The sequence below is a fragment of the Legionella birminghamensis genome, from assembly GCF_900452515.1.
Lineage (GTDB): Bacteria > Pseudomonadota > Gammaproteobacteria > Legionellales > Legionellaceae > Legionella_C > Legionella_C birminghamensis.
This window is the reverse complement of the sequence record NZ_UGNW01000001.1, coordinates 115,343-173,013: the sequence shown is the minus strand read 5'-3', so window position 1 is coordinate 173,013 and position 57,671 is coordinate 115,343. Positions and strand designations below refer to the sequence as shown.

The window sequence follows — 57,671 nt, the reverse complement described above, 5'->3', positions numbered from 1 at the left end:
CAATTTGTGCCAAATTAATAATTCCTTAATATTGAGAAACTAAAATTAAGGGATATCTCAGTGTTAAAGAGCCTCCTATTATGCCGACTACAGCTATTCTAACTTCTTTTATGCACCAGCGCGGTGGTGATTTAGTCGCTGCCACGAGTTTCATGAAAGCCCTTTTGGCTCAGTCACCTGATATGAAATTCGAATGGATTGTCAAGCGGGATATCAGCAGCTATCAAAAAGATTTACAGGAATTTCTGGAAAAGGAATTAGGAACACAAAGTCATTTAGTGAGTTTAACCGTCATTGATAGCGCGGATTATGATCGTGTAAGCATCACATCAAACGGTATTATTGATAATAAAAGCGGACAAGTCATTTCTAGTCAACAATTGACAGAACTATCCGATAAAAACTGGGGGACAGTCCAGACAGGCTGGCATGGCTGGAAAGATATTCATCGACAAATTAGGACTGGTCCAATCGCCTCCAAACTCGCTTCGGTGGATGTCATCGCAGTGATTGGTAATCCACATCGATTGGTTAGGGAAGATCACGATGAACTCCATCGTTTTGGCAAAAAAATTATTACAGTTGCAGAATACGGTTTAAGCCATGTTAATAACAGAGTGTATTATCCCAGTGACGTGGTAATGCGTACTGGATTTGGATCTGGGGAAAAGGGTGTCTATATTGATAGCACTGTCACCTCTAACGATGGATTCGAAACCATTGATCCACTGGATAAAAGTTTTTTAACTCATTTGATTAATAACTCTGATGTGAGTCAAAAAGCCCTTTATCATGAAAACACCCAGCTTTTTTACGGATATTTTTTTGATAATGATCGTTTAACGGCAGCAAGATTTAACGTCAAAGCTGAATCATATATTCAGAATGCTATTAAATTGGCGATAGATCGCGGCGAAAAATTAAATATCGACATTGTAATCCCGGGCTTCATAAATCCTGATGATCTACAAAAAATCTATGAAAATGCTTTAAATACGCTTGCGCCTGAATATCGCAGTAAAATAGCAAAAGCCCGTTATGATCTTAAGGGATCTTCGGATGAATTCACTTCAAAATCGCTTATTAATACAGGCCAAACAGATGGATTTAACATACGGCTTATCAATCCCAAACGTTTACAGCGGTCGACTGTTCAGGCTGTGTTGAATGAATCCGATCCCTTTGTCGGATTAACCGGGGATGCCTCATGGATAGAAGGATTGATGAAAGGGAAAATTACCTGCTATCAAACCATGCAATGGAAGCAAGGGCTTTATGCAGGTTTTATACAATATTTAGAAAGCAAACCTTTTCTGAAAAACAGTCCCCTGTTGCACTTTTATAAACTTCAGGCCCCAAACTCACGTTCCCCCGCTGATTGCTGGCAAGAAATGTGTAAATTGTATCGTAATCATAAAGAGCAGATGCTCGCTGACGCCAGCGCTTTAGCAGCCGAAATAAGCGCTGAAAAAGATATAAATAAAAATCTTATTCCTGAATTTATAAAGATTGCCTTACAAGAGGCAAGTCGGCGTGCCCCCCGTGCAGAGGCCCCTAAAGTACAAGTGAAGACAGCAATTCCTGCAGAAGCCCCTAAAGTACATGTGAAGGCAGCAATTCCTCCAGAGCCTCCTAAAGTACACGTGAAGGCAGCAATTCCTGCAGAGCCTCCTAAAGTACACGTGCAGACAGCAATTCCTGCAGAGCCTCCTAAAGTACACGTGCAGACAGCAATTCCTGCAGAGCCTCCTAAAGTACAAGTGCAGACAGCAATCCCCGCAGAGCCAATGGCGACAGCTCCCGCGCGGGAGAACGTTAATGCAGAGCAGATCAGGAAATTAAAAAAACTTGTAAAGTTGTGTGAGAATTATAAAAACCACTTGCAGCGGTCGACAACGAAGGATCCTTCAAATTTAGCCAATCAGAAATATGATATTGTCAGCAAAATGCTTAACTCACTTTCAGATCCCGCTGTTCCCGATCCACAGGCCAAAATCAGTAATATGGAAGCTCATCTTACCGAACAGAACAAAGGCATACTGCAGACTCGAAGAAACTCCTCAATAGATCAAATTTTTCTGGAGGGTCTTTTTAATGTTCTAACCCTTGGGATTTATTCCAAAATCAGCAAAGGAACGTTTGCCTTTTGGAAGACTCATGGAGAAGTGGTTGTTGAGGATATTGACGAAATTAAAAATCAACCTAAAAATTGAGTTGTTTAATAATCTAACCCAGGCTGGATAAAGGTTTTCCTGAGCGGCTAGTGCGGCGCCTTAGATAATCCTCTGACTGCATTTCCTCCAGCCGGCTTAGGGTGCGTTTAAATGGATGCGACATTTCCCCTGCGCGATAGAGTTCCGCTAAAGGCACCTCGGCGGACAGGATTAAACGGATACCGCGATCATACATGACATCAATGAAATGGATAAACAGGATAGCAAAAATCGTATCTTTTTCATTGAATTGAGGAATAGAGCTTACAAAAATTGTGTCAAACTGCTCAGCTATTTCCAGATAGTCCAGCTGGCTGCGCGGTAAGTTACAGATAACCCTGAACTCAAACCAGATCAAGCCATCCGCTTTCATCACGAAGGGGATATCCCGATTTTGTATTGGCAAGGCACCCGCGTCGTGATAATTGCCAGCCAGCTCAATAAATTGATTTTCCAGAGTTGCTTTTGTGACTGGCGTTAAAGGATATAAATAAGTCTCCAGATGCTTCTGGCGTCCCAGACGATAGTCGCGTCGCTCTCCAAGCGCTATAACCTGGCAATGGGCCTTAATCGCCTCAATTGCCGGCAAAAAGCGCGGTCTTTGTACCCCATTCCAGTAAAGTTTATCCGGGCAGCAATTGGAAGTGGCTACCAGGACAATTCCCTGTTCAAACAAGGCCTGCATTAATTCACCGAGAATCATCGCATAGGCCACATCATCAACCATAAACTCATCAAAACAAAGGACGCGGGTCGTGCGGGCAATATCGCTGGCAATGCGCTGCAAAGGATTTTTAACGCCCTGCAGAGCACGCAGGCGCTTATCGACCTGCTGCATAAAATGATGAAAATGAAAGCGGAGTTTTTCTTTAATGGTTAAATTTTCGAAAAACATATCCATCAGAAAGGTTTTTCCTACTCCGACTGAGCCATACATATACAAGCCGCTAAGCGGCGCTTTCCTGCGGGAAAACGAGAAAAATTTTTTAGGGGCGCTTAATTTAACGCTCAATTGCTCAAGGACTAGCAATACTTTCCGCTGCAGGGGATCGTCTTCTATATCGCCGGTCTGAATCGCCAGATCATATCGTTCAAGCAGATTCATAACCAATTTCTCGTGAAATCAGAAGATGAGCCAGAGCAGCCTTCAACTCGAGCAATTTTCCATGGAAGAAATGCCCGGTATCGGCAAAACGTATTAGCTCAATACCAGGATGCTCTGCCGCAAATTCAACTACCAGCGCCAGGGGCACCACATCATCTTCATCCCCCTGAAAAATAGTCCAGTCAGAGGGGGTAAACAGCGAATAATCATAATGGTGAACCGGCGGCGCCACACTAATGAGCAGACGGTGCGGACAATGTGCAGCCGTACGGTAAGCGACAAAAGAACCAAAGGAAAAACCAGCCAGGATAATTTCAGCCTCAGGTTTTACCTCGTGCCAGAGTCGGGCAAGCTTTAGCATATCCTCGCTTTCGCCAATCCCAGCATCATAAGTCCCCATGGATTGCCCAACCCCGCGGAAATTAAAGCGAATACTGGGAATTCCCCTCTCTTTAAAGGCACGCGCGATGGTGGTGACTACTTTATTATTCATAGTACCCCCTTGCAGCGAATGGGGGTGGCCGAGCAAGGCGATGTAATGCGTCTTGCATTCAGCCGGTACCGTAAGCACAGCCTCCAGGCTGCCAGCTTCTCCCTCAAAGAAAAAGGGGTGTTCTCCGGCTGTAGTTAATTTGTCGACAGGTATCATCAAAACGTCCGCCAGCTATTTAAATTTAATGGTAAATTATAACCCATCTTGCAATTTGATGCGCGTGCTTTATGATCTAAATAAGGAGAACATTCTCCCGAGCACTGACCCTAGGGCAGTGACTTTTTACAATACACATTAATATGGAGGACTTGATCCATGAGACAGGTACCTGAAGTTTCCCCTGCTAACACCCAGACAGGGAGAATCACATGAAAATTACTGATTTTAAGCGAAAAAAATCACTGGGTGAAAAGATATCCTTTCTAACCTGCTATGATTACCCCTCTGCCTGCATCCTTGCCGAGACCGAGCTGGATTGCGTACTGGTTGGCGACTCTGTCGCAATGGCAGTCCACGGCCATGAAACAACCGTAATGGCGACCATTGAAATGATGGAACTCCACACGGCTGCAGTGGCCCGCGGATTAAAAAAGCAATTTCTGGTAACTGACTTGCCTTTCCTGGCTCATAAGGGATCGCAACAGGAAACCATTGCCAATGTGAGGCGTTTACTTCAAGCCGGGGCACAGGCGGTAAAGATTGAAGGAGGTGATCTGGACACTTGTAAAACCATAGCGCATCTGGTTGCCGCCGGCGTTCCGGTCATCGGTCATATTGGCCTTACTCCCCAATCAGTCCACCAGCTTGGCGGATATAAAGTGCAGGGCAAAACCAAAGAGCAGGCTGACAAGCTGTTACATCAAGCCAAGGATTTGGAATCAGCCGGCTGCTGCGCGCTAGTTCTTGAATGTGTGCCGCAAACGGTAGCAGAACAAATCACCCAGAGCTTGTCTATACCGACTATTGGCATAGGTGCTGGTGTTGGAACCGACGGCCAGGTATTGGTCTGGCATGATATGCTGGGCTTGAATGATTTCAAACCTCATTTTCTGAAGCAGTATTGCGAAGGAAAGGCCTATTTTCGTCAGGCCATTAATAATTATATTCATGAGGTCAAACATTCGCAATTTCCTGCCGAGGAACATGCTTTTTAGACACTATCATTATCTGTCTTTGCGGGCCGAAGGCGAAGCGATTCAGTCATAACCTTTTCTGGCTTTGGGCTGAATTGCTTCACGGCGTTCGCAAGGACGCAAATAAAGAATACAGATTATGCAAATTTTTGAACAGCTTGAAGACTGGATTAAATTCCGTCAATCCTTACCGGACAAAGCAGACATCGGCTTTGCGCCGACCATGGGCAATCTGCACATTGGTCATTTGTCGCTTTTTCAAAAAAGCAAACAGGAAAACCAATTTACGGCAACCAGCCTGTTCGTCAACCCGACCCAATTCAACCGACCGGATGATTTCACCCACTACCCGCGCAGCCTCGAAGCGGATTTGGAATTAATGGAAAAAGCCGGCGTTGATTTTTGTCTGCTTCCGCAGAAAGACGCCATCTATCATGACGGCTACACCTATCAGGTGCAGGAAAACGAACTATGTAAATTGATGGAAGGACAATATCGCCCCGGCCATTTCAATGGCGTACTGACGATTGTAATGAAGCTGTTTAACCTGATTAAACCGGCAAGAGCTTATTTTGGTGAGAAAGACTATCAGCAATATCAGTTAATTAAAGGAATGGCGTCTGCATTCTTTATGGACATCCAGGTCATCGGCTGCCCGACAATCAGGGAAGAAAGCGGTCTTGCCTGCAGTTCCCGAAATACCCGCCTCACCCCTGAGCAGCGGCTATTAGCAGATGAGTTTGCCCAGATTTTCCATCAGAAGAAAACTTGCGCGCAAATTATTGCTGAGCTGGAAGCAAAAGGAATTCAGGTGGAATATATGCTGGATTACGAGAATCGCCGATATGCCGCTGTTTTTATAGGGGATATACGGCTAATTGATAATTTTGCCAGAGATATAACCCTTTAATAGACGAAGGCAGCTCAACGGACTTTTTAATAGCTATAGTTGATTGCTGACAATATCTATGTCAACCTATCAGGACATAACCGGTTACTCACACTCAATGCAATTGAGATAAGCTGATGAAATACTATTTAGAATGGATAATTATTATTTTATTCAGCTGGTCTGCTATTAGCGCTTCCGCTGCATCAACCCCAGCTCCTCCCTCAAAAAGCGAAAGCCCGGCAGAGGCTAATATTCTGAAAACCATCCAGGAATTACGTCAGCAAGGAAAACTGGACGAAGCCAAACAGGCAGGTGAGCTTTATCTGCGTAAATATCCAAAGGATGGCGATGTACAACTGCTGCTTGGACTGATTCATATGCAGCAAAATAATCTCTCTGCTGCGGAGTTTTATTTTCAGCAGGTATTATCCAATACCCCTGCTTATACCGATGCCCGGGCAGCCTTAATCCGGCTAAAAATGCGCCAGGGCCTTTTCAACCAAGCCAATACCCTGCTCACCCAGGGCCTCAAGCTGCAGCCCGCCCAACCTGAATTACTGCAATTGCAGAATCAACTGGTGCAACTGGAAACATCTGTCCCGCCGCTGAATAAAGTCGCGACTTTACCTGTCCCTTCCTCGGCCTCTCAGATAGCTGTGAGCAAAGCGATACCGGCTGCAGTTAAACCGGTCTCCAAAAATTTGCTGGCAGAATTACAGCGCCTTCGACAGGAAGGTAAGCTCGAGCTTGCCAAAGCAAAAGCGATAAGCTATTTAAGCAAACAGCCTGATGACAGCGATATCATTCTAATGTTGGGTCTAATTTATTACCAACAGCAGCAATTTGCCAAGGCCAGCGAATATTTTAATACTGTACTGAAAAAGACCCCCGCCTATGTCGATGCGCGGGCCGCGCTTATCCGCATTCAGTTGAGTGAAAAAAAATATGAAAATGCCAGGAACTTGTTAGAAGCCGGCTTAAAACTGACTCCAGGGAATAAAAGTCTTGAGGAGCTCGCCAGGAATCTGGCTTATTTAACGGCTAATCAGAATAAAACCCAAGCAAAGCCCGCGAAAACAAAGCTGCCAAGCATCCAATCCCTTGATCCAGAACTGGTTAAAGCCAATCAGCTGATTAGCCAGAAGAAATATGAAAAGGCAATCAATTATCTATCCCAGCTCCTGGAAATTCATCCCGAAAATGTTAAATACCGCATTGCCCTGGCTAATCTTTATCTGCAACGCAATAATGATATACAGGCCTTGCTGCTCATCAACAGCGGCCTGCGCACGCAGCCGGAAAATATCGACTTGTTGCTGAAGAAGGGCGAAATCAACATTATTTTGCGGGAATACGCGGTAGCGGCACGCGCTTACCAAGCAGTGCTAAAGCTTTCACCCGACAATCGCAATGCCCAGGGAATGCTCAGGGAAATTGAAAGCATTAGCCCAAGGTATGCTTATGGCGTCAATGAAATCGGTTTAGCATCTGACAATGCTTATGTGGATGATTTGCACTCCATCTGGGACTGGTCGACTCTTTACTATAGCCGTGACACCGACTGGGGACGTATCGGCGGAAGAATTAATTATGCATCACGGCAGCATTTAAATGCCAATCAATATGAAATTGACATTTCACCCCGTTTTAATCGCAATATGTATGCCGATTTGACAGCGGCCTGGTCCGATCAACCCGCCCTGTTTCCTGATTTTATCGGGTCGGCAGAAGGATACATGAATATACCCAAATTCTTTGAATTATCCGCTGGCGCTAAATACGCTCAAATAGCCAACACCTATCTTAGCACATACACTGGCTCTTTTAATTTGTACCCAGGCAGTTTGTGGCTTAGTTTTCGCCCCTATTATTTTGTCCCCCGGGATTCATCCAGTAAATCTTATTTATACACTGGGCGGGCCAGAAAGTATTTCTCAACTGATGACCATTACATTAGCGTGGGTGCAGGTACTGGCAACAGCCCTGACCTTGCCGATTTACTGACCGTAAACTTTCTGGTGATAAAGAACACCTTCGTCAATGTTGGCTACACTTTTCCTATTCTGGATCACCACCTTGTTGTTGATTTAAATGCAGGCTATCAACGTTGGCAATATCCCTCAGACTTGGTCCGCCGCTTGTATGACGGAAGTCTGGGTCTAAGATATCGTTTTTAAGAGTATATCTTCATGGAACGATTTTTATGGATCATCAAATTGCTGGCCTATCTCCAGTTTTTGACAATCTTCCTTTTTGTTCTGGCTATGTATGCCGCCCGCGGCTATTTCCACCACCGCGCCCGCAAAAAAAAATTAATCACTGACGACATTGCCCTAAGCTTCAAATCCTGTCTTGACAAAAAGCAGCAATTACCAGAGAAAAAAATACAACAATATAAAAGTTCAAAATCAATCGATGCGGTACTATTAGTGCTTAGGACCATGGAAAATCATCATCGACATCAATTAACTTTCCAACATTTTATAGAGTACCTCTCAGATAAATTATTAAAACCTGCTGCCAGAGGATTGTACAAATCACGCAACTGGCTTAACCGCTATTACGCCGCGCTTTGCTACAGTTACGGTTTTGAAACGCTAGATGAGCAGCCGCTCTGCCGCCTGGTTCGCGATGACACTTTGCTGGTGTCAATTAATGCGGCAAGCACCGGGATTAAATATCAGAATTCAGCCGTTATTAATCAGACCATTTCCCATTTTGCAAAAGGGCGCCATCTTCAGCAATCCTTTTTTGCCCAAATTTCCGATGTATCCCATCATGATGTGGCAGACATAATCATCACACGACTCGAAAATGAGCAGGATCTCTATACCAAGGTTTTCTGCTACCGCCTCCTAAAAGAAATTCCTTATACCCAATTTTTAGATTGCGTCGAAGCGGATTTATTATTTGATTCTGTCGATTTGAGTATTAGCATTATTGAATATCTTTCTGAAGTGCAAGATGAGCGGAAAACCCAAATACTGTATGATTTAGCCTTTGCCGAGGATTGGGAAATACGGGCAGCTGTTGCAAAATCCCTTGGCAGGGTTCACACTGCCAGGAGCCTGGAAATTCTGACTATCTTGCTTACCGATCCGCAATGGTGGGTACGGGTTAATTCTGGAACTTCTTTATATTCTCAGGGAGAAAGCGGCATCGACATATTAAAAGCACAGTCGCCGTTAAAAGACAAATTTGCTTATGAGACCGCTCAGCGAATACTGCTTTCGGGAAACAGGAAATGACGGGCGTTTTATTTTTCATATCCGTTTGCATTCTGGTTTATTTCACCGCTCTTGGCATTTGGTATTCCTTGCTCTTAGTCCTGTCTTTCCCTGAGGTCATCAAGAAATTTCGTGAAGTGACTCTCGGCGACATTAGTCTCTTCATTGATCAGCTGACCCATATTCCGATAACCATAGTCACTCCGGCTTTCAATGAACAAAACCGCATTCTCTCCATGCTTTACAGCGGTTTAAACAGTAATTATAAAAATGTGCGTTTTATTGTTGTCAATGATGGCTCGACCGATAAAACCATGGAAGTCTTAATCAATGAATTCCAGCTTTATGAAATTCCCAGCGTCATCAAACAGACAATCCCCACTTGCAAGGTTAAACACTGCTTTCAATCGGCCCGTTTCCCGAACTTAATGGTAATCGATAAGGAACACTCGCCATATCACTGCGCTGCCGACTCAGTGAATGTCGGCTTAAATGCCTGCCAAACGCCGATTATGTTAACAGTCGATGCGGATACCATTCTTGAGCCAGAAGCATTGACCCGCATGATGTTCAGTTTCCTGTCAAAGGGGCATTGTATTGTGGTAAGCGGCTCTGTTTATGTACTTAATGAAAATAAAGTACAGGACGGGCGGCTTATGACTACCGATCTGCCTAAGCATTTCGTGCCGGCGGTACAAGGGCTCGAGTACCTCAGATCTTTTCTATACGGACGGGCGGGGCAGAACGTACTGGGGGGTGCAATGTGCTATCCCGGCGCATTCACGCTGTTTGAAACGCAGAGTTTAAGAGAGGTAGGCGGTTATGATATCAAAAATTTTTCCTATGATGCGGAAATCACTCTAAAACTGCATCATTACATGATTAAAAACAGGTTTCCCCACTCCCTAAATCATTCTCCCAATGCGTTTTGCTGGACTGAGGTTCCCAGTACGGCCAAAAGCTTTTGGGGACAGCGTGACAAATGGCAGCGCGGCATGTGGCGCAGTGCATTAAAATTTGTCACCATGTTTGGCAATCCCAGATACGGCCTGGTCGGGCTAATCAGCTTTCCCGCCTTTGTGCTTTTTGAAATCTTAGGCCCGGTTATTGAATTCTGCTCCTATTGCACCTTTGTAATTGCTTTTTTCATCAATGAACTCGACTACCAGGTGTTGCTCTGGTTTTTGATTCTCGCCTGGGGATTCCTTGCCTATATTACGGTGGCGATGATTTTCCTTAATCTAATCACTTTCAATAAATATCACCGTATGAAAGATGTGTTTCGCAGCATTTGGCTCATTCTGGCCGAGATGTTATGGTTCCGGGAGTTTCGTGCAGCCTGCTGTGCAAGGGGAACGCTAAGATATTTCGTCAATCGCCTTCTTGGGAAGCCGCTTTAGCTAAAAACGAAAACGCTCTATCTCGCATGCTCGATCATTTCAATGATCGTTTTTTCCAGAGTCCAATGGTGTCGATAATTAATCAGAGAGCGTAATTTGCTTAATTCAGGTTTACGGTTCTGGATATTGATATACCCATCGCCATAAGTCTCCTCAAAACTCTGATAGTGAAGTTCAGAAGCAGACTCTGCCAATTGCCGGACCAACTCCGCGAGCTCAATAATACTGATGCTGTGATCACTGCCTACGTTTACAATTTCGCCAATTGCTTTCGGAGTGAGGCTGAGTTCGCGCATGATTTGACAGGTATCCCTGACATCGCAGAAAGAGCGGGTCTGACTTCCGTCTCCAAAAATAGTGATTGGTTCGCCATGGATAGCCTGTTTAATGAAACGGGGTAATACCATTCCATAGCGGGAGGATTGCCGCCGGCCTACCGTATTGAAAATCCGCATGACGATTACTGGCACCTGCATTTCATGATAATAAGCCATGCCTGCGACCTCATTGCATAACTTGGAAACAGGATAACTGGCATGTGCTTTGCCGCTGGCCTCAATATGGAGATGATTGGTCTCTTTCATGGCAGTATGTTTTGACCCATAGACTTCCGAGCTCGAGGCTACCAAAACGACAGGCTTCTGTTGCAGGCGTGAAACCGCCATTAATAATCGCTCGGTGGACTGCATATTGACTTCGAGTGTTGCGATTGGTTTTTGCAGGACATTAAACATACCGACAATGGCCGCCAGGTGAAAAATGATCTCGCATTTCTGCACGATGGGATCGAGGGGAATTTCCAGCAAATTTGACTGATAAAATTTGAAATTTTTATTGGCTAAAAAGGGCTCGATATTTCGCAATGTACCAGTACTCAGATCATCAATCACTATCACTTCCTGGTTTAAACCAAGCAGCAGTTCGACCAGATTTGAACCGATAAATCCGGCGCCTCCAGTTATTAAAATGGCCATAATTGCTTTTCATCCTCTTTGCAAAAATCCTATCGCGTTAATCCAGTGTAGCCTTGATAAGCGCAGCGCTTCAAGATTATTAAAGCCCCCAGTAAAACACAGCGGCTTCGTCAATCTTCTGTTCTGCAAACAAATTGGGAATATCCATAATCACTGCCGGTCGATTGCACTTCCCCACCAAAGCCTGCAATCCTTTTTCACGATAATAATCGTGGCCCACTACCACAATCGCGGCGGAGATGGTATTTATCTCTTCAAACGACATTAATTGAATATCGTATTTTTTCTGCACATACTCCCTATCTGCAAAGGGGTCATGCACCTGGCACTGAAAGCCGGCCAGTTTTAATTCTTTGATAAATTTTAAGGCCAGGCTGCTGCGGATATCCGCAGCATTTTCTTTGTAGGTAACACCAAATACACCCACGGGACAATGTTTCACCGGGATGTCATATTTAATCAGGGCCTGAACTAATTGACTGATAATAAAATACGGCATCCCGTCATTGACCTTTCTTGCAGCGAGGATTAAATCATGCGGCACACCTATCCGTTTGGCCTTAAACGCCAGGTACAGGGGGTCGACAGCAATACAGTGGCCACCGACAAATCCGGGCTTGAAGGGAACAAAACTCCACTTGGTTTTTGCGGCCTGCAAAATTTCATGCACGTTCAAATCCAGGGCATGCATAATCTGCGCGAATTCATTCATACAGGCGATATTAATATCCCGCTGGGTATTTTCAAGAATTTTTACTGCTTCAGCGGTTCGAATATTAGAAACAGGATAAAGCGTATCGCAGCAGTTTTTGTAGACGCTTTCTATTTCCTTTAAGGTTGCTTCATTTTGCGCAGAGATCACTTTGACAATATTTTTTAAATGATAATGAGGATCATGGGGACTAATACGCTCCGGCGAATATCCTAAATTAAAATCGACACCGCAGCGAAGGCCACTCATCTCTTCGAGCAGAGGCTGGCAAACTTCCTCTGTTGTGCCAGGATAAACCGTCGATTCATAAACAACAACATCGCCTTTTTTTAGAATGCCGCCCACGGCTTTTGTCGCATTGATTACCGGCTCCAGATTAGGAAGCTCATAGAAAAATGCAGGTGTTGGCACCGTCACGATAAAGAAAGTAGCCTTTTGGATTTCAAGCGTATTCTGAGTATAGAAAACGGGACTGTCCTGCAACTCTGAGCGGCTGACAAGATTATTTTTGTCAAAGTGTTCTTTTAATTCCCTAATCCGTCTTTCAGAAATATCATAACCATATACTTTGTAGGTTTTACTTAAAGCAGTGGCAAGACTTAAGCCAACGTATCCAAGGCCAATGATTGCAATTTCCTTATTCATTATTATTTTCCCTGATCAGCAATGCTAAAAGTATAGTCGAATTGTTAACTGCTAGTAAAACAAGCTGCTGTTTTTATTTCATTAATTCACTGTTTTTCTTGATGCTGTGGGTCCCGCGGTCGCAGCCGCGGGAATTCGGATACTTACACTGCGTAAGCCGAAGACCGTATCCCCGCGGCACCGACACCGTACCCCCGCGGCACCGACACCGTACCCCCGCGGCACCGACCGCGGGGCCCATCTATTTATTAACTTTGCTCCTGGCTCGCCAAAGCCAGAACAGCTGCAATAATGGCAGCTTTGTGTTGAGGAAGCGATTTATTCGAGTAACGCAGCCATTCCGGATGGTTCTCGATCAGGGTGGTGGTCATATGCCCTTGTTGAAATGCATCTGATTTTAACATTTCCAGATAATAGGGGATGGTTGTCTTCACTCCAAATAATCGCATTTCTTCCAAAGCACGATTAGCGCGTCGTAAGGCAGAAGACCAGTCCAGCGCCCATACGGTCAGTTTTGCACAGAGAGAATCATAATCGGGCGGGATTGTATAACCGGTGTAGATTGCGCTGTCCATTCTCACCCCAGGTCCGCCGGGTGCATAATAGCGGGTGATACGACCAAAACTGGGAAGAAAGTCATTTTGCGGATCCTCGGCATTTATACGAAACTCAATAGCGACACCGCGGCGCATTATACTATCCTGAGTGATTTTGAGTGACTGCCCCGCAGCGATTCGAATTTGTTCCTGTACCAGATCCACGCCAGTAATTTGCTCGGTGACCGGGTGTTCGACCTGCAATCGGGTATTCATTTCCATGAAGTAAGGATTGTTGTCCTGGTCAACGATAAATTCAACTGTACCTGCATTGGTATAGCCCACTTTGTTTGCAAGTTTGACGGCATATTCATAGAGACGATTGCGGAGTTCCTGATCCAGATGAACGGCCGGGGCAATCTCAACCAGTTTCTGATGACGGCGTTGTATGGAGCAATCGCGCTCGAAAAGATGTAAAACCCGCCCGAAATGATCAGCCAAAATCTGCACTTCAATATGGCGTGGATTTACAATCATTTTTTCCATAAATACATGGGCATCACCAAAGGCTTTTTCGGCTTCAGAACGGGCACGCTCATAATACTGAATGACTTGCTCTTCACTGTGGCAAACCCGAATACCTCGTCCGCCCCCTCCCATAGTCGCTTTGAGCATCACCGGATAACCGAGCCGGCTGGCACAAGCCAGCGCTTCTTCCACAGAATGCAGATTCCCATCACTTCCGGGAATAACCGGCAAACCGGCGGCTATTGCCGCATGCCGCGCTTCCACTTTAGAACCCATCATGCGGATTACTTTGGAAGAGGGTCCAATGAAGGTGATCCCGGCTGCCTCACAGGCAGCTGCAAATTCGGCATTTTCCGATAAAAAACCATAACCAGGGTGAATCGCTTCGCAGCCGGCACTCTTTGCACATTCAATAATTCGCTGGCCGTTAAGATAGGCATCCAGCGGCTTTTTGCTCAAGCAATGTGAATGAGAAGACCGTTTAACATGCAAGGCATAGCGATCTGCTTCACTGTAAATTGTCACTGCGGGGATACCCATTTCTTTACAGGCCCGCACAATTCGCAAAGCAATTTCGCCGCGGTTACTCACCAGGATTTTTTTAAACATTCATTTCTCATTTTTAAGCTGCTGGAAAAAGTAAATCACAGCCGCTTATTCAGGGCAAGAATTCTGAGTGCTAAAAAAGATGAAAACATTGATCTATGGCCGATTTCCCCCTAAATTTAATAAAAGAATGCTTAATATTTAACCTCGATTCCTAGCCATTGCACCGGTTTCTCTGAGAAGGATATGGACATGTTGAAACTTGATGGATTATTGATGATTCATTGCCGGCAGGCTCATCATTATCCTCTCGCTCAGGGAATTGACTTTCATGCTAAATGATCTATCTCCTCTCAAAGAGTTTAAAACAACAGATCAGGGGATCGCCCAATGTATGCTGAAAGACAAGATTGAACTGCTATATAAGCAGCTTCCAGTTGCACTTCTGGCAGAGGTTTTTGCTTTTGTAATTTTTGCCCTCGGCATCTCTTCCTATGGCAGCAACCTGTTCAATCTAAAAATCTGGCTAATCTACATGATTGTTCTGGCCTTGATATGGCCAGTCTCCTTAGTTGCTTTCCGGCTTAAACCGGCTCTGTTTTCTTACCCGGTATGGCTCTTACAATTCGCTCTGCTTACTTTCTTTTCCGGTATCGGCTGGGGTCTGGCCAGTGTGCTGCTCCTTCCTGCCGATAGTATTCTACATCAGTCATTTGCAATTATCCTGATTTTCGGGTTGGTTGCGGGCGCTGTCCCCTTTCTATCGCCGGTAATGGGTATTTATCTTTTATTTTTACTGCCAACCGCTATTCCTTTAATCCTGTGGCTATTTTTGCAAAGCGAAATTCATATTTTAATTGGCTATTGCGCCATCATTTATACCCTGACAGCATTGGCCAGCAGCATTTATGCCAACCAATATTTGAACAATGCACTTTCCTTGGGTTATAAAAATATCAATCTCGACAGCTTAAACCAGATACTTGAAAAAAAGGTAGCACTACGGACCCGTGAGCTGGAGCAAACACTGGCGCTTACCCGTTCCACACTCGAGTCAACAGCAGACGGTATTATTGTAGTGAATGCTTCCGGTAAACTGGATTACTATAATCAGAAATTTGTCGACTTATGGAAGATTGTATTCTCGACCAATCAAACTTTTAATTTTCAGGATTTTTTTCCACAACTATTACAGGAAATTCAAAATCCTGAAGACTTTCGTGAGATTTTAAGCAAACTGAGCACTGAACCGGAAAAAGAAGAGGCCAATGAACTCATTCTACGCAACGGTCATATTTTTGAATGGAATTCGAAACCGCATCGATTAGGCAATGCAATTGCTGGCCGCGTATGGAGTTTTCGCGATATCAGTCAGCGGAAGCAACTGGAATTAAAGCTCGCATTCCAGACTGATTATGATCAACTCACCGGCTTACCCAATCGCAAACTTCTTTATGACCGTATTATTCATGGAATCCGTTTTGCCAAACGGCATCATAGTAAACTGCTGCTTATCGTTCTCGATATCGATAACTTTAAGCTTATCAATGATAACCTTGGGCATGAGACAGGTGATCAATTGCTTCAGCAAATTACTCAGCGTCTCAAACTCGCCACCCGGGAAAGCGATACCTTGGCGCGTTTTGGCGGCGATGAATTTGTTATTTTATACACGATTAAAAGCTACAGCCATGTGGCCATGCTTTGCCATCGCATCTTGTCGGTAGTGACAAAGCCAATTTATATCCACCCCCATGAGATAGTGGTGACGGCAAGCCTCGGTGTTAGCCTTTATCCCAAAGATGCCAGCGAAGTAGTCAGCTTGCTGACTAATGCGGAAATGGCTATGTACCAGGCGAAAAATATGGGGCGAAATTACTATCAACTCTATGACGAGACCATTCGCAATCATGCAAGGCAAAACCTTCAATTACAAATGGAGTTACGCAACGCCCTTGCCAAAAAAGAATTTTTCCTGCTTTATCAACCAATTGTGCATTTGGACAGTGGCAGGATAGTGGGCGTCGAAGCATTATTACGCTGGCAGCATCCCAGCAGAGGCATTATCCTGCCCCAGGATTTTATTGCTATCGCCGAGGACTCCGGCATTATCATTCCATTAGGCGAATGGATATTTAAAAGGGCCTGTACACAAAACAAGGAATGGCAGGACAAGGGATTACCCCCTATCCGCATGGCTATCAATGTTTCAGGAGTTCAATTACTGCGCGATGATTTTATCGCCTGCATCGAACGCTGCCTTAAAGAAAGCGGGCTTCCTCCTGATTATATTGAGATAGAGCTGACTGAAAGCGTTATTATGGACAAAGAACAACAGCATATTAATTTGCTGAAATTGCTAAAAAGAAAAGGAATACAGCTTAGCATAGACGATTTTGGTACCGGCTATTCAAGCCTGAGCTACTTACGTGACTTCCCGGTTTCCAAAATTAAAATTGATCAATCGTTCATTGAGAAATGTCCATCCGATCCAAACAATAATTCTATTGTGGAAGCAATCATCGCAATGAGCCACGGATTAAAGATGCGCGTTCTTGCAGAAGGCATTGAGAGCCGGGAGCAGCTGCAATTCCTAAAAGATCTTGGTTGTGACGAAGGCCAGGGCTTCTATTTTAATCAGGCTTTAACCGGGGACGAAATCGCGCGCCTTCTTGGACTCAGAGAGGAGGGTTAGTCCGCTCCATTTCCTGGCAAATAACCATGATACAAATTTTTTACAAAATTATAGCAGTGCGCTAGAATGAGCCACTTTTGGACAGCCAGGGCAAATGATGTATCTCGCAAAAAGACTTTTCAAATGTTCTTTTTCAAACCCATTTGAAAGTATGCAGTCATTAAACCTGCATGCAATCCTATTATTACAAGGTGATCATCTTTCCGAACCAGCCGTTACTGCCTTATTCAGTCGTAACAGCAAAGCTTCCAGATACTACCAGGAAAAATTACTTTTCCACTGGATCCAAAATCCTTCTCACTTAAAAAGCATTAATTACAATAAATTATATTCAATTTTACACAATTCGCTTAGTTCTCCAAGCATAAGCCCTCGCTATAAGCTGCGTGCCGCATGGCTGATGGCAGTTTTAACCAATACACTTCCACGACACCTAAAAGACGCAGTGAGTTCTATTGATCAGGACACATTTATTCCTGGCTTTGCAGATTTTTACCCTAGCGCTGAAATAATCGACTTTTTAAAAGCAATGCGAGCAAAAGGAGGTAATCCATCCAGATTAATAACTAATTATTATGCAGCCTCAGCAGCTCATCTTGACGATGCAGCGATTGCCGACATTTTACCGACCTATTTGAAAGATTTTGGGCACTCCAGAGCCACACGGGACATTAACGATCAGCTGGTTCCTTTGTTAGCTTTTTTGGAAAGCATGAATGATCAACAATGCCTTGAGGTATTTAATACTATTGTCAGGACAGTCCAAATTGAACCGATGTCTTTTATACAGGAAACACTTCGCCGGTTTTTAAATACCGTCAGTGCAGAAATGAGTGCTGGGATAATGCAGCAAATAGATCAGGATTATGCGCTTAAATGGGAGCCTGAGCATGAGGATGCTATTATGAAAAAATATTATGGTATTCATGATCTGCATCGCTTCCTCCACAAAGAATATAAGGAAGAACCGATCAGTGTATCTATACCATTAGAAATAAACGCCTTGTATGATCTTATCGATCACTCATTTGCAAACCTGGAATCATATCCCAGTACACTGGGGGACTATGAAGGTTCTTTTAATACCTTAATCCATCTGGCATTTAACGATGACTCAGCCAGAGCAACTATAAAAGCCAGAATCGATGAGGATTATGCAGCCTGTAAGCACAGCTATTATAGCCGTTTCAAACAGCAATTAATGGCAGCTTGTGAATTACGCACCTGCCTGCCGAAAACGCTGCAAACTCAAAGGGGAGTCCTGGATACAGAATCTCTGCTCAGGGATGCGGTATTGTCGATGTGATTCCCTTATTGCGAGCCATAGGTATCTACACAAATTTTTTCCCCATCCGAATCCCCGCGGCACCAATACCGAATCCCCGCGGCACCGACACCGAATCCCCGCGGCACCGACCGCGGGGCCCATGCCTGTTGGAGTAGCATGATCCTCAAACAAGTTTCAATGCTGCCAAAAAATAAGATTTAACAGGTAGTCATAAACAAGTCTTCTTAACATTAAATTGGCTTCATGTGGGCCCCGCGGTCGCAGCCGGGGGGATTCGATAGCTTTTAATTCTCATGCACTGGTGTAGATAGGGATTAGCTCTAGCGTTCGATCGCCTTGGCATAAGCCTCTTTTGCCTCGGTAAGACGCTTTTCTGCCGCACCTAACTCGGCGAGAACTGCCAATTGCTGCTCCTTGGCGATTGTCGACAATCTGGCCGCAAGCGCATCGCGTTGTTCTGTAAATGATTGAATTTGTTCCTCAAGAGAAGCCAGCCATTGCTGGCGCGTACTCAAAGCCTGCAACATAAATGAGGCTGAATTATCTGCTTTTTGGACTGGCGGCTTACAGCGGCAGAGTCTGACCAGAATGTTGATTTTTTGCTGAATGCGCTGGGCGAGATAGCTGGCAGCCTGCGTATTGACCTGTTGTTCCAACCGCTCAATATCGCTCTTAATTTCAGCAATATAATCCGAAGCCTTCGGTTCAAACTGGTAGCGAAAAATACCGGGAGGCAAATTTTGCCAGGGAATCTGAGCACCCGGTTTATTCAGATTCCAGGCTAACTCAGGCAGCCTGGCCTTAAGGCTGAGCAGCATGGTTTCAATATTCTCTACCATGGATTCATACCAGAAAAAACGTCAGCCTCAATATCCTTATGTTCCTCTGCTTCATCAATATGCGCCTGTACAGGAACAGTTTCATGCGTCTTCAGCCGTGCCAATAAATAGCGGCAAAAATGTCTACCCGCTTTTTCTGAATTACTCTTAAGCACATCTTTGTAAATCTCTTCAATGCGCTCCATGTTTAGAAAATTCAACCAATGAGGATATTTTTTTAAAATAGTTAAAATGACCGCTTTGTCATTCCCTATCAGTGCATTAATTGCATTAGGGATCATTTGGGAACTGTAATCTTCATCTTTGTTATTAATTATAAATAACTGGACAGCTTTCAACAGATAATCCATCTGCCATGGTTTATTCAATTGAGTCAGCCACTCTGGATGGCGATTAAGCAAATCAACAGCAGCCATATCGCAATGGATAATCAGGCTAATGGCTTGCAAGGCAAACGCCGTGGAATCAGTTCCATACAACTCTGTCATCATGAGCCAAACATTTTCCTTGTTAGCCTTGTACCAGGCCGGACGTTCATAGTTGTCTTTCTTTAAGAAAGGGCTAAAAAACTGATATGCATTTAACATTATTTTTACCTTGCGAATAATTATCCGCAACCAAAAACCACCATAGCTCATTGTACGCGGTCTGGACAAGTTTATAAATAAGACAACTAAGGCTATATAGAAAGCGCTTGAATTTTTTATTTAAAAAGGTATCCTGTGTAATTGTGGGGCCGTTAGCTCAGCTGGTAGAGCAGGAGGCTCTTAACCTCTGTGTCATAGGTTCGATCCCTATACGGCCCACCATTTTAAAATTCATTAAAAACCCTAACTTCTTTAAGTTAATATTCTGATTTGGAAAATTCTTAATATTTAACTCATATCTTTGTATCTCATAACTTGCAATTTCTAAACTATTAAAGACTTATATTGTTTCTATGATAATATTCCTGCGCCTGAGTTCAGATTCATACGCAATATAATCAGTATAATTTGCTTTCGATATACAGAGACAAGGAGTTTAAGGATGAAGCAATATGTATTTGGAATGTTATTATTATCTGTCTTAGTGAGTGCCAGAGCCGGAGAGATGGGGCCACAACAAAGCAGTCCTTGCTGCCGATGGACCCTTGGCGGTGAGCTGTCTTATCTAAGACCCGATGGCGGGATGATTGACTATGCCACGGAAATGGTTTTTGTAACGCCAACCGTTGTTGCTGCGCATGGGAGTTACGTAGACCCCTCTTATGAACCTTCCTGGTCAGCATTTATCAGGTATGATTGGACACCTCAAGCTGATATTCAATTCAGGACAACTCATTTTGATCATGAGTTTGGTTCTTCGGTAAGGATTCCTGATTCATTATTGGTTGTCAATTCAACACTTGTTTCAGATTTTTTTGATGGGGCTGCAGGGAAAGTGCTCTTTGATCTGGACAATTATGAATTATCTATCGGGGCTAATATTAATGTCACTCAAACAGGTTGGCGATTAAGACCATATACCGGCCTTCATTATGTTGATGAAAATGATCGATTAATCCAGCGGTTTTATCGCAGCGACGCTGCTTTTGTTCATTATCTCACCAGTCGTTTCCGAGGCATAGGTCCCATAATAGGGCTTGAAAGCCATTTTCCACTATTCGATAGGTTGACACTAAAAAATGACTTCACCTTAGGCTTTCTCATTGGAGATGCCGATATGCGGACAGTGGGTGACATTAATGATGCCCCTATTCAGCCTATTGCGTATATTGACTTCAAAAACACCGATCGGCAAAGGCTGGTTCCATATGGCTTCCTCGACATTGGACTGCAGTACGACATGCCTTTCCGTGGCTATGAGGCGGGTATCAACGGTGGATTTAAAATCATTTATTACGATGATATCCACGGCAGGCGCGCCGGAACAGGCCCTAATGATCCCTTACGACTGAACTATGTCACCTATTATGGACCCTATATCGGTGTTCAAATTAAGGCTTAATGGACTAGTAATCATTAATAATTGCAGTTTCATTGTTAGGAACTGCAATCTCAATCAAACATCGCGAAGGGCTGATTGATTTAGACAAATCATGGATTAGCAGTTAATTTAAGGCTCGGCGCAAATCTTGTCATCAGGGAAATCATCCACATCATCGATTAATTTATCCAGGGTCACTATGGTGTCTTGTGCTTTTATTCCTGAGTCGGTATTAAAAAAGCTGTGAGTGACATTTTTATTTTTCTGGTATAGATAAACTGCAGGATAAAACACCACCAGGCTCGCAAAGATTGTTAACATGGTATCCAGAATTCCCATGCACCCCCGGTGGAGTTCAAGTGCAGGCTTTTCTCTTTCAATTAAAGCATTGCTCTTGATGGAAAACGTTTGTATAGCCTTTCTTGTCAAGGGTTTATCCGTCGAAAACCTTTCATCCATGACCTTAGTGATTTCAACCAATAATCTGTCTAGAGTTGCAAAAACCTGGGGATTTGTGTAACGAAATTTATTTCGTTTCTCATTCAAATCGTCCAGCAAGGCATATAATTCATAAAAAAGCGCACTGTGCTTACTGTTTCTGGTCTTCGCTAGCATGGCTCTTAGCGGCTGAGAATCGATGGATAAAGGTAAAGCCAATTGATCATGAGCAGCTTTTTCCAAATCGCTAAATAATACCACCTGAACGGGATTAAGCTGATGATGGCGCAGGTACTTCCTTACTTCCTCTCTGTGTTTTTTATCATCGGTCGCGATCATTCGAATATCATCACCCAGTTTTAGAGATCCTGTGCTACGGTATTCATTGACATGAGGCTTAATTAAATCAGATTCAGACACAAAAATAATTGGATACGTTGAATCCAATAAGATTCGCTGGTCAACAGTCAGCTCAAACTGTCCTTGGGGCGTATTCGCGAGCTTATTAAAAATGCGGATGCGATCTTCTAAAGCACTGACATATTTCTGGGCATCATTCGCCATATTGATAAAGAAATCAGAATTCAATTCCTGAGACAGAAAATTTTCTAATAAATTATTGATACTATCACCACTTTTATTCTGGGCAAGATGGACAAAATGACTCTTTTTATAAGATCGGCTTTTCTTTGATGTAGATGATTTTGTCAGGCTAAAAAACTGGGTGACAGGAAGCTCGATCTCCTTATTATCACCGCAGATTCCAGATTTAATGGTGAGTTTATCAGGCAGTTGGAGAAGTGCGAGTGCTTTCCCCAGATTTTCCTCGCTGGGGTTTAAGAGAATGCTTTTTACATCCAGTTGACTCTCTATAATTCTTTTGATTAAGTGCTCAAAATTTAAGAAACTATAGACAGCATCAGTTATATCCCTTTTCGTCAAGGAGGCAGGTGGGAGCAGGGCTTTTTTCATTGCCTCAAAATCAGGATAAATATAAGTTCCCAGCAATTGGACAAAATAATAGAATTGAGCAATTGCCTTTAACCGCTGAGTTAGGATATCCAGTTCGTTCTTAGTAATTATTTGATCAAGCGATTCATGCATCTGCCTTGCACGAGTAAAATAAACCAGGAGTAAATTAAGCTCGGCACCAACGATGGGTCGATTAAGTAAATGTCTGAAATGATTAAGGGCTGCAGTCTTGGTTGGGGGCACAAACTGAGTATAGCTCCCGGTTACCTCTTTTAAATTGTATTCACCTGTTTTCAAATTTCCAAAAGAGATGGCTCCAATTTTTTCTTTTTGTACTAATTCAAAACCAATAAATTCATAACCGCCTTTAAATAATTCGCCTCCCATTGGCGCCACCTGAAAATCATCAATCATCTTCAGAACCGGCATAAGCTGGAAATTTGTCTTTGACATCAGGGCTAGCGCTGCTGAGGTTGTGCCGTGAATAAAGGGGTCATACTCACTTTGCTGCACTTCATCACTTGGATTTGTCATAGTAGCAATAGAAACTCAAATACCGCATTGTATTATATTTTACCATTCAATTCAATTTTAATACGACCTTCCCTAAAGGGATGAGCAATAAACCAACCGTAATTACTCAAGTAAGTTTAGTTTCCTGGAAAGTTACGCGTATCGAACATATGCGTCAATTGTACTCATGGAATTAATGGAGTTCATTTAAGAAACGTTATGATCAATGCAAGAAAGGTGGATAATTCCAGACACCTAAGGCAAAAGATCAAGAAAAGTAAAAAGCCTGCATTCAAGGACTGTGCGCGCTAAAACATCCTGATGGATTTTAGTGCATCTGAATCGCAGGCCGAAGTAATCCGAATGGCCTCGGATATAAGTCATAAATCCTTGACTGAATTCATAACAGACAGCGCGTATCAAGCTGCTGAAAAAATTATTTTAGATCAGCGATTATTTATGGTTTCTAGCGATATATTGAATCACTTTTCTGAAATTCTAGACCGCCCAGAGCAAGATAATGAAGGGCTAAAGGATTTATTTTCTTCATCATCTCCATGGGATTCAAATGACGTTAAAAAAACCTGAGCCTTTAAATAAAGATCATAATTTAACTGGTTTTAATAGTCTTACAGTAGGACAGGTAGAAGCTGATGAGGCATCTGAACGCATAAAAAAGGGAATGGGTAAATTTCCAATACCAGTGGTCATATTAGCAAGATTAGCTGTTCTTCATACCTATCAAGGAAGAGGTATTGGCAAGGCAATGCTTAAAGATGCAATAACAAGAACCTTGCAAACTGCAGAGCAAATTGGCGTAAGCGCTTTATTAGTTCATGCAATAGACGAAAAAGCCATAACTTTTTATAAACGCTTTGGATTTGAACCTTCTCCAATTAGAGAGAATCAATTATTACTTCTTTTAAACGATGCTAAGAAAGTAATATCGGAACGGCAACGAGCGAATCCAGTTTAAGCCATTAGTGTAACTTCCAAAGTTTAACCTTCTATCCATGCATGATTATTGCATCAATAATCATAAGCAATCATTAACTGGATACTAAGGGGGCCTGATGGACATAGTGATTGTGGGAGGCGGCGCATCCAGTATTGCTGCTGCGTTTACTTTAGCGAACCAAAATTACAATGTGACCATTATCGAAGAGCTTGGGCATTTAGGCGGCCATTGTTTCGGAGTTAAAGTAGCGGACAGCCAGGGGCCATCCTGGATGCTGGATGCGGGTGTCACTGATTTTAATCAGGATCAGTTCCACTATTTCAAACAATTTATTGATTTCTTCAAGCTGCCCTATCATCCTATAAACCAAAGCCTGTCTATCATCGATGAGAAAAACAATCTGGTATTTGCAAATATCGATGGCCTTATTTCAATTCGGAAAGACTGCCCCATTGGCAAGGATTTGTATATAGAAGAGATCAATCGTTTTCGGGTCGAAAGCTGGGAATTTCTGAACAGTCATTCGAATTCGGAAATTACGCTGGGAAATTATTTAAAAAATAAGGCTTATAGTAAACCATTCATTGAAGAATACATTTATCCAAGAGCAACGGCCTGTTTTCAAGTTCCCAATACTTATCCAGAAAACTATCGCCTGATTCCATTGCTGCAATTCTGGCAAATTCACGGCATTATTGGCCCAATCGGCAGACGCATGGCTTTAGATGATGGCATGTTCAGCTACGTTGAGGTGTTCAGTAAATGGTTTATTGCTAAACATCGCAATAACCGTATCCTGCTCAATAAAAGGGTTCTTGGGATTGCCCGCCATGATAATAAAGTATTTATTCGGGCGAGCAGCCCATCCGGTGAAAACGTTTCCCTGACTTTCGATCATGTCATTATCAGCATTAACCCTTATCATGCAATCAGTCTTTTTGAAGATGCCAAAAAATATGAAAAGAATTTACTGGTTAATTTTCCCTGGCAACGCGCTACTTTTGCTATCCATAGCGATAGCGCAATTATGCCAAAGGACAGGGCTTATTGGGGCGGGTACAATTGCATTTACACGCCGGAGTCTTCTACCCTTTTAAGACCAACCATCACTTTTTACATCAATAAAATCAGGAACTTACCCGCAAATATTCCTGATGTGTTTCTAACGCTTAACCCTTTCAGGCAGATTGATCCCAAAAAGATTTTTGAGCAAAAATTCTATATTCACCCGTCCATGGCACATTCCAGCGACATCAGCAGGCAGTATCTGGAAGCCATTCAGGGCGAAAATAACACCTGGTATTGCGGCTCTTACCTCGTACCTCCTCATGTCCATGAATCCGCCTTTATTAGCGGTATTAAAGTTGCCGAAAAGATTAGCCGAAGTCTTCAAAAACCTGCCGGTAAAACCAAATACAATCCTTTATATTTTAGTGATTTCGTCGAAAAGATCCCTGTCTTCTCCGGCGTCGACCCCATCATTTTTCATGACATAGGGTTAATATCCACCGTTGAAACATTCAAGGCTAACAGCTGTATTTTCCAAGAGCAGACGCCTGCAAATGGCATGTACATCATTATTAAAGGAGAAATCTCTATCGTTGCCACTAAGTCCAGCATCAAAGAGGTCGCCACACTTGGGGCTGGGGAACTATTTGGTGAACTCGGCATTTTGGCGAACATCCCAAGGACTGCAAATGCAATTGCTAAAACCGATAGCGAGGTATTTTTTATACAGAAAAATACCCTGGATTCTATTTTTAATCACTCCAACTATTCTGCCTTTATATTTACTCAGCGAATCATTAATTATGTGGCGCAGCATATTGAACAAACCTGCCATAAACTCAGGTTTGCACCGATAGCTGAAAAAACTACTCTATGCGCGCCCTGGCAAGCATTTGAGCAATTAGGAAATGAGCAAAAACGCACAATCAAATCACTGGAACTATTCGCCTCTTTTTCAGACACACTTAAAAACGCTTATCTGAAAAAATTTCATTTCTTTAGCTTTGAAAAAAATGCCGAAATTCCGCTCTCAATCACCCATCAATTTTTATTGATCCTTGTGGAGGGAGAAGCCCGGTTATCGGTAAAATGGAAGAAACAAATCAGGTCAGTTTCCAAGATATCTGCTACAAAACTAATCAACCCCTGGGTTACTTCCCCCGTTCATTTAAGCTGTTTTAAAATAATAGCCACGGAAAAAACATTAATTATTGCACTGCCTCCCGAGCACATTAACTATCATCAATTACAGGAGCTTGTTATTCCTGTTTTTAAAAAAATTAAAACCCAACTCGCTGAGTTACAAAACGCAATCAATGAATTGTAGAGGTATTCCGGGATTAATCCTCACCTACCCGCTTATTATACCACCCTCATTTGATCACTAATTAAACAGCTGATACAATTCCAAATATTTACCAGAGAGATCGGCTCGTGTACAAAAAGATCGAATCCAACCTCAGCCAAATATTGTCGGAAAAACCTCAAAAAATTAACATCAGCAATAAATTGCCTAGCCAGCCCGGTTGTGAAATCAGACAAGTGGATAGTGATGTACTTGCTAAAGAAATCGGAATGAAAGCTTGGACAAACGGACTGGTTTTTACCAAACAGACCGAACTCCTAACCTATCCTGTCATCGAAAATGCCGTTCCGCACTATGATAACGCCGCAATGAGCACCTTGCTAAGCAAGATTGATTCAAATAGTAAAAAACTGTGCTTAAGCCCAATGGGAGCAAGCGGTCTTGGGGTATGTGCTCTCGAAGTCATAGAGCCAGGCGAGCCAGTTATCGTTTATGCGGGGAGTGTAAAGCCGGTAGTGCCAGGTAGTAAGATTCCTGCATCAAAATCTGAGTACGAATTGGATTTTGATAATCTTGATGGTGAAACCTATGCAATGATACAAGCCAAAAACTATGGTAATCTTGCGCGCTTTATGCAACATGCGCCTCGTACTACGACACCTCCCTATGCCGATCACGGAAGCATCAGCCTCGATGACTACCATTTCCTGGATATCGATCGAGACATAGTCGCCGTTGCTAATCTTCAGTTACAGATGCTTTATCATCGTGGACAACTTATATACTATTTCATTGCAAAAGAAAGAATTCTTCCAGGCCATATAGTGGTCTGGGATTATAATATCCATTATTGGCGAACCAAAGAAACACCCCCTGAATTATTTACAAAGTATGGCGAACTCATTGACAGAAAAACTTACAGGCCAAGATCTTTTAGTGTTCGTATCAATTTCGATAATGGCGATGTACCCATAGACTTATTTACAAAGGCGTCTTCAGTGTATTTTGATTTGGAAAATGTACAACCCTTACGTATTCAAACACCCTTTGGCCACCGGGGTTATATACCAGAAGCAGAAGTTCGGGCAAAATTTGATAATTCCCCTTTATTGTTTTTCTGGAGAGAAAGTTATAACTCATGGATAGAGGAATCGCGTCCATATACGAAGGATTTTTCTTTAATTGAACAAAACGCAACTCAGCAATTCTTTCAGCCCAGCCGATCTTCAAAAAAAGCGATCCTTGGGGCTCTGAAACAACTTGCTAAAGGGTATGGCATTCCTAAAACGGCTCAATATGATTTACGGCAAAATAATTCCGTTGCTATCATCATGATGGACAATGATAGCCACAAAGCGGAATTGACTGCCTTGAAATCTGCCTTGGCTGACGCGGGGATCAAGAAAATGCCAACAGGATTCGCCACATTTGGCAAAGAAAGAAAATATTGCTTATACATATATGAGCCACGCACAGCGCTGTTTGATGAATTGATCCATAAATTAAAAAATGAGCAGGCCAATACTCTTCAGCAAAAATTCCATGACCTTCGTTTGTGAGGCTGTCCCAGTTCGCTGCCCAACTCAATTCATTTTGTATAACTAATTGCCTACTTACTGCGGCTTGTCCGCAGTATCCAACTTAAAAAATAGGAGAAATATTCTCTGCTTAAAAGTTTCTAATCCCTCTTATAAAATCATTAATAGCCCTATTGGTTCTCAATAAATGCGGAATGATATGGCCGGTGCTTTCGCAATCCAGTTTTCTTTTAATATTTTCAAAATGCTTGTCCACAGTGCGTTTTGAAATATCCAGAATATCGGCAATCCGCTGGAAATTAAATCCAAAATAATAGAGATAAATCATTTCCCTTTCTTTCTGGGTCAAGTCCTTATTACTTATAAAATTAAACGGCAGCAAATTAAAATCAAAAGCCTCGTCGTTGACCATGCTTTGCAATCGTTTTGCCTGATTATTTCCTAAAACAACATCCTTCAAACAGGCCATTTTACTGTCTTTATGTAATGCGGAGAGTTCATTCATGCGGACAATGAAATCGGCAGGAAGTATCATGGTGTTTTCGCGGGTGAGCAGTTTGCGGCAGCGTTTTCCCAAATCCTCGCTAATCAGCTTTAGCATCTCCAGATTATTCAAAGTAAAATTACTGGCCTGGAGGGGGCTGCAGCGGGCAGCGAAGGTATATATTTCAGTGTAATCTGACTGATGGTTTGCGATATCAAAAAAATAGCCGTACTTATTATCCACCAGGGTTTCCTGAATGGGCCTGGGAAGGAGATTATCATGCAGTACATCACATGAATAATAATGCCCATAATCATGGGAAAGATTATCGACAATTTGTTCAGCATAGAATTCATTATCGAGAAAAACATCCATTAATCGACTATCCGAAATGATTTGTAGATAGCGTCCTTGCAGATCGAAATATAAATATCCCCAATCACTGATAACGGTTCTATCAAAAATGTGTTGATAACATCCTTTAAGATAAGAGGTATACATCTTCATGTGCTTATAGCAATTCATTTGAACTCTGGAGCATTCGCTTAAGTTTAGTATAGCCCTTTGCTTGCAAAAAATAATGAGGCCTTGATACGACTGCATATCAGGCCTCTGGAGGCAGGAATTATTTAACGACCATAATCCATTTTGAGGAGGGATCGATACGTTTATTATTGTTTGGATTTCCAGCGGTATAGTGCTTGCTCATCAATGTGCTGGTGCTGCTATCAAATTTATTATTATTGATATGTTTTTTCAGACACTCACTTACTGTTTCACCGCTGCTTTTTCCACAAAAAGCCTGGTTGAAATCATAATACGGCAGAAGCTGGCTGCTGCTGGCAGTCTTACCGATAAAATGATAAGTGACATAATCTTTCAAACGCCAGGGGCTGCTTGCGCTTTGCCTTGAAAAGCTCAGGGTCTTAAAGGAAGAGGCATTCCCATGATCCACTCCCAAACCTGCAGAATAAACGATGGGGATGACATAGGATTTATTGCCAATCGTCATTGCACGAATTTCATCGAAGTGACTATGGGCAGCCATCATGCCAATGACAACCTCAGGATAGGCCTTGATTATTTTTTTGAATGAATCCTGATATTCAGGCTCCCAGGATTGCGGCGGAACGTGCATAGCCAGGACTACACTATTATGCTTCGCGCGGCTGGATTTGAGTTGGCTTTCCAGCCACTTCATTTGTTCTTTGGCGCCATCGCGTGAAGGGGAGAAGCCAGGCCTTGAAACAAAGCTGACGCTGTTCAAAGAAACGAGTTTCAGGTGATCCCCTAAATAAGCGGAATAGAAGCCATATTTCGTATTTTCAATGCTAACGCAGGCCTCACCATTGTAAGGGCATTTACGGCCAGTGGAGAGAAATCCGCCGCCATTTCCGGTTACTGCCTGCATAAGCGTATACGCTGACTCATCACGATAACTGAAGGGGCCATAGTTTCTTTGCAATGAGTCATTATTGCCAAAAACATAGAATATAGACGCGGGATTTAAACGCTCATAAAGCGGCTCAAAAACAGCATTGATATCATCCCTTGAGGTTTTGCGGCTGTAACCATTATGCGCCGGCAAATCTCCCAGTATGACCACAGAGGGCTTGGCGGTTAGCCGTAAATCAACTTGCTCACCCATTTTACTAATCAATGTCTGATAACTGCGTTGATCCAGCTCGTTTCTGAGATCAGCGGGAGGGTTAATATTGGTGGTTTTGCGAAGGGTTACATCCAGATGGGGATCAGAAATTAAGAATAATTCAGCCTGGTTACTCGCCGCTGCAGCCGCTATGGCAGAAGGATTAACGGCATAAAGTAAGCTTGCGGCCATTACCATCATCAATTTTTTAGTGTTCATCATTACTCTCCTAAAATACCTGGAGTGGAAGCGGTTTCGCTTTCATCTGTTTACAATGATATCGAAATGGATTTAAGGCCTCGTTAATGCGTCTACGCAGTTTTTGCAAATTTGGGGAAAAACGGCTTAACTGCCGGGCAAGATAATTGGAACACAAAGACTTGTAGTCCTTAGCTTGTTTGCTATCAAGCTAAGGGCTTCAATTTTAGACTTTTTTCACAAACTCAGACTTTAACTTCATCGGGCCAATGCCTTCAATTTTGCAATCAATATCGTGATCGCCATCGACCAGGCGAATGTTTTTAACTTTTGTCCCTACCTTCACGACTAATGACGAACCCTTTACCTTCAGATCTTTTATCACTGTAACCGTATCCCCGTCCTGAAGCCTGTTCCCATTAGAGTCTTTAATAATACGTTCGCTATCCATTTCCTGTTTAACTTCTTTGTCCCACTCATGACTGCATTCGGGACAAATAAAAAGACTGCCGTCAGCATAGGTATATTCTGAATTACATTTTGGGCAATTGGGTAAATGACTCAAGGTTTAACTCCTGGTGGGAAAAAAAAGGAATTATACCAAACTTTGCAGTAAAAAAGCCTTGATTTGGCCGTAACCTAATCAAGGCCTTGCTTTAATCAATGTTCCATTAATTTATGCGGCAAGCTTTCCAGACGGCCTGCCTGGGTGACGACGACATAATCCAGTTTTCGTTGCAATTCGCTGATAGAGTCAGCACCGGCATAGGTTAAACCGGAGCGCAAACCGCCAATAATGTCGGCAATAGTTGCATCATGGGTGTCCCTGTATGGCACTTCGGCGGCAACCCCCTCGGCCGTTTTCCATTCATTCATTTGCCCGTGGAAATCTTCTTGCGCCTCCCGTGAAGCCATACCCCGGTATCGCTTGACCTTCCGGCCATCTTCCTTGGTAATAACCTCCCCTGGGGTAGGTTCGGTACCGGCAAGCATGCCGCCAATCATGACGAAGTCGGCGCCAAATGCCAGGGCTTTCACTATATCGCCAGACGTCCTGATACCGCCGTCTGCTACGATGGAGCGATCAGTGCGTGCACAATCCTGAATACAGGTTATCATTGGAATACCAAATCCGGTTTTGATGCGCGTGCTGCACACCGATCCGCCGCCAACGCCTGCTTTGATGATATCTGCACCACAGGAAGCCAGATAATCAGCACCGGCATAAGTCGCCACATTACCCGCCATAATACAACGGCTTCCCAGTATCTTTCGCAATTCTTTTAACATCTTGCCTACATATTTGGCATGCCCATGGGCCACGTCAACACAAAAATAATCAGCACCCGCATCACGTAAAGCCTCAGCCCTTTGCAGTTCGGCATCGGAACAGCCTACCGACACAAACACAGTGCCTGAACATTTTTTGAATTCCTCAATATTTTCTTCAATGCTGAGAAAGCGGTGCAGAGCCCCTATTCCGCCCTTGCTGGTCATAAAATTGGCCATTTTGCTTTCAGTGATGGTATCCATATTGGAGCTGATCACGGGCAGCTGCAGATGCAGTTTGCCCAGGCGATCTTTCATGCTGATATCGACGACACGGCGGGATTCATGGTGATTATAGGCAGGCACCAGTAGAACGTCGTCAAAAGTAATGGCTTGAGTATGCATTGTTTATCCTTTGTAAAACGCGTACTATAAATGGTCTGCCGCATAATGTGCAAGCCTTGATCGCTCACCACGCATTAAAGTCATATGCGCACTGTGCTGCCACTGCTTAAACCGGTCAACGGCAAAGGTTAGCCCAGAGGTCCGATCGGTTAGGTAAGGCGTATCAATTTGCTTGATATCACCTAGACAGATAATCTTGCTTCCGGGCCCTGCACGGGTAACCAGCGTTTTAATCTGTTTGGCGGTCAGGTTTTGCGCTTCGTCAATGATAATGTACCGGTTCAGGAAAGTACGGCCACGCATAAAATTCAATGAACGAATTTTAATTTTATTCTGTAACAAATCCTGGGTAGCGCCCCGCCCAAAACTGCCGCCTTCCTGCGAGCTATGGAGAACTTCCAGGTTATCCATTAAAGCCCCCATCCACGGTGTCATTTTCTCTTCCTCTGTGCCGGGAAGAAAACCAATATCCTCACCTACGGGGATGGTGATGCGGGTCATCAGAATTTCATTGTAACGATTGTGATCAAGAACCTGGGTTAAACCGGCAGCAATTGTCAGCAATGTTTTCCCTGTACCTGCCGAACCCTGCAGCGTCACAAAATCAATATCCGGATCAAGCAAAAGATTCAGAGCAAAATTCTGTTCACGGTTACGGGCATTGATTCCCCATACCCCATGCTTGGGCTGCGTATAATCTCTGGCAACCTGTACCACGGCATATTCAGGAGTCAATTGTTTGACAAGCCCCTGGAATTGATTGTCTTTGGTACTGATGCAATCATTATAATGCCATTTTTTAATCAAGGGACCGCTGATTTTATAAAAGGATCGTCCTCCTTCCTGCCAGGCATTCATATCCTTTCCATGCGCATCCCAGAAATCATTTTCCAGAATATGAAGACCGCTATGGAGGAGATTTACATCTTCCACAACCAGATCATTGTAATAATCTTCAGCCTGAATTCCCAGAATACCGGCTTTTATACGCAGGTTAATATCCTTGGAGATAATAATAACCTGACGCGGCGCAAATGCCTTTTGTAAACCTAAAGCGGTAGCGAGGATAGTGTTATCGGCCTTGTGCCCGGGAAGAGATATGGGCCTTATGCCTTCAAACTCATGGGTCTGGAAGAAAAGACGGCCGCTGTCTTTCTCCTCCTTATCATTAAGAACACCATTTAATGGTAAGCCAGCGACAACCTGTTCATGGCTTGCATTAGCCATTAATTCAACCAGCATACGGTTTACCTGGCGCACATTTCGCGCCACCTCGGATAAACCGGTTTTATGGCTGTCGAGCTCCTCCAGAACAACCATAGGCAAATAAATATCGTGTTCCTCAAAACGATAGATAGCAGAGGGATCATGCATCAGGATATTGGTGTCGAGTACAAACAACTTTTTATTATCCATAAGACCGCCTTATATAGTAGTCATTTTAAATGCCACAACACATTGCTAGCATGTATCATGCCTGAAATGCTTTAATTGCTTCTAAAATTTCTTTTACATGGTTATCCACGCTGACTTTACGCCATTCTTTCCGTAATACGCCCTCGGGATCAATGAGAAAAGTACTGCGTTCAATGCCCCTCACCTGTTTGCCATACATCATTTTCATTTTAATGACATCGAACTGATTACAAATGGCCTCGTTCTGATCACTGATTAATTCAAACGGCAATTCCTGTTTGCATTTGAATTTGTCATGGGAGCTTAAGCTGTCGCGTGAAATGCCGAGTATTTCGGTATTTAAGTGTTTAAATTTTGAATAATTGTCCCGGAAGTTCTGGCTTTCAAGGGTGCAGCCAGGAGTTGAATCCTTGGGATAAAAATAAAGCACAAGCCATTTGCCGCGATAATCACTGAGTTTCTGCGCGAGATCATTGGTGGCTACAAATTGAAAATCCTGGACCGTCTCTCCAATTTTCATAATAATTCCCTGATTTAAAAGTTCATATCCTAGACTAATTTTTAAGAAATAACCTCTCTTTTATCAATCAGCATACTATAAATGATTGACTCAGAGTATAATTCCATCATTTAGTAATTCGAAGAAACTATTATGTCAAACGACAACTCAAAAAATTCAACAATCGCGGTTAATAAAAAAGCGCGTTTTGATTATTTCATCGAAAATGAATATGAAGCCGGTCTCGTCCTTCAAGGCTGGGAAGTCAAAAGCCTACGCGCCGGTAAAATTAATTTATCGGATGCGCATGTTATTGTTAAATATGGAGAAGCCTTTTTACTGGGCGCACAGATCCAGCCCTTGCCCACTGCGTCTGCCCATTTAATGCCCGATGCCACCCGCACCCGCAAACTACTGCTCAATCGCCAGGAGCTGAACCAGCTAATAGGCAGCGTCGAACGCCAGGGATACACCTTAATCCCTTTATCACTGTACTGGCGCAAAAATCGCGTCAAAATGAAACTGGCGCTCGCAAAAGGCAAGAAGACCCATGACAAGCGCGACAGTATCAAAGAGCGTGACTGGCAGCGGGAAAAAGCGAGATTAATGAAGAAGCATTAAGGTGGAGGATACAGGCCACTGGATTGCAGTACTTTCAATCCCTGTTTTATTTGACAATAAATCAAGGACAGTTCTAATCTAAATGCATGAGGAGGACTGAAACCTCAAGCCATTTGTCTCGCCGGGCAAACTGCCAGTCCATAATATTCCCCGTTGCATCAACACGGAATACGGGTTTACATACTCTAAGGAGAGAGCTATGCAAAACTGCACCAGGATGTGCCGTTTTATGTTAATTATACTGCTGTGGCTGCCTTTCAGCCTTTCGGCTGCCCCTGCTGTCAAAGCGATAGTCATATTTGGCGACAGTTTATCTGATACCGGCAACACCACCCATTTGCTAAAAGCCCTGCGCAAAGATGAGCATCCCGCATTCCTCGTAAAACCGCTTAAAATCTTTGTTATCAATAAAATGACTGAATTTGCGAATGACTATTATGTCCCCCAGATGGTTCTGGATTCAGGGATAGAAATCGTTACCCATTTCTTTGATGAAGATTTGGCCCCGCTTCTGGCCAATCTGATTGGCCGGGTCAGGCAGGTTCCAGTCCTCCCCGGCGATCCTTACTGGCAAAACCATTTCTCGAATGGCCGTATCTGGAGTGAATACCTGGCACCCATGCTTGATGTGGATCGCGAAGATCTGCGCTCTTTCAATAACCAGGCCTTCGGCGGTAGCTGGGCAGTCACTTATGACTACCAACTAACCGTGTGGAATTTGATCCGCCATCCGATTAACACGCTAAAGACACTGGTTGTGGGTAAACTGATACCCCCAAGTCTTGGATTAACCATTCAGTCTTATCTGCTGATGCATGAACAACTTAACAGCCAGACGATCTATTTTGTGTTCAGCGGTGCGAATGACTATTTAAACGTCCTGAAATTCGAGGATAACTATAATCCCGCAGTGATGAACACTTATATTGATAACGTCCTCGATGGCCTTGGCTCCGGGGTTAAGAAACTGGTCAAAGCCGGCGCGACCCATGTCGTGGTTCTTGGCTTACCCGAAATCGGCCATATCCCTAAATTTAACCGCACATTTGACCGGCCTGTATTGAATAGCGCGATCCAACAGCACAATGCCCGCCTTGCCCTGCGCGTGGAAGAATGGCGGGTGGCGATGCCTGATGTTGATTTTCTCTACATTCCCATTCAGCCTTATTTTGATAAAGCCCTGGCAAACCCTGAGCAATTTGGTCTGTCGAATACCATGGATGCCTGTATCGATATCAAGTTACCGATGTTCCACAGCCTGGGCAATTCGCCATTCGCAGGAAACTACGTGCTCGAATACCTGCAGGTTCTCCGTTATCGTGATAGTAGTTTCGCCGCAGGTGAGAAAAACTATCACATTTGCGACAACCCGGAGTCTTATTTATTCTGGGATGAAGCGCATCCGACCACCCGGGTACATCGCTATCTGGCCTATGAAATTTGCGAGGCGATGAAAGCCCATGGTTATCATGCACAATGTCAATCACCCACAAACCTTTAGATTATGGGTGGAGTTGTGGCATAATTTTATACTTTTAACTATTAATTGAATTAGGCGTTTAAATTCAGCGACAATTAAAACCTAAAGGAGCCTTTATTATGTGTGGAATCATCGGAGCGATCTCCCAACGAGATGTCAGTCGTATATTGCTGGAAGGTTTGCGCCGTCTGGAATACCGCGGCTATGATTCAGCCGGTATTGCGGTGATTGATTCGCATAGCCGCTTAAAGCGCGTTCGCATGCAGGGGAAGGTGCAGGCTTTAGCCGATGCCATGCAGGAAACAGCCATTGCCGGCAACACCGGGATTGCCCATACCCGCTGGGCAACCCACGGCAAACCCTGCGAACTGAATGCGCATCCGCATTTGTCCCACAATGAAATTGCAATTGTGCATAACGGTATTATCGAAAATCATGAAGCGCTTCGTGACGATTTAATTGCCAAGGGTTATGAGTTTACGTCCGAAACCGACACTGAAGTCGCCGCCCATTTGATTCATCACTACTACCAGCAGCATGAAAATCTTCTACGGGCTGTGCAGGAAGCCGGTTCTGTCATGCATGGCGCCTTTGCGCTTGGCGTGATTCACCAGCAACGGCCGCATGAATTGGTCGCACTGCGCAAAGGCAGCCCGCTGGTGATAGGTATAGGCATCGATGAGTTATTCATTGCCTCCGATCCGCTGGCCCTGCGTTCCTTCGCACAATCTGTCATTTATCTGCAGGAAGGGGACAGCGCCCGCTTGCATAAGGGGCAGGCAGAGTTATTTGATGCGCAGCAAAAGCCGGTAAAACGGCCGCAACATCCACTGGACGATGACGGACAGGCTGCCAGCAAAGGGCCGTATCGTCACTTCATGCTGAAAGAAATTTACGAACAAACCAAAGTGCTGGCAGATACTCTTGAAGGCCGCATTCAGAGTATGGAAATCCTCAAGGCCAGTTTTGGCGAACGTGCCAATCACATTTTTCCGCAAATTGAGAAGATTCACATTGTAGCCTGCGGCACCAGTTATCATGCCGGCCTGATTGCACGCTACTGGCTGGAATCCCTGACAGGACTCCCCACCCAGGTAGAAATTGCCAGCGAATATCGCTATCGTGATGTCGTCGTTGAGAAAAATACGCTATTCATTACGGTTTCCCAGTCCGGTGAAACAGCGGACACCCTGGCCGCATTATACAAAGCTAAAAGCCTGGATTATCTGGCGACACTGGCTATTTGCAATATTGCCACCAGCACCCTGGTCAGGGAATCAGATTGTGTATTCCTGACCAGGGCCGGTATAGAAATTGGTGTGGCCTCTACCAAGGCGTTTACTACCCAACTGGCTGCATTCCTGATGCTGGCCGCTGCCCTTTGCAAAGATGGGCGGGCACAGACTGTCCTGCAACAGTTACAGGAACTTCCTTCCTGCTGTGAACGCGCCTTGCAAATGAGCGCCCAGATTGAAAGTTTGTCTGCCTTATTTGTTTCAAAATCACACACTCTCTTTTTAGGCCGCGGCACTCAGTATCCTGTCGCCCTCGAAGGTGCGCTGAAGCTGAAAGAAATTTCCTATATCCATGCAGAAGCTTACCCTGCAGGTGAACTCAAGCATGGCCCGCTGGCGCTGGTTGACAAGGACATGCCCGTCATTGCCGTTGCACCCAATGACGAATTACTCGATAAACTGAAATCCAATCTGCATGAGGTCAGTGCACGTGGGGGCCAGCTCATTGTTTTTGCCGATGCCTCCCAAAACTGGCAGCCAAACGGTGCCCGGCTAATCCCGGTACCCAGTTGCGGCTCATGGATTGCCCCCATCATTTATACCATCCCATTGCAACTACTGGCTTACTATGTAGCCGTTGCCAAGGGAACTGATGTGGATCAACCGCGAAATCTGGCCAAGTCAGTAACGGTAGAGTGATTGTCTTTAATGTTCGCTGGGCTTTACAGCCCAGCATACAGTTCAATCGGGCTACAAAAATCTCGCAAATTAAATACTGATAAGTATATAATGCTGGCGATTTAATAGTTTGTCTTACGGGGATGTGAATGTCACAAAAAATGCTGTCGGCTGCAACCATCATTGCACAGGAATTGAAAGTGAATGTTTCTCAGGTAGAAACAAGTATTCGCTTATTGGATGAGGGCGACACTGTTCCTTTTATTTCTCGCTATCGTAAAGAAGCAACCGGCGGGCTTGATGATACCCAACTGCGATTTCTTGCAGAACGCTTATATTATATACGCGAGCTGGATGAACGTCGTAATGTCATTCTTCAGTCGATTAAAGAACAGGAAAAATTAACACCTGAACTGGAAGCCAGCATCCTTGCTGCAGACAGCAAAACCAGGCTCGAGGATTTGTATCTTCCCTATCGCCCCAAACGTCGCACTAAGGCACAAATTGCCCGCGAGGCAGGGCTTGAGCCTCTGGCCACATCCCTTCTGGCGGATCCCAGCCTGTCGCCTGAGCAGGAAGCGGTCAAATTTCTTAATGCAGAAGCGGGTATTGCCGATGAAAAAGCCGCTCTGGAAGGCGCCAGGCAAATACTCATGGAGCAGTTTGCCGAAGATGCCGAGCTTATTAACGAGTTACGCGAATACCTCTGGCAGCATGCTGTACTAAAAGCGACAGGCAGCGCAGGTGATGCAAAGAAAAATAATGCCAGCAAATATGCTGATTATTTTGCCTATGAAGAGCCATTGAAAAAAATTCCCTCCCACCGTGCGCTGGCCTTATTTCGCGGCCGCCGCGAGAGCGTGTTGCAGTTGTCTCTCCAATTGAATGAAAATGAAAATTACGGTGAAGAGCATGTCGCCCGCCACTTTCATATTGCCGATCAGAAACGCGCTGCCGATTCCTGGCTCCTTGATACAGTGCGCATGACCTGGAAGATTAAACTATTTACCAAGCTGGAGCTTGAGTTACTGGCACGCCTGCGCGAATCAGCCGATGAAGAAGCGATTCAGGTCTTTGCCAGAAACCTGCGCGGCCTGTTACTGGGTGCCCCGGCCGGACAGAAAATCACGATTGGCCTGGATCCTGGCATTCGTACGGGTGTCAAAGTAGTGGTCGTTGATATTACAGGCAAGCTTCTGGATTACACCACTATTTTCCCCTTTGCACCGCATAATGAATGGCATCAGGCCATGGCCGAACTGGCTAAGCTGGCTGCCCGCCATAATGTTAATTTAATCAGCATCGGAAATGGCACCGGCTCCCGCGATACCGAACGGCTGGTGGCTGACATGATGAAAATGTATCCTGACTTAAAACTCACCAAACTTGTAGTTAATGAAGCAGGCGCTTCCGTGTATTCAGCTTCGGAATTGGCTGCCAAAGAATTCCCGGATCTGGATGTCACATTGCGCGGCGCTGTTTCTATTGCAAGACGACTTCAGGATCCCCTGGCCGAACTGGTTAAAATTGAACCCAAATCCATTGGTGTAGGCCAATACCAGCATGACGTCAACCAAAACCGTCTGGCGCGCAGCCTGGATGCGGTGGTAGAGGATTGTGTAAACAGTGTAGGGGTTGACGTGAATACTGCCTCTGTTCCTTTACTCACCCGCGTTTCTGGCCTGAATGAATCATTGGCCAGGAATCTGGTGCAATACCGCGATGAACACGGGGTATTCAGCAGCCGCGAGGAATTGAAAAAGGTTCCGCGTATGGGCGAGAAAACCTTCCAGCAGGCCGCAGGCTTCCTGCGTATCATGAACGGAGAAAACCCGCTCGATGCCTCGGCTGTTCATCCTGAAGCCTATCCCCTGGTTGAAAAAATTCTTGCCAAACATAGTATGGATATCAAGCAAATCATTGGCAATCACAAATTATTGAACAGTGTCAATGCCGCTGAATTTGCTGATGAGCAATTTGGTTTGCCTACTATCCGCGATGTACTTCGCGAACTGGAAAAACCCGGACGCGATCCACGCCCAGAATTCAAGACAGCCTCCTTCAAGGAAGGGGTCGAAGATATCAGCCAACTTGAAACGGGTATGATTCTCGAAGGCGTAGTCAGTAACGTCACTAATTTCGGGGCCTTCGTTGACATCGGGGTTCATCAGGATGGCCTGGTGCATATTTCGGCAATGACCAATCGCTTTATCAGTGATCCGCATACGATTGTAAAAGCCGGCGATATCGTCAAAGTCAGAGTTGTTGAGGTGGATAAGGAACGGCGGCGCATTGGTTTAAGCATGATTCTGGAGGAAGAAAAAGCAGCAATTCCTGTCAGAAAATCGGGCAAGCCGGCTGAGCCAGCAAAAAATATGAGTCCTAAAAAAGGTTTAAAAGGCGCCCGGCCCTCTCACGAGAAGAAACAAGTGGAAAAACCGGTTAAAAAAGGAGTCTTTAATACCGCCATGGCGGATGCCCTGTCCAAATTAAAGCGTGGATCCTGACATGATTAATACCCCGCGCGGAGAAATCACCATTCAGACACTGGCTATGCCTGCTTCGACCAATGCGAACGGTGATATTTTTGGCGGCTGGATTGTTTCGCAAATGGATCTTGCGGCCGGGGTATTAGCAAAAAAAGTATCCCATGGCCGCGCAGTGACTGTGGCGATCAATTCAATGACCTTCCTGAAACCTGTCCACGTGGGCGATGTCATCAGTTGCCATGTAGAATTACTGAAGACTGGCAAGACTTCGATGACGATTGGGGTAGAAGTCTGGGCAGAACCTGGGGCCACCATTTCCGAAAAATACAAAGTCACTGAAGGGGTATTTGTTTTTGTAGCGATTGACGAACATGGAACACCAAGACAGGTATCCAAGAGCCCATGACTGACGATTTCTCGCAATTAAAGCAATGGATTGAACACATGGCAGCATTAATCGAAAATAATGCTGATCCTGAGCCTCATTATATCAATTCATTTTTGCAGGAACCTCAGCTGGCAACCCAGCTAATTGACTTGCTTAATCAATTGACTGAATCGCAGCTCGAAGAAACACGCTCTTATTATTCCGCCTGTATTTATGCCCTGGATATCTGTGTCGCCCAATTGCAGACTGCTTTGGAAGGCGGCAGTAAGGGGGCGGCTAAAATACTTCACCATTTAATGTCTTACCTCGCACAGACCATCAGCTCAGGATCGCATAGCCTGAGTTTCTGGCTGCCGATTTTAAACGCCTTTTATGATGTGCACGCCGAATTATCTGACGAACTGCGTGATGCTTATCTGGAACTGGCCGGACAAGAAGAGGAAATTCCGCCAGAGGAAGAAGTTAATCATCTCAAAGCCATTCAGGATATGATTAACGAATTATCCGAACTGAGTATTTTTGACATTGCTGAAAACTTTTTCGCGCAAAGTTACGCCATGCCGGTCGAGTTTTTCGCGGATTTGGTATTTGATCTTTACAGTATCCCAGAGGGCCAGGATATTGCCCTGCTTATGCTGCTTCATCCCAAACCCTTTGTCCGCGAAATTGTGATTGCGGCCCACGAAGAAATAGTCAATCAGGTTACCTTCAGCTCCGCCTCATTAACCCGTTTGCAGGCCATTAAAAACTGGTACCCAGCCCAATATCATGAACAGTTTAATCGCTGGATTAAGTTACAACGCAAAAAAGGGGTTATCCTCAATCCGCCCCCTCACGGCGAAATTAAGCGTATTAAAGCTAGTGAAGTTGACGGAAGCGGCGCCCAGGGATTATTTATCCATGTAAAGCTGGGGAGAAGCAACCGGCTTTGCGGCCTGTTATTTAAAGACGAAATTGGGATAAAGGATGTCTGGGTTACGCCTATAATGACTACCGCTGAGATTAACCGTTACTACGAGGAAGCATTTGATGACAGTGTAACCCTGCGGGTGGTCGATATGGACTATTACCGCGTGGTTTGCCAGCATTTTCTGGCTATGACACTGGCCAGAAATGAGGTTCCAGATTTGCATTTCCTTGAAATGCAGGAATTACTGGGTCTGCATTTTACGCCAGAGGCCATTGATATTGCCGGCGTGATTGAGGAGTTGGGCGTTCAAATTAATCCCTTTACCCCGGAAATTGTCGCAGCCTCCTTCAAACGTTCAAAAAGCTGGTTGAAAAATAAATCATTTACCGAATCCTGGTACATCGAAAATTCGCATGTTGACAAGCTGGTTAACCGTTGCAGCAGCTTTGTAGAAGGGATTAAGGTCTGCGCTATTGACGAAGCCACTGAAGCAGTATTTTCCCTAGAGTTTGAAGCGCGCCGACAAAAATGGCTTTTCCATTTCCTATGGATCACCCTGTGGCTTAAAGCTTCAGGCCGCCCAAACGAACGCCTATGGCAAGACAGTTTCTTTATCGCCCACGCAATCTTTACCGGCACAGCACTTAAAGAAATCCCGGTGATGCAGGAAATTGTCCGCCAAACAATCTATAACAGCATCGAAACCATGAATGAACGCCGCACGCATTTAAACCAGGAGTAACCGCGCGAAGCCCCGCAGCTTCGACCCATAGGTATCTACACATCTTTCAAAATACAGTTTGCCCCTAGCTCCTACGTCCCTCGGCTTGTCCGAGGGATCCATAAGACTCATAGAAAATCACTGGACCCTGCGGACAAGCCGCAGGGCGTAGTGGCGATGTGTAGATAATAGCTATGGACATCGACCGCGGGGATTCGCAGCGGGAAAAAATTTGTGTAGATACCCCGCGGTAAATGCCGCGGGAAGTTCAAGAGTTACCTAGGGTTAATTCTGGAGCTTATTTAGGTGTATGCTCTTTTCTATCCTGTAAATCCTTAGACTCAGGCTCCTTCAAACTCAGATTATTTTTAAATATACCTACAGCCTTCAAGGATTCACTTTGCTTATATTCGTAATAATCGTATTTTCTGGCAATAGCTATCACAGCATTAGCGAAAGCTTTCAGGATATTCTTGAAAGTATCCTTCCAGCCTAAAGCTTTCTCCAGTTTTGGGCTGGCCAGTTTTATCGCAGCATTACATGCTTTGACGAAATTATCCCCGGCATTCTTAGCATCTTCCCTGGCATCCAGAGCGGCTTTATATTCATTGCGGGCTTCAGTCAGACTGGTCAATAGGATGCGTCCGGCCTTTGCAGCTTCTGGATATTCCTTTTTATCGATAGCATTTACCTTCGTTGACAGTTCTGACAAAGCATTGTTAATGATTTCAAATTCCGCAGCGACCTCGGCCTCATATTTTTCAGCTCTTTCAACGCCCACCTGCACTTGTCTCTCGCTATCTAACAGGGAAAGATCAGCTTTCGCTACATTAACTTCATTCTCTAGCCTGGCACGCTCTGATTTTAAGGTTTCGATTGCTTTAATATCAGATTCCATACTTTTGGTAATTGCTTTATGCTCTTCCTCTAATTTTCTTTTTGTTAATTCATCGGTTTCTCTCGAAATATCTCCATCCAAATCACTGAGATTCTCTCGCAATTTTTTAAGGGTTCTTTCTTTCCCAGATATAACATTTCCTTGTTGTTTATAATCTCTTTCTAACCTACCAAGTTCCGCTTTCTTGTCACGAATTAACTTGTCATATTCTACAACACTAGTCATTTTAATACACCAATATGATTAACTTTAAATCATAGTATAATGTACAAAAATTAACTGATTATTAAATGTCCTGTTAGTGCAGCCAAAAAATATTGACCCAGACATATAAACCAATCATGCCAATCACAGGAATAATTAGAAAAGCCAGGAAAACATGGGTTTGAATACGGTTTTCAGCGCTGGACTTGTAGAATTTTTTAAATTTTTTGAAAAGACCCATCATTATACCCCGATCGCTGTTACGGCTATGTTTAGTATAACACTGCAGCTTAAATAACGGTGCGCAGAGCATAAAAATCCAGAAACGCACGGACCTTGGGGAGTTCATAATCATAGGCCTGATAAAACAGGTAAATCTTGTATACCTTAAATGGTATATCAGGCAACACCTGGATTAATTCGCCTGTTTCCAATTCATTTTTAACCAGTATCTCGCCGGTTAGAAATAATCCATGGCCGTCCTTGCAGGCTTGGTTGAGCGCGTCAAATTCATTTATTAATAAGACCGGGCGAGGAATGGGTATAAATCGTCCATTTTCCAAAGGCAGTTGGTGCCCGGGCTTCCTGAGGGTATGCGAAATAAAATGCGCATTGGCAAGCTCGCTTATATTGGCCGGCAAGCCATAACGTTCTATATACGAGGGAGCAGCACAGAGAATATTTTGGACAGTAAACACATGCCGTGCCTTGAGATTATTAGTATAAGGAGGAATCTCTGGAAAGCCCATCATAATATCTGCCTTTGCATCTCCCAGCTCTCTGTCCTGCTCAGTGAGAATCAACTCCAGCTCTATTTTAGGATATCTTTCCCTGAACTCTGTTAAATGGGCGAACAGCCATTTTCTCGCCAGAATGGTAGAGACCAGTACGCGCAGACTGCCCTGCGGTTCTTTTTTTCGGTTTTCAATAAATTGATCAAGTTTGTTAATTTCGTTTTCAATAATCCGGCAGCGCTGGTAAAGCCTTTCCCCCATCTCGGTCAAGGTAACCTTTCGCGTAGTACGCTGGAAAAGCTGTAACCCTAATTGATTTTCCAGGGTTTTAATTTGTTTGCTGAGCGCAGTAGGCGTAATATGCAAGCTTTCGGCGGCACTGGCGAAATGCAGGGTTTCTGCCGCTTTTAAAAAGCACTGCAGCGGCTGGTTAATTCTCATAAACTTTCCGAAACATTATGAACTTTTGGTTCCTAATAAATGAAGAATAAGTCATTTTATGAGTAGTATATCATCAATTATAATGTCTTTATGAAATAAGCGGAGATTATTATGAAAATGCAGTTCCACCATGTTGGTATTCCAACTACTGAAATTAGACCCGGTGAGCGGTACAGTGCGCCGTTTAAGATGTATACCTCAGGGGGTGAGGCGCCTACCCGGATTCAATATCACCGTTTTGAAGAAGGCTGTCCCTTGCATCCCCTACTACAGACCAGGCCGCATGTGGCCTTCAAAGTAGACAGTATTGATGAGGCAATCAAGGGCAAAAATATTATTCTTGAACCCTATTTTCCTTTTGCCGGGTTTAGAGTTGCAGCAATTGAGGAAAACGGCTGGCCTATTGAATTCATTGAGACTGATCTGTCGGAAGAGGAAATTTGGAATGAATCAGCTTACAAGAATTCTGTGATTTACCCTGAGGGAGATTGATAAAGCAAGACGTTGTCTTCTCCGCGCAGGCGGGGATCTATCTTTTTAATGGTACAATGCCGCTGAAGGAATAGATTCCCGCCTGCGCGGGAATGACGTTGAGGAGATCTGTGGATAACTTTGTTCATAAAATTGATAAAGCAGCTGAAATATGCATAATGCATTTACTATCTATATGATAAATAACGAATTATTCTAACAATGCCTCAATCAACGGCTTGTGGATAACTTTGTTGATTCTTTCTTGTTTGTTTTAAAAAACTGAAGCTTAGGTGAATACATAAATAAGGATAACAATGGCAACAACCGCAACCAAAGTGTTCTCGAACGATCCCTTTGTGAAAATTTCGGCGAATTACCGCCACTTACTGAAAACTAATCTGGCCGTCTATTGGGAAGAACTTCCTGACTTTCCTGCAATTCTTCAAAAACTAAGGGCAAAAGGCTATTTTGAGGGGCAGGAAGCAGTGGACTATACTGCTGCGGATTTTCTCAAAGAATTTTCGCTTAATGAGCAAATGCTTAAGGCGACGCCAGTTGAACTCCTCTGTTCTCCCTTAACGAGCCTGGAAGTACTGACTGCTGAATGCAGCCTGCCATCCGAATTTACTGAGCTTTCCCCAAACATCGAATGTTATATTGAAATTATAAATGATGTTTTACAAAACAGACTCGCCCAAAAACCCTATGACAACCCTTCTGATCAGGAAAATGTGACCGAGCAGGAGCATGCGCTTCAGGCCGGGAAACTGGGTTTGCTTCTGTTTGGATGTCTGGAAGATGTTTTAGGTCTCTTGCTGCATGACATCGCCAGGCCTTCGATTAATGATCCTGTTCATGGACATTCAAAACATTGTCAGGAAGGCAGCAAAATTCTTGCTCCACTAGGTTTAAAAATTGATTACGCCGGGCATCATGCCTTTGCCAAATATTTACTGAACCTCTGCTGTCCTTCTTATAAGAAACTGATTAGCGACACCTCAATCTTTACTCTAAACATTCAGGAAAAAGGCCTTGCAGAGGAGATAAAAGATCTCAGCAGCCTTGATTCAACTGCACTCGCAAGGGTGTTTTATCAGTTGATGTTGATGCGGATCATTGATGATAGCAGTAAAGTTTCAAATATTGATTTAAAACGGCGTCTGCGTGGTAACCATCCGGAGTTTTTTGATTCAGCCTGCATCCACTCGATGCTTCGCAGGCAGATAGGCCTGTATCTGCGGGAAAAACTGGGAGGAAATCAGCCCCTTGAAGTAATAAAAACGGAAATAAAGTCCCAACTGAATGAAGCCCTTTTTTTACTTTTGCGTGCCAAAGAGGCGAGCAATGCGCCGCAATTATATGAGAAATATGAGTCTTTATTACCTGCTTGCCACACTGCAGACCCAAACCAAATGAAACTCTAGCCCAGCAAAAAACAAATCCCCGCCTCGTGCGGGGATTATTAAGTTTTCATCAGCTTCTAGTGCTGATTTCGACTCGGCATAGTGCCGTAGTATCTGTGAATTGAAGTAGTCCAGCTCGGATTGGACATATCAGGCCAATGATCCTTATCGAATCCCGGTGAGTTTTCCAGGGTTTTCTTATCGACACTGATTACAAAGCAATCCTGAACAGGATCATAGGAGAAAATACTCCAGGGCATGGCAAACAACTTGTCGCCCATTCCCAGGAAACCGCCGAAGGATAATACGACATAGGCCACTTGACCCTGGTATTTATCCAGCATTAATGCTTCGATTTTTCCGAGACTTTCTCCTTCCCGATTTTTTACGTCCACGCCAATTACATTATCGGCATTTACAATTTGTCTACTCATAATAAATCTCCCTGTTAAATGAGGAAATAGCAACATCGAAACTTCCTTTTTTCGTTAACAACTTCGCGATTTTATTGTTTTTATTTGACGAACCATGCTGGCTTTGCAAATCAGAATAGCAGAAATGATTTCGCTACGTGGCATGTCGGTTCTGCAAAGCAACAGACATGAAACATTGATGGTAATGCAGCTTATTTATAACCTCCCATTAAAAAGAGATTATCCCTAATCTATATAAATTATAGACCACTTGATCTGCTTGTGCCAAAAAACTGCTTATTCTGCAACCGAACTGTCCATGCTACTATGCTCTTTTTACGAAAAGGATATTTTGTGAAACCACTCAAGCTTAGCCAACAAAAAAGCCTGGAAAAACGCTTTGAAACGATTGACAGAAATATACAGGATTTTTTAAATAATCCTGGCGAAGGTGAAGAAAGCGAATTTTCACAATCGGTAGCGAAAGCTGTTCAGTTGATTAGGAATTTAAGCAACCCTGTTTTTATTCCAAAGCCTTTATTAGCCTTACCCAAATATCCCCCGTCGGTAAGTGCTGAAATAGTTGCCAAACTTGATCTCTATAAATCCTGGCGTTGCCGTCTCAGGATTTACCATATGCTGATGCCCTACCATCCTTTTACAATGGATGAGATTTCAGCGATGCCCGTTTCAGAACAAGCAGCGCTTGAGGATTATCTAGATGATGTATTCACGAATAATGAAATTTTCAGGCAATTTAACAGTACAATGCTTTGCCATTTTACAAAAATGCGCCAATTCCTTAAATCCTGGCGCCATTTCAATCATTATGAAAAAATTGCTTGCCTATCAAGCGCTGCCCTGGGGTTTCTGCTAAGTTATATTCTCGACCATACTCACCGCCTTTCTGTGCAATCAGCATTTGAAACGGCATTAAAAATCACCCAACAATTAGACTCACTTTCCCCTTCATCCGCTTTTTATCCTTTGCTAATAAAAAACAATGCAGTAAACAGGAATGTGTTCAAGCTTTTATCCAGGGTTTCCCCGGAGGCAAGATCAGTATTTTTTTCCCAGGAAGCCAACCGGAATCTGTTTGACGCGGTAGAACAAATAGCAAAACTGCCTGGCATTAATAATGAACAGCTGGAAATTATCTTTAAAAGCCAATACCTTCTTTCCCGTCCATTCTTTTTCCGGCTGCCAGAATTTAAATTCCTCTTGAAAAGCAAAATGCCTGCCGATCGTCTGGAATCTATCTTCTGTGTACCCGGGAATGACCATCTCCCCTTAGTTTTTTCTGCTGCGGGCCTGGAGTGCAACTCTCGTCGATATTGGGATGTTTCCTTGCAGTTTCAAACCGATCCAGCTGTTCTATCCTTTCACCAACAGTATTTATTACAGGTCAAACGACCACCGGAGGACAGGGAATCCCAGTTATTTTCCAGCCAGGAGTTCATAAACGGCTGGAAGGAAAATTTTTTTGATATGGATTTTATGAAAGGCTGTACTTTTGCAGAAATGAAAACCATTTCCAAGTGCTGGGAACAAGCTCGGGATCGGGGGATCCGCTCGGTGTGGGATAAAAAATTTGAGGCCTACATGCGCTCCCAGCACCGCCATCGCTTTATGAAACCATCACCAATCTGTGCGGCGCCAAAAGCTTGTATTGAAACGGCGCACCAAATTGACAGTATCAGGAATAGCGCCTGAGTTAGGAGTGTGAGTAAGAGGTTTGCCTTTTGCTATCGAATGGGGGTGTATGGGCCCCGCGGTCGAAGCCGCGGGGATACGGTGATTTCGACAAACACACTAATCCCCGCTCCGACCACTTCGAATCCCCGCGGCTTCGACCGCGGGGCCCAACCGGGCTTATTCAGAGCACCAGACAAAATTACTGGATTTGCTTATTATACCGGTCATATTCCTGAACGAAAAAATCATTCAGATCCCGCATATCCAGAACAGAGCCATCAAAGGCCATGAAATCCGTTTTCATTTCCGGAATATTGTAGAAATAAATATTACTCGCATCACTGGCCAATGTATGCTGGCGGTTCACCACACTTAATTCAGCGACCGAATTCTCATACGTTTTAACAAAGGCTCTTTTGGCACGCAGGTAACGGCCATTGAAACGGGCTTTATCATGCAGGCAAACATCAATTTTGTTCGCTACGCCGCCCAACTGAATAAAGGCATTTCCGCCTGCCCGAATGGTCAGGGTGTCACTTTTCACCCAATACATGCTTAAGGCGCCGTCACCCTCCAGATCCAGGGTATTAATACGCTCTATACCGGCTAATTTAACTCTGGGCTTTCCTGACATACGCAAATGCAGGTTGCGGGCTTGTACGCCATTGATTTCGGTATATCCATTCCCCTTCACTTCCAGCACGCCTACGTTGATATGGCCGCCTAATACAGTGCGTCCCTCATTCTCAATATAAAGATCAAGCAATCCCGAATTTAGCCTGGGACCCGTGACAATTCCCGCCCCTTCATAGCGGAAGGTATTAAGAAAGCGCCCGCGGATATCCACTGTGACGCTGCCATAGCGCGGGTAGCCGCTGCCCAGGTTGACAACCAGGGTATAATTCTGAACCCGGGTACTGACCTGAGCCAGATCACGTGGATCGCCATGTAAAATAATCTGTGGCTTGGAATAACCCGTATGCAGTACCACATTCAGGCGGCCGCTAACTGATACATGGTTAAACGATGACAAGGATCGGGTTTGCTGTGTTTTATTAACGGGTACAGGCAAATCGCCTGCCGGGTTAACAGCCGAGTGCCTGCAGGCTGATAAGAGAAATAAAATGCAAATCAAGGAGATAACACGGGTTAACATAAGTCGCCATTCCAATCCAAGCTAGTCTCCTACATTAGAATAACTTGCAAAATTGCGCAAGCAATTATCGCTTAGCTTACCCGGTTGCAGGCTACCGGGTCGCGTAAACTGGAAGAAGAATATTAATACCAGGCCTCGCTGTTAAAATCAGAAATGCCCACTTTTGCCGGACACCCTTCATAGCGGCTGGCCTCAGGCGCTCTTTCCACCAATTCCGCCAGGGATTCCTGTGCGGTTATTAATGCTGGCAATTGCACGAAAATATCGACTAACATGCCATTCTTGCAGCCAAGGTATACTTTTCGGGTGCTGTCTTTTCCAAAAGAAGAGCGTACCATCTCTTGGAGATCTACACGGTTTACCGATTCACCAACGTGATCATGCAGGAACTTGCCTAATGCTGTTTCATCCATATCCTCAGTCAGGCGAATTGCCAGCGCAAAATACTCATCTGCCGAGAGTAATTGACAGCTACCATGTTTATTCCACTCATGACGTTCCAGACAACTGCCATGTGAGTAGCTGGGCATAAAATACTTAAGTGATGCCGAAACCGTAGCGTTGAGATTAAGCGGAGGGTAATCACAATGGCTGCTGCGCGGTGTTGTGCCACAAAACCCATAGTGTTCGCCGCATTGAACCTGATTTGGCCATAGCCCATGTAACACCAAATGGCTCGCCTGATACGAACGGGCAGGTAGATGCAGGCATTCGGGCTTGCCGGCTTCATAGCCATAAGTCTGGCAAAAAGCAGGCTGCCAGCTAAACGCCAGCACAAAAGAATCCGCTAAACCTGGACTCTGATCGCAACGTGGTGAAGGGGTAGTATGATAAGAAGCTTCCCCGCAATCCATGCTTATCCAGCGAAGCGGTGCTGAACTATCAGACACATACACACGAAACCAGTCCGGGTTACTTTCGCGGTTGATTTCCCTGATTTCATATACCTGACCAGGTTGTAAGTAAACATTATCCGGATTGGTTTTCTTATTTTTTGAAACATAGGCGGGACAGGTTTTTTCCAGGGTAAAGCTGCCAGAAGCCGCAGCTGCCATGGTTATTGAAGAATAGAAACAGAGAAAAAAGCAAGAAATCCATTTAGGCATATTTAAATCCGATTTAAGGAGTAGTTCCTGAGTATAAACTGAATTAGGGTTTTGGCAAAAAACCTTATTTATCAATATAAAAAGGAATCCCTTCGCGAATAACAAAAAACTGCTCTGCGGACAACCCATATTGTTTGCGAGCCAAGGCCAGATCATCAACAGGCTGAGTAAAATTTTCAGCGCCCAACTGAAAGGTTCCCCAGTGAATACCAATTGATCTGCGGCTGCCCAAGTCCAAATGGGCGCGTACTGCATCGGCCGGATTTAAATGGTAAGGTTTTGCCAGAGCACGCGGTTCATAAGCGCCTATCGGTACAAAGCTTAGCTGCGGCTGCCCCCAGTGGCTTTTTATTTCTTTGAAATGAGGTGAATAGCCTGTATCGCCGGCAAAGTATATTTTTCTCCCTTCAATCTCCAGGCCAAACGAGCCCCAAAGCGTCTTATTGAGATCATATAAACCGCGTCGCGAATCATGCCGCGCAGGCAAGAGGCTTATCCTGGTATTTTTGATTTGTACGTTTTCCCACCAATCCAGCTCGCTTACCTGCTTGATTCCCTGGCGCTGCAAGATTACTTTGTTGCCTAAAGGCACAATAAACTGGGGATGATAGCGTTTTTCCAGGCTTTTGAGCGTGTTTAAGTCCATATGATCATAGTGATTATGACTGACAAGCACCACGTCAATCGTAGGTAATGCATCAAAAGCAAGGCCAGGTTCACGATGCCGAGCCGGGCCAATCCATTGAAATGGGCTTGCGCGGTAAGAAAAAATAGGATCAATCAAAACATTAACTCTTTTACTCTGAATGAGCACGGTAGAATGATTGATAAAAGTGACCATTGCGCCATCGGGATAATTTGCCGGCAGTAGGGGATAGGCGATTTTGGGCAAGGATTCCGGCCATTGATTTTGCAGTATTGCCACCCATAGATTGAACAAATCATAATTGGCATTTCGCTTTTTATGCTCTTCCCCGGGATTATAAAATTCCTTGCCGTTAAAATGATCCGAAGGCGGTCCCTTATAAAACCCGCTTTGACAGCCGGACAAGAGGCAGAAAAAAATAAGCCACAGAAGTTTCAGGATGACTTCCATTTCGATAGGGTTCCAGATGGAAATTAAATTTGATTACAGCCCGGAGCTTAAGAGCAGAATTATTTTATCATACCTGCAAGCGTGGACAGGCTCAATAAATATCAATTGAACAATTGAAGATCATCATTCCCCCCTTAGTTTCACGTAAAAAATAAGAGGGGACGATTTAAGAAAAAAACTCAGAATACTTGTGATCTAATTATTAGACCGCAGTAACTTCTTCGGCTTGTAAACCTTTAGGGCCTTTTGTTACCAGGAATTTAACACGTTGACCTTCATGCAGTGTTTTACGACCACTCGTTCCTACGATTGAACGAAAATGTACGAAAACATCATCTTGGCCATTGTCACGGCTGATAAAACCATAACCCTTGTCATCGTTAAACCATTTAACCGAACCAGTTTCTACTATAGCAGACATTATACTTTCCAAAAAAAATTAAACATAAAACCTGTACAAGTAATTCATTCCTGAATCACCGTCGACGGACGCGATATTTTCACTACTTTGGGAACACAAAAGGAGGGATTTTTCACGAATAACGCTCATTCAATCACGATAACTTGATACAAGTGCTTTCATTATAACTTACTGAGGCTTAAATAGCGAGAATTGTAACCAAATTATTTCTATCTTTACAATTTTGCGTCATAGGCTGGGCTGTTAAGCCCAACAATTGTATGCGCTGGGCTTTACAGCCCAGCCTACGCGGTTGGATTAATAGGCGGCAGGTTTAGACTTGATTTCCGCCTGGCTGCCCCTCCAGACAAGTTTTGTTGCAATGCCTCCCATAAAGGCCGCCCTTGCCAGGCTTTCCTCTGTGGATGATACAAAACCTCAGACAATTCGTTAATTTGTTTTTTAAGATTCATATCATGAATTTGCTCGCAAATATCAGCCAAACTCAGAATTCGTGTATCAGGCCAATTGAGTGCTGCCCATTGAATGAGTGATTGCTGGGCCTCGACAGCCTGATTATTCAAACAGGCTGTTTGTATACGTTTCAAAGCCGCTTTTTTGTTGTTCCCCTTGCTGAAATTAAAGCGGCCTGCCCCCAAGGTAAGCAGCCAGGCCAATGCAAACAAGGCAGCCAATCCCCAGGCCAGCCAATTCCGGCTCGCCGTTTTCCCATCGGGTGAACTAGTCACAGCAGCGGATTCTGTTGCAGCCGGTTGCGGCTCAGATGCTGGACTTGCTGAACTACCAGCGTCATTCGCGCTCGCGCTAATCTGGATAACACGGGGGGCAAGGACAGCGACCTCATTTTTTTGAGTAACCGTGTTAAACCAGGGCAAACGCAATTCCGGTATGGTAATTTTTCCAGCCTTATTGAACAGATAAGTCACTTTGACGGTTTTTGTTCCTACCAGATAAGGCTGGCGATAGCTGTTTTTTTCATCCGCTTTTTCAGGATAAACCGAAAAATCATCTTTTCCTTTAAAATCCAGCTGCGGCAACAATTGTGCAGGCATGCCAACCACTTCCAGAGTCACCACGCGCGTCAGTGTGTCACCCTGCTGCAGGTTAAGCGGCTCTTTGTCATAGTGATCACTTAGCATGACCTGATTGGCAGGCAGCCATTCCTTGCCTGTAAAGCTCGCAGGGGCTGGCTTAATCTGCAGGTTGAGCGGCTCGGCGCTAATTTTCATCTTATGCGGCATTTGATCATAAACCAATGCACTGAATGAGGGGGGGTTAACCGTTAATTCCCCACTTTTTTGGGGAAAAATGGCATATTGCTGCTCAACAACCGAAAACAGACGGCCATTCTCAGTAGTTTGATATTGCCTGCCGTCGCCTAAGGGTACCAGAAGGGCATTATCCACCTGCGGGCCCTGAAAATCCGTATCCAGCAATTGTAAACTGTTATACAGTTTGACGGTATATATCACCTGCTGGTTAACATAAGGCGTTTTGTTGTCGACTTCAGCGATTAATTGAATATCTTCTTGTTTGGCAAGCGGTTTGTCCGTTGTCTGGGTGGAGTTACCGGCAGTGACTTCAATATTGGTAGGCGCAGTATGTTCCTGTCCCACTTGTAAGGAAGGAATGCTGATCATCCCCAGTTTAATTGGCACTAAAAAAACAGTCCACTGGTTGAGAGTACGCGCCTGTCCATTAATCAGGCTGTAATTAGTGCTGCGTTCTGTACCCACAATCTTAAAATTATCCTGCAGCGGGGTTAAATCAGGTACGGCATTGCTTTGACCGTCAAGCGTCAGGATGAGACGAAACGATTGACCAATCTGAACTTTACTGCTTTCCAGCTGCATGCTGAGCTGGGCAAACAAAACTCCGGAATAAACTAAAATCAAGAGGCTAATAATTTTTTTCATTGGTACCACCCTCGTTGCCGGCGTATATGATCACGCAAAAACTTTTCCCGCAGCAATCCGCCAGGATCATCAGGAATCAATTTTAACCACTGCTCATTGGCCTGCTGCTGCTCCTTATCAGATAATGACGATTGCGACTGCGCTGCAGACTGCTGGTCTGCCTTGTCTTCGGCATTCATTGCATCATTCTGGCTTTTCTTTTGTTTATCTTCCTTTTCCGAAGAAGAAGCGTTTTTATCCGATTGCTGTTCCTCTTTAGCAGATTCCTCTTTCTTTTTCTCATCAGAGCCAGAATTATCTGATTGTTTGTTTTCCTGTTTTTGCGGCTGTCCATTCTGCTGGTTATTATTTTTCTGGTTTTCCTTTGAATCCTGCCCCTGTCCCTGCTGATTCTGTTGTTGTTTATTCTGGTCCTGTTGCTGATTTTGCTTATTCTCAGCACCATTCTGATCTTTCTTTTCCTGCTTCTCTTGTTCCTTTTTTAACAGATCAGCAACCAGCCTGCGGTTAAATTTTGCATCCTGATTAACAGGGTTCATTTTCAAAGCTTCATCATAGGCTTTTAGTGCATCCTCGTATTTTCCCATATGTGCCAGGGCATTTCCGGCATTGTAATAGCCCATTTCGTTTTTAAGTGATCTATAGGCCTGCGCTGCCTGCTGATAATTCCCTCCCCGATACGCAGCAGTGGCCTGCCAATCCTTCTGGTCAAATAATTCCCCCGCCTTTTTGTATTGCCCTTTCTGCATTAAGGCTTGAGCCTGCTGATTGGGTGTATACCATAAATCCTGCCAGGAGAATGACCAGGATGGTGTAATGGTGAAAACAGTTAAAATGAATACCAAAACCCTCATAACTGTACCCTCTGTAACCAACCTCTGCGAAACACAGGGAGAAGAAGTATCATTGCCGGTATTAAAAACCAGCGGCCCTCATCCTGCCATACAGGGATTTCATTTTGCTCGCTTAATGTATATTGTTTGCTGGTTATTGCCAGATTCAGCCAGTGGGTCAGTGAAGCGGCTTCATCATTTAAGTTGAGAAGGATCCCGTTTCCAGCTTTAGCTAAAGGCTTAAACATCGGATTTAAGGTTGAGTCCGCCAGGATAGGCATAATTGAACTGTCAATTCCTTGCCCGGCCAGTTGGCCTGCAGTTTTCAGCGCTGCCGCATCAGGCGGAGTCGCAGTCAATACCAGAATTTGCCCCATTGAAAAGCCAGCCTGTTCAATTAGCTGCTCGGCTTCTTGCAAAGCAGCAGACAAGTCCTGACCACTAACCGGCATAATTGACGGGTTTAACGAATCAAGCAGGGTATCAATGGTTTTGGCATCCTCAGTTAGCGGGGACACGACAAAGGGTTCGCCCGTATAAACAACCAGACCCGTTTGGCCAGTTTCTTTTCGGCTAAATAGATCATGCAGCACAAACTTGGCCCGCATAAGCCGGTTAGGCTTTAAATCATCCTCCAGCATGGCATCCGACAAATCCAGCACAATAACTCTGGGCTCCAGAAGCTTAAAGGCAGGAACAGGTAACTTTTTCCATACGGGTCCTGCGAGTGCAATAATTATGAAGGCAAAACTGCCAGCTAATAGCAGCAGGGAATTATGTCTTTTGCCCGCATGCTGATTTTTCATCAGATGGGACAGCAAATGCGGATCACAAATCGCTGCCCAGGCCTGAAAGGGCGCTTTCTGTTTCCATAATCGCCAAAATAAGGCGATCAGGGGTAAGAACGCAAAAAGCCAGAGTGGGCGAAGAAGATGGAAATCACTCACAGCCTTTCCTCCTGAAACACAGTACTTCGTTGTCGTAAATATTGAACCACTCCCAAGCTATGAAGGAGCCAGGAAAAGATTAGGCCCAAAGCGAAGGCCAATGGCCAGGGATAATATTCATGCTGCGGTCGTAGCGTGGTTTGCTCCTGTTGCACTGTTTCTAACTGATTAATCTTTTCGTAAATCCTTTCCAGCGATTTGGAATCTGTTGCCCTGAAATATTGCCCGCCAGTGGCATGGGCGATGGCCTTCAAGGTATCCTCATCCAAATCGGCGCCTGCCCCCATGTTAATAAATGGCCCCGCCATCATGCGCGGGTCGGCCTCTGAGCCCAGGCCAATGGTATAAACCTTGATTTGTTCAGACTTGGCAAGCTCTGCGGCTTTCAATGGGGCCAATATCCCGGAATTATTTGCACCATCAGTTAATAAAATAACCACTCGACTATTTTTGGGCACATCCTGGAGACGTTTAACAGCAAGCCCCAAGGCATCCCCTATTGAGGTGGTTTTGCCAGCCAAGCCCACAGTAGCATCCTGAAGGCGCAATAAGACACTGTGACGATCATAGGTTAAAGGGGTTTGCAGATAAGCCTGGCTGCCAAATAAAATGAGACCTATGCGATCGCCTGCGCGCTCTTTGACAAACTGCTCCGCCGCATGTTTTACCAAAGCAAGCCGGGTCACTGGCCTGCCATTCATCAGCATATCATTTAGTTCCATACTGCCAGACAAATCGAGAACCATCATGATGTTGCGCCCCTCTCTTTCCAAAGGCAAGGGGTCTCCTATCCAGCGCGGCCCGGAGGCAGCCAGCACCAGTAAAATCCAAATTATATACCAGAATCCGGGACCGGATTTTTTTCCCAGAATATGCTTATCTTTCTCTACGATTGCCTGCATCGACTGATAGAACGGTACTTTTAATGCGGCAGCGAGGCTTAAGTTGGCGCGCGGGATTGTAAACCAGATGACTGGCGGCAGAATAAGCAAAATTAGCACCCAGGGAGAGGTTAATTCAAACATCGTTTACCCCGTTGTTTTATCCAGAGTCTTGCCCGCGTAAATAAGGGGGCTAGGTTGACCTGGCTGGTTGAGGACTGATAGGGCAGTTCCAGCAACTGCTGGCGCACTGCATTAAAATTAATTTTCTTGCCAGTTTGATTCAGAAAAGCCACCCAGTCATCCCCTTTCAGGCTGGCTACTGTTTCACGTGAAAAATAAACGAGCGCAACCCGCTTTAACAATTCTGATATACGGGTACTGGCCAACTGGCTGTTACCTGTCCGCTGATACTCTTCCTGGTACTGGGCTAGAAGTTTTAGTGCATGGCGTTTAGGTTTACTGTTTTTCTGGTATTCAAAAAAATAGTACAAGCCTAGTATGAAAATACATAAAATCACCAGGATTAGAAGATACCAGCCCGGTGCCAGGGGCCACCAGCCGATTGCTTCAGGCAGATGTATATCGCGAAGATTGTTCAGGGCATTTGGCTCAGTCATGCTTCCTCCGCGGAAAAGTCTGATAAATGACCTGCGCAATGTCATTTTCACCGCTTAGCTGCACA

General features: G+C 44.3%; 50 protein-coding genes and 1 tRNA gene (1 of these 51 cut by a window edge). 23 read left to right on the top strand and 28 right to left on the bottom strand.

The features are described from left to right. Positions 1–80 precede the first annotated feature (80 nt). A complete protein-coding gene (locus DYH42_RS00735; protein ID WP_115316883.1) occupies positions 81–2,213 on the top strand; it encodes a hypothetical protein in 2,133 nt (710 codons plus the stop codon). 13 nt (positions 2,214–2,226) lie between these two features. Here DYH42_RS00735 and zapE read toward each other — a convergent pair whose 3' ends face one another. Further along, positions 2,227–3,318, bottom strand: a complete 1,092-nt coding sequence (gene zapE, locus DYH42_RS00730) for a cell division protein ZapE (RefSeq protein WP_058523822.1) — start codon at positions 3,316–3,318, stop codon at positions 2,227–2,229. After that, positions 3,305–3,967, bottom strand: coding sequence for an alpha/beta hydrolase (locus DYH42_RS00725; protein ID WP_058523823.1), 663 nt, complete (start codon positions 3,965–3,967; stop codon positions 3,305–3,307). The genes zapE and DYH42_RS00725 overlap by 14 nt, the downstream gene beginning before the upstream one ends. 212 nt (positions 3,968–4,179) lie before the next feature. Between DYH42_RS00725 and panB the strand changes: the two genes are divergently transcribed. From panB to DYH42_RS00700, 5 genes are all read left to right on the top strand, one after another. Further along, positions 4,180–4,965 (top strand): 3-methyl-2-oxobutanoate hydroxymethyltransferase, encoded by a 786-nt coding sequence (gene panB, locus DYH42_RS00720; protein WP_058523824.1) that lies wholly within the window; start codon positions 4,180–4,182, stop codon positions 4,963–4,965. A 118-nt stretch (positions 4,966–5,083) separates the two neighbouring features. Next, positions 5,084–5,854 carry a pantoate--beta-alanine ligase gene (gene panC, locus DYH42_RS00715; protein WP_058523825.1) on the top strand — a complete coding sequence of 257 codons (771 nt, stop codon included), beginning with the start codon at positions 5,084–5,086 and terminating at the stop codon, positions 5,852–5,854. Between the two features lie 116 nt (positions 5,855–5,970). Then, positions 5,971–8,013, top strand: coding sequence for a tetratricopeptide repeat protein (locus DYH42_RS00710; protein WP_058523826.1), 2,043 nt, complete (start codon positions 5,971–5,973; stop codon positions 8,011–8,013). 12 nt (positions 8,014–8,025) lie between these two features. Beyond that, the gene (locus DYH42_RS00705) at positions 8,026–9,084 is read left to right on the top strand and encodes a HEAT repeat domain-containing protein (RefSeq protein WP_058523827.1); all 1,059 of its coding nucleotides are present in this window, start codon (positions 8,026–8,028) and stop codon (positions 9,082–9,084) included. Continuing rightward, complete coding sequence (locus tag DYH42_RS00700) at positions 9,081–10,463, top strand: glycosyltransferase family 2 protein (protein ID WP_058523828.1); 1,383 nt, start codon at positions 9,081–9,083, stop codon at positions 10,461–10,463. Before DYH42_RS00705 ends, DYH42_RS00700 begins: the two co-directional genes overlap by 4 nt. Before the next feature lie 17 nt (positions 10,464–10,480). Here DYH42_RS00700 and DYH42_RS00695 read toward each other — a convergent pair whose 3' ends face one another. From DYH42_RS00695 to DYH42_RS00685, 3 genes are all read right to left on the bottom strand, one after another. Then, positions 10,481–11,437, bottom strand: coding sequence for an NAD-dependent epimerase/dehydratase family protein (locus tag DYH42_RS00695; RefSeq protein ID WP_058523829.1), 957 nt, complete (start codon positions 11,435–11,437; stop codon positions 10,481–10,483). A 79-nt stretch (positions 11,438–11,516) separates the two neighbouring features. Beyond that, positions 11,517–12,794 (bottom strand): nucleotide sugar dehydrogenase, encoded by a 1,278-nt coding sequence (locus DYH42_RS00690; RefSeq protein WP_058523830.1) that lies wholly within the window; start codon positions 12,792–12,794, stop codon positions 11,517–11,519. 248 nt (positions 12,795–13,042) lie between these two features. Further along, positions 13,043–14,467: an acetyl-CoA carboxylase biotin carboxylase subunit gene (locus DYH42_RS00685; RefSeq protein ID WP_058523831.1), complete on the bottom strand. Its 1,425-nt coding sequence runs from the start codon at positions 14,465–14,467 to the stop codon at positions 13,043–13,045. 268 nt (positions 14,468–14,735) lie between these two features. Between DYH42_RS00685 and DYH42_RS00680 the strand changes: the two genes are divergently transcribed. Next, a complete protein-coding gene (locus tag DYH42_RS00680; RefSeq protein WP_065232822.1) occupies positions 14,736–17,099 on the top strand; it encodes a putative bifunctional diguanylate cyclase/phosphodiesterase in 2,364 nt (787 codons plus the stop codon). Positions 17,100–17,193: 94 nt separating this feature from the next. Beyond that, on the top strand, positions 17,194–18,405 hold the full coding sequence (locus DYH42_RS00675; protein WP_157062395.1) for a hypothetical protein: 1,212 nt from the start codon (positions 17,194–17,196) through the stop codon (positions 18,403–18,405). 302 nt (positions 18,406–18,707) lie between these two features. On the opposite strand, the gene priC is transcribed toward DYH42_RS00675, so the two are convergent. Together priC and DYH42_RS00665 are read right to left on the bottom strand one after the other, a co-directional pair. Next, a complete protein-coding gene (gene priC, locus DYH42_RS00670) occupies positions 18,708–19,226 on the bottom strand; it encodes a primosomal replication protein PriC (RefSeq protein WP_058523833.1) in 519 nt (172 codons plus the stop codon). Next, positions 19,220–19,813 carry a hypothetical protein gene (locus tag DYH42_RS00665; protein ID WP_058523834.1) on the bottom strand — a complete coding sequence of 198 codons (594 nt, stop codon included), beginning with the start codon at positions 19,811–19,813 and terminating at the stop codon, positions 19,220–19,222. Before DYH42_RS00665 ends, priC begins: the two co-directional genes overlap by 7 nt. Positions 19,814–19,959: 146 nt before the next feature. Between DYH42_RS00665 and DYH42_RS00660 the strand changes: the two genes are divergently transcribed. Further along, a tRNA-Lys gene (locus DYH42_RS00660) sits at positions 19,960–20,035 on the top strand. A 220-nt stretch (positions 20,036–20,255) separates the two neighbouring features. Beyond that, positions 20,256–21,215: an Lpg1974 family pore-forming outer membrane protein gene (locus DYH42_RS00655; RefSeq protein WP_058523835.1), complete on the top strand. Its 960-nt coding sequence runs from the start codon at positions 20,256–20,258 to the stop codon at positions 21,213–21,215. A gap of 108 nt (positions 21,216–21,323) precedes the next feature. Here the strand turns inward: DYH42_RS00655 and DYH42_RS00650 are convergent, their stop codons facing one another. Then, entirely contained in the window at positions 21,324–23,138 is a 1,815-nt protein-coding gene (locus DYH42_RS00650; protein WP_058523836.1) for a hypothetical protein, read from the bottom strand. Between the two features lie 300 nt (positions 23,139–23,438). Between DYH42_RS00650 and DYH42_RS00645 the strand changes: the two genes are divergently transcribed. The 4 genes from DYH42_RS00645 to DYH42_RS00630 all read left to right on the top strand — a co-directional run bounded on the left by DYH42_RS00645 (position 23,439) and on the right by DYH42_RS00630 (position 27,948). Then, a complete protein-coding gene (locus DYH42_RS00645) occupies positions 23,439–23,705 on the top strand; it encodes a type II toxin-antitoxin system TacA family antitoxin (RefSeq protein WP_058523837.1) in 267 nt (88 codons plus the stop codon). Continuing rightward, complete coding sequence (locus DYH42_RS00640) at positions 23,686–24,093, top strand: GNAT family N-acetyltransferase (protein WP_058523838.1); 408 nt, start codon at positions 23,686–23,688, stop codon at positions 24,091–24,093. The genes DYH42_RS00645 and DYH42_RS00640 overlap by 20 nt, the downstream gene beginning before the upstream one ends. Before the next feature lie 97 nt (positions 24,094–24,190). Further along, positions 24,191–26,410, top strand: a complete 2,220-nt coding sequence (locus DYH42_RS00635; protein ID WP_058523839.1) for a cyclic nucleotide-binding domain-containing protein — start codon at positions 24,191–24,193, stop codon at positions 26,408–26,410. 107 nt (positions 26,411–26,517) lie between these two features. Then, positions 26,518–27,948, top strand: coding sequence for an SET domain-containing protein (locus tag DYH42_RS00630; protein WP_058523840.1), 1,431 nt, complete (start codon positions 26,518–26,520; stop codon positions 27,946–27,948). 109 nt (positions 27,949–28,057) lie between these two features. Here the strand turns inward: DYH42_RS00630 and DYH42_RS00625 are convergent, their stop codons facing one another. The 6 genes from DYH42_RS00625 to DYH42_RS00600 form a co-directional block, all read right to left on the bottom strand. Then, positions 28,058–28,936: a helix-turn-helix transcriptional regulator gene (locus DYH42_RS00625; RefSeq protein WP_058523841.1), complete on the bottom strand. Its 879-nt coding sequence runs from the start codon at positions 28,934–28,936 to the stop codon at positions 28,058–28,060. A 100-nt stretch (positions 28,937–29,036) separates the two neighbouring features. Then, positions 29,037–30,281, bottom strand: a complete 1,245-nt coding sequence (locus tag DYH42_RS00620) for a metallophosphoesterase family protein (RefSeq protein ID WP_058523842.1) — start codon at positions 30,279–30,281, stop codon at positions 29,037–29,039. Between the two features lie 202 nt (positions 30,282–30,483). After that, the gene (locus DYH42_RS00615; RefSeq protein WP_058523843.1) at positions 30,484–30,822 is read right to left on the bottom strand and encodes a zinc ribbon domain-containing protein YjdM; all 339 of its coding nucleotides are present in this window, start codon (positions 30,820–30,822) and stop codon (positions 30,484–30,486) included. Positions 30,823–30,917: 95 nt separating this feature from the next. Further along, positions 30,918–31,931: a guanosine monophosphate reductase gene (locus tag DYH42_RS00610; RefSeq protein ID WP_058523844.1), complete on the bottom strand. Its 1,014-nt coding sequence runs from the start codon at positions 31,929–31,931 to the stop codon at positions 30,918–30,920. Positions 31,932–31,955: 24 nt separating this feature from the next. Further along, positions 31,956–33,347 carry a PhoH family protein gene (locus DYH42_RS00605; RefSeq protein ID WP_058523845.1) on the bottom strand — a complete coding sequence of 464 codons (1,392 nt, stop codon included), beginning with the start codon at positions 33,345–33,347 and terminating at the stop codon, positions 31,956–31,958. Between the two features lie 55 nt (positions 33,348–33,402). Next, the gene (locus DYH42_RS00600; RefSeq protein WP_058523846.1) at positions 33,403–33,867 is read right to left on the bottom strand and encodes a peroxiredoxin; all 465 of its coding nucleotides are present in this window, start codon (positions 33,865–33,867) and stop codon (positions 33,403–33,405) included. Between the two features lie 132 nt (positions 33,868–33,999). Between DYH42_RS00600 and smpB the strand changes: the two genes are divergently transcribed. The 6 genes from smpB (at position 34,000) to DYH42_RS00570 (ending at position 42,389) form a co-directional block, all read left to right on the top strand. Further along, on the top strand, positions 34,000–34,467 hold the full coding sequence (gene smpB, locus DYH42_RS00595; protein WP_058523847.1) for an SsrA-binding protein SmpB: 468 nt from the start codon (positions 34,000–34,002) through the stop codon (positions 34,465–34,467). A 199-nt stretch (positions 34,468–34,666) separates the two neighbouring features. Beyond that, entirely contained in the window at positions 34,667–35,968 is a 1,302-nt protein-coding gene (gene plaC, locus DYH42_RS00590) for a lysophospholipase/glycerophospholipid:cholesterol acyltransferase PlaC (protein WP_115316880.1), read from the top strand. 98 nt (positions 35,969–36,066) lie between these two features. Further along, positions 36,067–37,881 carry a glutamine--fructose-6-phosphate transaminase (isomerizing) gene (gene glmS / locus DYH42_RS00585; protein ID WP_058523849.1) on the top strand — a complete coding sequence of 605 codons (1,815 nt, stop codon included), beginning with the start codon at positions 36,067–36,069 and terminating at the stop codon, positions 37,879–37,881. A gap of 128 nt (positions 37,882–38,009) precedes the next feature. Further along, a complete protein-coding gene (locus DYH42_RS00580) occupies positions 38,010–40,367 on the top strand; it encodes a Tex family protein (protein WP_058523850.1) in 2,358 nt (785 codons plus the stop codon). Position 40,368: 1 nt separating this feature from the next. Then, the gene (locus DYH42_RS00575) at positions 40,369–40,755 is read left to right on the top strand and encodes an acyl-CoA thioesterase (protein ID WP_058523851.1); all 387 of its coding nucleotides are present in this window, start codon (positions 40,369–40,371) and stop codon (positions 40,753–40,755) included. After that, the gene (locus DYH42_RS00570) at positions 40,752–42,389 is read left to right on the top strand and encodes a hypothetical protein (protein ID WP_058523852.1); all 1,638 of its coding nucleotides are present in this window, start codon (positions 40,752–40,754) and stop codon (positions 42,387–42,389) included. The genes DYH42_RS00575 and DYH42_RS00570 overlap by 4 nt, the downstream gene beginning before the upstream one ends. A gap of 277 nt (positions 42,390–42,666) precedes the next feature. Here the strand turns inward: DYH42_RS00570 and DYH42_RS00565 are convergent, their stop codons facing one another. From DYH42_RS00565 to DYH42_RS00555, 3 genes are all read right to left on the bottom strand, one after another. After that, the gene (locus tag DYH42_RS00565) at positions 42,667–43,491 is read right to left on the bottom strand and encodes a coiled-coil domain-containing protein (RefSeq protein ID WP_058523853.1); all 825 of its coding nucleotides are present in this window, start codon (positions 43,489–43,491) and stop codon (positions 42,667–42,669) included. A gap of 73 nt (positions 43,492–43,564) precedes the next feature. Continuing rightward, on the bottom strand, positions 43,565–43,714 hold the full coding sequence (locus tag DYH42_RS16490; RefSeq protein ID WP_157062396.1) for a hypothetical protein: 150 nt from the start codon (positions 43,712–43,714) through the stop codon (positions 43,565–43,567). Between the two features lie 46 nt (positions 43,715–43,760). Continuing rightward, on the bottom strand, positions 43,761–44,645 hold the full coding sequence (locus DYH42_RS00555; protein ID WP_058523855.1) for a LysR family transcriptional regulator: 885 nt from the start codon (positions 44,643–44,645) through the stop codon (positions 43,761–43,763). Between the two features lie 111 nt (positions 44,646–44,756). On the opposite strand from DYH42_RS00555, the gene DYH42_RS00550 reads away from it, so the two are divergent. Together DYH42_RS00550 and DYH42_RS00545 are read left to right on the top strand one after the other, a co-directional pair. After that, positions 44,757–45,137, top strand: a complete 381-nt coding sequence (locus DYH42_RS00550; RefSeq protein WP_058523856.1) for a VOC family protein — start codon at positions 44,757–44,759, stop codon at positions 45,135–45,137. Positions 45,138–45,433: 296 nt separating this feature from the next. Then, positions 45,434–46,543 carry a hypothetical protein gene (locus tag DYH42_RS00545; RefSeq protein ID WP_058523857.1) on the top strand — a complete coding sequence of 370 codons (1,110 nt, stop codon included), beginning with the start codon at positions 45,434–45,436 and terminating at the stop codon, positions 46,541–46,543. Positions 46,544–46,599: 56 nt separating this feature from the next. Here the strand turns inward: DYH42_RS00545 and DYH42_RS00540 are convergent, their stop codons facing one another. After that, positions 46,600–46,956, bottom strand: coding sequence for a PRC-barrel domain-containing protein (locus DYH42_RS00540; RefSeq protein ID WP_058523888.1), 357 nt, complete (start codon positions 46,954–46,956; stop codon positions 46,600–46,602). A 333-nt stretch (positions 46,957–47,289) separates the two neighbouring features. Between DYH42_RS00540 and DYH42_RS00535 the strand changes: the two genes are divergently transcribed. Next, positions 47,290–48,648, top strand: a complete 1,359-nt coding sequence (locus DYH42_RS00535; protein ID WP_058523858.1) for a hypothetical protein — start codon at positions 47,290–47,292, stop codon at positions 48,646–48,648. A 181-nt stretch (positions 48,649–48,829) separates the two neighbouring features. Here DYH42_RS00535 and DYH42_RS00530 read toward each other — a convergent pair whose 3' ends face one another. From DYH42_RS00530 to DYH42_RS00485, 10 genes are all read right to left on the bottom strand, one after another. Then, positions 48,830–49,786, bottom strand: a complete 957-nt coding sequence (locus DYH42_RS00530) for a GIN domain-containing protein (protein ID WP_058523859.1) — start codon at positions 49,784–49,786, stop codon at positions 48,830–48,832. Between the two features lie 122 nt (positions 49,787–49,908). Further along, positions 49,909–50,892 (bottom strand): ribonuclease T2 family protein, encoded by a 984-nt coding sequence (locus tag DYH42_RS00525; protein ID WP_058523860.1) that lies wholly within the window; start codon positions 50,890–50,892, stop codon positions 49,909–49,911. A gap of 64 nt (positions 50,893–50,956) precedes the next feature. After that, positions 50,957–51,988 carry an MBL fold metallo-hydrolase gene (locus DYH42_RS00520; RefSeq protein ID WP_058523861.1) on the bottom strand — a complete coding sequence of 344 codons (1,032 nt, stop codon included), beginning with the start codon at positions 51,986–51,988 and terminating at the stop codon, positions 50,957–50,959. 202 nt (positions 51,989–52,190) lie between these two features. Then, positions 52,191–52,409: a cold-shock protein gene (locus tag DYH42_RS00515; protein ID WP_058507051.1), complete on the bottom strand. Its 219-nt coding sequence runs from the start codon at positions 52,407–52,409 to the stop codon at positions 52,191–52,193. Between the two features lie 284 nt (positions 52,410–52,693). Then, positions 52,694–54,325, bottom strand: coding sequence for a BatD family protein (locus DYH42_RS00510; protein WP_058523862.1), 1,632 nt, complete (start codon positions 54,323–54,325; stop codon positions 52,694–52,696). Continuing rightward, a complete protein-coding gene (locus DYH42_RS00505) occupies positions 54,322–55,179 on the bottom strand; it encodes a tetratricopeptide repeat protein (protein WP_058523863.1) in 858 nt (285 codons plus the stop codon). The genes DYH42_RS00510 and DYH42_RS00505 overlap by 4 nt, the downstream gene beginning before the upstream one ends. After that, the gene (locus tag DYH42_RS00500; protein ID WP_058523864.1) at positions 55,176–56,105 is read right to left on the bottom strand and encodes a vWA domain-containing protein; all 930 of its coding nucleotides are present in this window, start codon (positions 56,103–56,105) and stop codon (positions 55,176–55,178) included. Before DYH42_RS00500 ends, DYH42_RS00505 begins: the two co-directional genes overlap by 4 nt. Further along, positions 56,102–57,130, bottom strand: coding sequence for a VWA domain-containing protein (locus DYH42_RS00495; RefSeq protein ID WP_058523865.1), 1,029 nt, complete (start codon positions 57,128–57,130; stop codon positions 56,102–56,104). The genes DYH42_RS00500 and DYH42_RS00495 overlap by 4 nt, the downstream gene beginning before the upstream one ends. Further along, on the bottom strand, positions 57,118–57,606 hold the full coding sequence (locus DYH42_RS00490; protein WP_058523866.1) for a DUF4381 domain-containing protein: 489 nt from the start codon (positions 57,604–57,606) through the stop codon (positions 57,118–57,120). The genes DYH42_RS00495 and DYH42_RS00490 overlap by 13 nt, the downstream gene beginning before the upstream one ends. After that, positions 57,599–57,671 carry the 3' portion of a DUF58 domain-containing protein gene (locus DYH42_RS00485; protein WP_058523867.1) on the bottom strand. The gene runs 842 nt beyond the window's last position, so the window shows 73 of its 915 coding nt (coding positions 843–915); its start codon lies beyond the right edge, outside the window; the stop codon is at positions 57,599–57,601. Before DYH42_RS00485 ends, DYH42_RS00490 begins: the two co-directional genes overlap by 8 nt.

Excerpts from the sequence above, each read along its gene's own strand:
- DYH42_RS00735 (WP_115316883.1), top strand. The coding sequence starts at position 81 with ATGCCGACTACAGCTATTCTAACTTCTTTTATGCACCAGCGCGGTGGT.
- zapE (WP_058523822.1), bottom strand. The coding sequence starts at position 3,318 with ATGAATCTGCTTGAACGATATGATCTGGCGATTCAGACCGGCGATATA.
- DYH42_RS00725 (WP_058523823.1), bottom strand. The coding sequence starts at position 3,967 with ATGATACCTGTCGACAAATTAACTACAGCCGGAGAACACCCCTTTTTC.
- panB (WP_058523824.1), top strand. The coding sequence starts at position 4,180 with ATGAAAATTACTGATTTTAAGCGAAAAAAATCACTGGGTGAAAAGATA.
- panC (WP_058523825.1), top strand. The coding sequence starts at position 5,084 with ATGCAAATTTTTGAACAGCTTGAAGACTGGATTAAATTCCGTCAATCC.
- DYH42_RS00710 (WP_058523826.1), top strand. The coding sequence starts at position 5,971 with ATGAAATACTATTTAGAATGGATAATTATTATTTTATTCAGCTGGTCT.
- DYH42_RS00705 (WP_058523827.1), top strand. The coding sequence starts at position 8,026 with ATGGAACGATTTTTATGGATCATCAAATTGCTGGCCTATCTCCAGTTT.
- DYH42_RS00700 (WP_058523828.1), top strand. The coding sequence starts at position 9,081 with ATGACGGGCGTTTTATTTTTCATATCCGTTTGCATTCTGGTTTATTTC.
- DYH42_RS00695 (WP_058523829.1), bottom strand. The coding sequence starts at position 11,437 with ATGGCCATTTTAATAACTGGAGGCGCCGGATTTATCGGTTCAAATCTG.
- DYH42_RS00690 (WP_058523830.1), bottom strand. The coding sequence starts at position 12,794 with ATGAATAAGGAAATTGCAATCATTGGCCTTGGATACGTTGGCTTAAGT.
- DYH42_RS00685 (WP_058523831.1), bottom strand. The coding sequence starts at position 14,467 with ATGTTTAAAAAAATCCTGGTGAGTAACCGCGGCGAAATTGCTTTGCGA.
- DYH42_RS00680 (WP_065232822.1), top strand. The coding sequence starts at position 14,736 with ATGCTAAATGATCTATCTCCTCTCAAAGAGTTTAAAACAACAGATCAG.
- DYH42_RS00675 (WP_157062395.1), top strand. The coding sequence starts at position 17,194 with ATGATGTATCTCGCAAAAAGACTTTTCAAATGTTCTTTTTCAAACCCA.
- priC (WP_058523833.1), bottom strand. The coding sequence starts at position 19,226 with ATGGTAGAGAATATTGAAACCATGCTGCTCAGCCTTAAGGCCAGGCTG.
- DYH42_RS00665 (WP_058523834.1), bottom strand. The coding sequence starts at position 19,813 with ATGTTAAATGCATATCAGTTTTTTAGCCCTTTCTTAAAGAAAGACAAC.
- DYH42_RS00655 (WP_058523835.1), top strand. The coding sequence starts at position 20,256 with ATGAAGCAATATGTATTTGGAATGTTATTATTATCTGTCTTAGTGAGT.
- DYH42_RS00650 (WP_058523836.1), bottom strand. The coding sequence starts at position 23,138 with ATGACAAATCCAAGTGATGAAGTGCAGCAAAGTGAGTATGACCCCTTT.
- DYH42_RS00645 (WP_058523837.1), top strand. The coding sequence starts at position 23,439 with ATGGATTTTAGTGCATCTGAATCGCAGGCCGAAGTAATCCGAATGGCC.
- DYH42_RS00640 (WP_058523838.1), top strand. The coding sequence starts at position 23,686 with ATGACGTTAAAAAAACCTGAGCCTTTAAATAAAGATCATAATTTAACT.
- DYH42_RS00635 (WP_058523839.1), top strand. The coding sequence starts at position 24,191 with ATGGACATAGTGATTGTGGGAGGCGGCGCATCCAGTATTGCTGCTGCG.
- DYH42_RS00625 (WP_058523841.1), bottom strand. The coding sequence starts at position 28,936 with ATGAATTGCTATAAGCACATGAAGATGTATACCTCTTATCTTAAAGGA.
- DYH42_RS00620 (WP_058523842.1), bottom strand. The coding sequence starts at position 30,281 with ATGATGAACACTAAAAAATTGATGATGGTAATGGCCGCAAGCTTACTT.
- DYH42_RS00610 (WP_058523844.1), bottom strand. The coding sequence starts at position 31,931 with ATGCATACTCAAGCCATTACTTTTGACGACGTTCTACTGGTGCCTGCC.
- DYH42_RS00605 (WP_058523845.1), bottom strand. The coding sequence starts at position 33,347 with ATGGATAATAAAAAGTTGTTTGTACTCGACACCAATATCCTGATGCAT.
- DYH42_RS00600 (WP_058523846.1), bottom strand. The coding sequence starts at position 33,867 with ATGAAAATTGGAGAGACGGTCCAGGATTTTCAATTTGTAGCCACCAAT.
- smpB (WP_058523847.1), top strand. The coding sequence starts at position 34,000 with ATGTCAAACGACAACTCAAAAAATTCAACAATCGCGGTTAATAAAAAA.
- plaC (WP_115316880.1), top strand. The coding sequence starts at position 34,667 with ATGCAAAACTGCACCAGGATGTGCCGTTTTATGTTAATTATACTGCTG.
- glmS (WP_058523849.1), top strand. The coding sequence starts at position 36,067 with ATGTGTGGAATCATCGGAGCGATCTCCCAACGAGATGTCAGTCGTATA.
- DYH42_RS00580 (WP_058523850.1), top strand. The coding sequence starts at position 38,010 with ATGTCACAAAAAATGCTGTCGGCTGCAACCATCATTGCACAGGAATTG.
- DYH42_RS00575 (WP_058523851.1), top strand. The coding sequence starts at position 40,369 with ATGATTAATACCCCGCGCGGAGAAATCACCATTCAGACACTGGCTATG.
- DYH42_RS00570 (WP_058523852.1), top strand. The coding sequence starts at position 40,752 with ATGACTGACGATTTCTCGCAATTAAAGCAATGGATTGAACACATGGCA.
- DYH42_RS00565 (WP_058523853.1), bottom strand. The coding sequence starts at position 43,491 with ATGACTAGTGTTGTAGAATATGACAAGTTAATTCGTGACAAGAAAGCG.
- DYH42_RS16490 (WP_157062396.1), bottom strand. The coding sequence starts at position 43,714 with ATGATGGGTCTTTTCAAAAAATTTAAAAAATTCTACAAGTCCAGCGCT.
- DYH42_RS00555 (WP_058523855.1), bottom strand. The coding sequence starts at position 44,645 with ATGAGAATTAACCAGCCGCTGCAGTGCTTTTTAAAAGCGGCAGAAACC.
- DYH42_RS00550 (WP_058523856.1), top strand. The coding sequence starts at position 44,757 with ATGAAAATGCAGTTCCACCATGTTGGTATTCCAACTACTGAAATTAGA.
- DYH42_RS00545 (WP_058523857.1), top strand. The coding sequence starts at position 45,434 with ATGGCAACAACCGCAACCAAAGTGTTCTCGAACGATCCCTTTGTGAAA.
- DYH42_RS00540 (WP_058523888.1), bottom strand. The coding sequence starts at position 46,956 with ATGAGTAGACAAATTGTAAATGCCGATAATGTAATTGGCGTGGACGTA.
- DYH42_RS00530 (WP_058523859.1), bottom strand. The coding sequence starts at position 49,786 with ATGTTAACCCGTGTTATCTCCTTGATTTGCATTTTATTTCTCTTATCA.
- DYH42_RS00525 (WP_058523860.1), bottom strand. The coding sequence starts at position 50,892 with ATGCCTAAATGGATTTCTTGCTTTTTTCTCTGTTTCTATTCTTCAATA.
- DYH42_RS00520 (WP_058523861.1), bottom strand. The coding sequence starts at position 51,988 with ATGGAAGTCATCCTGAAACTTCTGTGGCTTATTTTTTTCTGCCTCTTG.
- DYH42_RS00515 (WP_058507051.1), bottom strand. The coding sequence starts at position 52,409 with ATGTCTGCTATAGTAGAAACTGGTTCGGTTAAATGGTTTAACGATGAC.
- DYH42_RS00510 (WP_058523862.1), bottom strand. The coding sequence starts at position 54,325 with ATGAAAAAAATTATTAGCCTCTTGATTTTAGTTTATTCCGGAGTTTTG.
- DYH42_RS00505 (WP_058523863.1), bottom strand. The coding sequence starts at position 55,179 with ATGAGGGTTTTGGTATTCATTTTAACTGTTTTCACCATTACACCATCC.
- DYH42_RS00495 (WP_058523865.1), bottom strand. The coding sequence starts at position 57,130 with ATGTTTGAATTAACCTCTCCCTGGGTGCTAATTTTGCTTATTCTGCCG.
- DYH42_RS00490 (WP_058523866.1), bottom strand. The coding sequence starts at position 57,606 with ATGACTGAGCCAAATGCCCTGAACAATCTTCGCGATATACATCTGCCT.